The following is a 49,905-nucleotide window of genomic DNA, read 5'->3' as shown; positions in this document are numbered from 1 at the left end:
ACTCGTCTAAGCCCTGGGTGCGGACGGGGGCGGCGGAGTCGCCGCCGCCGACCACGGTGAAGCCCTTGCAGTCGACGAGGGCCTGGGCGACCGCCTTGGTGCCCTCGGCGTAGTCGGGGTGCTCGAAGACGCCCATGGGGCCGTTCCAGAAGACGGTGGCCGCGTCGGCGAGCTTCGAGACGTACAGCTTGCGGGTCTCCGGACCGATGTCCAGGCCCATCTGGCCGGCCGGCATCGCGTCCGCGGCGACGACCGTCGGGTTGGCCGGAGCCTTGGTCTTCAGGTTCGGGAATTCGGGGGCGACCAGCACGTCGACCGGAAGGAGCAGCTCGACGCCGCTCTTCCCCGCGCGCTCGATGTACTCGGTCACGGCCGGGAGCTGGTCCTCCTGCAGGAGGGAGCTGCCGACCTCGTGGCCCATGGCCTTGAGGAAGGTGTAGACCATGCCGCCGCCGATGAGCAGCCGGTCAGCCTTGGCGAGCAGCTCGTCGATCACGGCGAGCTTGTCGGAGACCTTGGCACCGCCGAGCACGACGACGTAGGGCCGCCGGACGTCCTCGGTGAGCTTCTTCAGGACGCCGACCTCGGTGGCGATGAGGTAGCCGGCGTAGTGCGGCAGGCGGGCCGGCAGGTCGTACACGGAGGCGTGCTTGCGGTGGACCGCGCCGAAGCCGTCGCCCACGTACACGTCGGCGAGGGCGGCGAGCTGGTCGGCGAACTCGCCGCGTTCGGTGTCGTCCTTGGAGGTCTCGCCGGGGTTGAAGCGAAGGTTCTCGATGACCGCGACCTGGCCGGGCTGGAGGCCGTTCACCGCGTCGTGGGCGGCGGGGCCGACGGTGTCCTGGGCGAACGCGACCGGCGCGCCGAGGAGTTCACCGAGGCGCTCGGCGGCGGGCAGCAGCGAGAAGGCCGTGTCCGGGGCGCCCTTGGGACGGCCCAGGTGCGAGGCGACGACCACCTTGGCGCCCGCGTCGGCGAGGGCCTCGACGGTGGGCAGCACGGCACGGATACGGCCGTCGTCGGTGATGAGGCCGTCGGCGAGCGGGACGTTGAGGTCGGCTCGGACGAAGACCCGCTTGCCGTCCACGCCTTCGGAGAGAAGTTCGTCGATCGTCTTCATAAAGGGGCTCCTGGGGAGGGCTCTTGATCGTACGAGGGCTGATGAATCTGCGCGCGAACCCGTCCGCGCCCGCGGGTCGGCTCGCCGCACGTGCGGCAGGGCTCGGGCGGCGCGACCGTGCGCTGCCCGAGCCCTGCTATCGCATCTGGGTGCCTGCTTCGGCGATCAGAGCTGGTTGCCGACGAAGACCGTGAGGTCGACGAGGCGGTTGGAGTAGCCCCACTCGTTGTCGTACCAGCCGATGACCTTCACGTTCTTGCCCTCCTGGACCATGGTCAGGGAGGAGTCGAAGGTGCAGGACGCCGGGGCGTTGACGATGTCGGAGGAGACGATCGGGTCCTCCGTGTAGTCGAGGAGACCCTTGAGCTCACCCTCGGCGGCCTTCTGGAAGGCGGCGTTGACCTCTTCCTTGGTGACCTCGCGGCTGAGCTCGACGACCAGGTCAGTGACCGAGCCGGTCGGGACCGGGACGCGCATGGCGATGCCGTCCAGCTTGCCCTTCAGCTGCGGCAGGACCAGGGCGGTGGCCTTGGCGGCACCGGTGGTGGTCGGGATGATGTTCTCGGCGGCGGCACGGGCGCGGCGCAGGTCCTTGTGCGGGAAGTCCAGGATGCGCTGGTCGTTGGTGTACGCGTGCACCGTGGTCATCAGACCCTTGACGATGCCGAAGTTCTCGTCGAGGACCTTCGCCATCGGCGCCACACAGTTGGTGGTGCAGGAGGCGTTGGAGATGACGTGGTGGTTCGCCGGGTCGTAGGTGTCCTGGTTGACACCCATGACGATGGTGACGTCCTCATTCTTGGCCGGGGCCGAGATGATGACCTTCTTGGCGCCACCGGCAATGTGCTTCTCGGCGTCTTCCTTCTTGGTGAAGATGCCGGTCGACTCGATGACGATGTCGACACCCAGCTCACCCCAGGGGATGTCGGCGGGGTTGCGCTCGGACAGGACCTTGATCGTCTTGCCGTCGACGGTGATGGTGTCCTCGGTGTGGGACACCTCCGCCTTGAGGCGGCCGAGGATGGTGTCGTACTTCAGCAGGTGAGCGGTGGTCGCGGTGTCACCCAGGTCGTTGACAGCCACGATCTCGATGTCTGCACCCTGCTCCAGCAGCGCGCGGAAGTAGTTACGACCGATGCGGCCGAAGCCGTTGATGCCTACGCGGATCGTCACGAACCGATCTCCTCGTTGGTACGCCGGCTTTCGATGCCGGCGAGCTCTATTGGGATGTCCCCGACCGCCTATGACCCTACCTCCCTGACGCCCCCTGAGTGACATCGAGATGGCTCATACACGGCAGGGCGGTCCGTACCCGTCAGTAGGGGTACGGACCGCCCTGGCCCCAAGGCTCGATCACCCGTTCCGGCGATACGAGACCAACTGCCGTTGACTACGGACCGTCAGCCACCGAGAGCGGCCAGTGACTTCTTGATGAGCACCGCCCGGTCGGCCGCCGAGGTGATGTGCTCGACACCGAAACCCAGCAGCACGGTCCGGTCCGTCGTGACCGCACCGTACGTCTTGAACAAGGCCCCGGTGCGCGCCCAGTCCTTCAGGACCGCGGGGCTGCCGGCGGGCGGTCCGGCCACGCTCCAGGCACCGAAGGACGTCTCGAAGCCCTCGGTCCCGGTGGCCGCGCCCCCGGTGACGAGCGAGGCGTCGTCGACGAGGACGCCATGGCCGCCGCTGCCCGGGTCGGTGATGTAGCTGAGCGAGACCTCGACCGTTCTGCCCGCGTACGCGCTCAGGTCGAAGTCCGCCTGCTGCCAGCCGTTGGAGGCGCCGGTGAGGCTGTGCCACGTGCCGGTGGTCCCGTTCGCGGTGCAGCCGTTCGCCGTCACGGTCAGATAGTGCTTGAGCCACGGGTGCTCGCCCACGAGGAATCCGGCCTGGCACTCCGACGGCACCGCGTCGCTCGTGGCGCCACCGGCCTCCGGCAGCGTCGTCCAGTCGTCGGCCCTCACGGTGTGGATCTCGACCACCGCGTGGTCGTAGCCCGGCTCGGTGTCCCACAACAGCCGGGTGCGCAGCGTGGGCTTGTCGGCCGCACCCACCTTGGTGAGGTCGATGGTGCGGGCGAGGCGCTTGTACGCGTCGTCGGTGTGGACGGCGGCCGCCATGTACGAGCCCGCGTACGGCCCGTACGGGTTGACGGTTCCGGCGAACTGGCCGGCCCCGGCGCTCGCGAACTGCGGGTACCGGTCGGCGGGCAGCTCCTCGGAGGTGACGCCGTACGTGCCCGCCCTGTCCAGCGGGTTGCCGGGCGCGCCGCCCAGCGTCCCGGTGAAGCCGGCGAGACCGCCGGCGCCGGTGAAGCCGGTGGCCCCGGGCGTCGACGTACGCGAGTAGGCGCCCAGGTAGTACTGGCTGAAGTCGTCCGAAAGGGTCCCGTCGCCCAGGTCGACGGCGCCGCCCGCCCGCTCGCCCGCCTCGATCAGCTTGCCGCCCTCGTTGAGGAAGGCACGCAGCTGGAGTTGGGTGGCGTTGCCCGGCACGCCCGCTCCCGTGTAGTGCACGACCGTCCTGAAGTGGTCCAGCACACCGAGTGCGTCGGGTGCACCCTGCGTGGCGACGTCCCAGACGATCGCCTTACGGCCGCTCGCGCTCAGCGCGTCGACGTAGGTCTGTGCCTGGGTGGCCTTGGCGCCCTCCTCGGCGACCACGAGCGTGTCCGCCTTGGGCCGTTCGGCGACGGTGTAGGTGAAATGCCCGCTGGACGTCGGCTTCCCGCTCTTCGTCCTGCCGGTGAACCACACCTCGACCTTGTCGCCCGGTTCGCCCTTTCGCACGTCGGCCCGGTACTCGTCGAAGTAGAGGTTGTCCTCGCCGCCGTACGTCTCGCCGCCCTTCCAGGGCTTGAGCGACCGGTCGTGGACGCGGCCGCCGTTGACGCGGTACTTGAGCTCCTTGTCGCGCACCGATTTACGTACAACGACCGAGACCTCCTGGTCCGCGCCTCGCGAGTACGACGTCGGGAAGGCGGCCGGGGTGAAATCGGGCGCGTCCATGCCGACCGAGGACGTCGGCTGGTCGGGGTGCGACGCCGTCTCGGCGACGGAGAGGGCGAAGGGGATGTTCTTCTCGAACTCCTCCTGGATCAGCTTCTCGTCGTCGGGGAAGTTGAAGACCGACTGGCAGTCGGCCGCGTTCCAGGCGTCGTCCGGGTCGATGTTCGAGGCGGTCTGGCAGGTCGACATCTCCGGCGTGAACATCGCCATGCCGTTGACGTTCGACGCGTCGCCGTCCGCCTCGCCGTTGGTGGTGTAGAGCTCCGAGGAGACCTGCGAGCGGTAGCCGGGGATCGCCGGGTTGTCCGGGGTGCCGGCGAGCGCCTTGTAGAGGACGTCGTCCGGGGTGGGCGTGGCGACCTGCCAGCCGACGCCGTAGAGGAGGAGTTCGGCGGCGGAGTGGTAGTTGATGCCGTACGTGAACCCGATGCGCTTCTCGAAGGCGCTCAGCGCGCGGGTCTCGGGCTCGGACGCCGGGCTCGCGCCGCGGTAGGTCTGGCTGGTGGGGTTGGGGGACGAACCCTCGTCGTCGTAGCCCCACTTGTAGCCGAAATTGCGGTTGAGGTCGACGCCGTCGCCGGTGCTGATGCCCCCGTCCCCGTTCACGTCCCGCAGGTTCTTGCGCCACAGGCGGGCGGTGGAGTCCTTGAAGGTGTAGTCGTATCCGTCCGGGTTGGCCGAGACGACGAACCACAGCTCGGTGGAGTCGACGATCTTCTTGACGCGCTTGTCCGTGGTGTAGCGGTCCAGGTAGTAGTGCATCAGCCGGCGGGTCATCTCCGGCGTGATCCACTCCCGTGCGTGCTGGTTGGAGACGTACAGCACCGAGGGCTTGGAGCCGTCCTTCGACTTCTTCGCGTCCTTGGTCAGCTTGAGCGCGAGGATGTCCTGGCCGTTGATCGTCCGGCCGATGGATTCGACCTTGGTGAGGCTGGGATGCGCCTGCGCCGTCCTGACGATCTCCTCCTCGATGCCGCCCTTTCCGCTGTAGGGGCGGAAGACGCCCTCGGACGCGCCGTCGACCCGCGCCTCGGCCTTGGCCGACAGCGCGTGCTCGGTGAGCGCCACGCCCTGCTTCTGAAGCCGGTCGGCCTGACGGTCGGTGAGGTAGACCTCGACCTCTGTCTTGCCGTTCCCGGTCACTTGCTCGCCGAGTTCGTGCCCGTCCTGTCCGGCCTTGAGCAGCAGGGGCACCTGCTGCTGGGTGACCTCGGCGCGGAAGACCTTGACCTCGTCCCCGTCGGTCTTGCCGGCGGAGCTTCCGGGCTGCGCCCAGGCGATGGGTCCGAGGCTCGCTCCGCCGAGCAGAAGCGCGCCGACGGCGAGGATCGATCTCGCTCTGTGTCTCATGAACCCCCCTCGCAATGGCTCGCCACAGCGGCGAGCCATTGCCAGGCTCATGACAGTTCATGATCGAGTCAAGAGTGCGTCAAGGACAGACAAACGCCGGTGCAGTCAGCCCCAAACGGGCGTCGGCACCGGCGTGTTGCGACGTCCTGCGTCATCCCGCCAGGTTGTCCGCCATCTCCTCCGTGAGGTTGGACTCCGTGCCCGGGATGCCGAGGTCGGCGGCGCGCTTGTCGGCCATCGCCAGCAGACGGCGGATACGGCCCGCGACCGCGTCCTTGGTCAGCGGCGGGTCGGCGAGGGCGCCCAACTCCTCCAGGGAGGCCTGCTTGTGCTCCATGCGCAGCCGGCCCGCGGCGGCGAGGTGCTCGGGAACCTCCTCGCCGAGGATCTCCAGGGCACGGGCCACCCGAGCGCCGGCGGCGACGGCCGCGCGGGCCGAGCGGCGCAGATTGGCGTCGTCGAAGTTGGCAAGGCGGTTCGCCGTGGCGCGCACCTCGCGGCGCATCCGCCGCTCCTCCCAGGCCAGCACGGACTCGTGCGCGCCGAGCCGGGTGAGCAGTGCGCCGATCGCGTCGCCGTCCCGGACGACCACGCGGTCCACGCCCCGCACCTCGCGGGCCTTCGCGGCGATCGAGAGCCGGCGGGCGGCGCCGACCAGGGCGAGCGCGGCCTCCGGGCCGGGGCAGGTCACCTCGAGCGAGGACGAGCGGCCGGGCTCCGTCAGCGAGCCGTGGGCCAGGAACGCGCCGCGCCAGGCCGCCTCGGCGTCGCAGGTGGCCCCGGACACCACCTGCGGGGGCAGGCCGCGGATCGGGCGACCACGGCCGTCGACGAGACCGGTCTGACGGGCCAGCTGGTCACCGCCCGCGACCACGCGCACCACGTAGCGGGAACCGCGGCGCAGCCCGCCGGGTGCCATCACGATCAGCTCCGAGCTGTGGCCGAAGATCTCGAGGATGTCCCGCTTCACCCGGCGCGCCGCCATCGCCGTGTCCAGCTCCGCCTCGATCACGATGCGGCCGCTGACCAGGTGCAGTCCGCCCGCGAACCGCAGGATCGCCGAGACCTCCGCCTTTCTGCAGCAGGTCCGGGTGACGGGAAGACGGGAGATCTCGTCCTTCACCGCTGCCGTCATCGCCATGGGCCGATCCTTCCATGCATCCGAAAAATACGGTCGTACGCGGCGGCCAACAGCTCCGGGTCGTGCCGCGGGGTTCCGTCGGTCCGGGCCACCGGTGCCAGCTCGACCGTGGCGCCGAACCGCTTGGCGGCTTCGTTCAGCAAGGCACGGTCGGGCACGGCGGCCTGGTCGGCCAGCACCACGTCCAGGGCGAGTTTAGGGGCGTGTCGTCCCAAAACCTCCAAATGACGCTGCGGGGAGAAGCCCTCTGTCTCTCCCGGCTGCGGAGCGAGGTTCAAGGAGAGCACCCGGCGGGCCTTCGTCTCCATGAGAGCGTCCAGGAGCTCCGGCACGAGCAGGTGCGGAATCACCGAGGAGAACCAGGACCCTGGCCCCAGCACCACCCAGTCGGCGTCCAGCACCGCGGCGACGGCCTCGGGCACGGCCGGCGGGTCGTGCGGCACCAGGTGCACGGACTGCACCTCGCCGGGGGTGAGCGCGACATTGGCCTGCCCCCGTACGGTGCCGACCTCGTCCGGGTGGGTCGGGTCGTGGCCCTTGACCAGCGCCTGAAGCTCCAGGGGTACGGCGGACATGGGCAGGACGCGGCCATGGGCGCCCAGCAGCCTGCCGACCAGGTCGAGGGCCTGGACATGATCGCCGAGCTGCTCCCACAGGGCCACGATCAGCAGATTGCCGACCGCGTGCTCGTGCAGTTCGCCCTGGGACTGGAAGCGGTGCTGGATGACGCGGGCCCAGGTCTGGCCCCAGTCGTCGTCGCCGCACAACGCCGCCAGCGCCTTGCGCAGGTCTCCGGGCGGCAGCACACCTAGTTCGTGACGCAGTCGGCCGCTGGATCCGCCGTCGTCGGCGACGGTGACGACGGCGGTGAGGTCGCCGGTGATCCGGCGCAGCGCGGCGAGCGAGGCGGACAGGCCCATGCCGCCGCCGAGAGCGACCACCTTGGGCTGGGTGCCGCGGCGGCGCGGCCTGCCGCCGCGGGCCTCGGCGGGGCTCCCGCCCCGTCCTTCGGACACCACCCGGCGCAGCCTGCTCAGCCGCAGAGTACGTCCGGTCACTCGCGCCCCATGTCCCGGTGCACGACCACGGTCTCCACTCCCTCGGCGGCCAGGCGGGCCGCGAGCTTCTCCGACATGGCGACCGAGCGGTGCTTGCCGCCGGTGCAGCCGATGGCGATGGTCACATAGCGCTTGCCCTCGCGGCGGTAACCGGCCGCGATCAGCCGGAGCAGCTCGGCGTAGCGGTCGAGGAACTCCTTGGCACCGGGCTGGTTGAAGACGTAGGCGGCCACCTCCTCGTTGAGGCCGGTGAAGGGGCGCAGCTCCGGAACCCAGTGCGGGTTGGGCAGGAAGCGCATGTCCGCGACGAGGTCGGCGTCCACCGGGAGGCCGTACTTGAATCCGAAGGACATCACCGTGGCCCGCAGCTCGGGCTCCTCGTCGCCGGCGAACTGGGCGTCCATCTTGGCGCGCAGTTCGTGCACGTTGAGGCTGGAGGTGTCTATCACCAGATCGGCGTCGCCGCGCAGCTCACGCAGCAGCTCGCGCTCGGCGGCGATGCCGTCCACGATCCGGCCGTCGCCCTGGAGGGGGTGCGGGCGCCGGACGGATTCGAAGCGGCGTACCAAGGCGTCGTCGGAGGACTCCAGGAACACGATCCTCCGGGTGACGTTCTTCGCCTCCAGATCGGCGAGGGACTCCCGGAGGTTGTCGAAGAACCGGCGTCCACGGACGTCGACGACGACCGCGATGCGGGCGACGTTGCCCTGGGACCGCGCGCCCAGCTCCACCATGGTGGGGATCAGCGCGGGTGGCAGGTTGTCGACGACGAACCAGCCGAGGTCCTCCAGACATTTGGCGGCCGTCGACCGGCCCGCGCCGGACATGCCGGAGATGATCACCAACTCGGGAATGGCCGTGTCCGGCACTCCGGCTGCGTCGATGCCCGTACTCACCTGTGCTCCGTTTTCCTGGCCCGCCTGCTCCGGCGAGTGCTCCTCGCCCGCGTCCGGGTGAGCGGCCTGGCTCTGCGCTGAGCGTTCTTCCGCGCTTCGGTCGTGCTCGGTCATGTCTCCTGCCCCCGTCGCTCGTCCGGGGGACCCGCGGACACGGGCTCCCCGGGGGAACCCGCCGTCGCCTCGGGTTCCTCCTCTTCCATGATCTCTCCGGTCGCCGTGTTCACGGCGGGTGCGGCCGGGGCCGCCTGGGCGAGGGCCACGGCGATCGTCTCAGCCGTCTTGCGGCCGATGCCGGGGACCTCTTGAATCTGGTCGATTGTCGCGGATCGGAGCCGCTTCACCGAGCCGAAGTGCTTGATCAACGCCTGTTTGCGCGACTCACCGAGTCCCGGCACCTCGTCCAGGGGGCTCGTCCTCAGACGCTTGGTCCGCTTGCTGCGCTGATAGGTGATCGCGAAGCGATGGGCCTCGTCCCGGACGCGCTGGAGGAGGTAGAGGCCCTCACTGCTGCGGGGCAGGACCACCGGGTCGTCCTCGTCGGGCACCCACACCTCTTCGAGGCGCTTGGCGAGACCGCACACGGCGATGTCGTCGATGCCGAGCTCGTCCAGCGCCCTCCGGGCGGCGGCGACCTGCGGCTGACCGCCGTCGACCACGACGAGCTGCGGCGGGTACGCGAACCGCTTGGGCCGCCCGTCGTCCTCCGTCAGCAGCTCCCCGTCCGCCCACTCGCCCGTCTTCTCCTTCTCGGCGACGTAGCGCTTGAAGCGGCGGGTGATCACCTCGTGCATGGACCGGACGTCGTCCTGGCCCTCGAAGCCCTTGATCTGGAAGCGGCGGTACTCGCTCTTGCGCTGCAGCCCGTCCTCGAACACCACCATGGAGGCCACCACGTCCTCGCCCTGCAGATGCGAGATGTCGTAGCACTCGATCCTGAGCGGAGCACTGTCCAGGTCGAGGGCCGCGGCGATCTCCTCCAGGGCGCGCGAGCGGGTGGTCAGGTCGGAGGCACGCTTGGTCTTGTGCAGGGCGAGCGCCTGGAGAGCGTTGCGCTGCACGGTCTCCATCAGCGCCTTCTTGTCCCCGCGCTGCGGGATGCGCAGCGACACGGCCGAACCGCGGCGGCCGGTGAGCCAGTCCTGGACCGGCTCTATCGGCTCGGGCAGCGCCGGGACCAGGACCTCCTTGGGCACCGAGTCGCCCGTCTCCTCACCGTAGAGCTGCTGGAGGGCGTGCTCGACCAGGGCTCCCGTCGTGACGTCCTCCACCTTGTCCGTCACCCAGCCACGCTGGCCGCGGACCCGTCCGCCACGCACGTGGAAGATCTGCACGGCCGCCTCCAGCTCGTCCTCGGCGACCGCCATCAAGTCGGCGTCGGTCGCGTCGGTGAGCACGACGGCGTTCTTCTCCATGGCCTTCTTCAGGGCGTCGATGTCGTCGCGCAGGCGGCCGGCCCGCTCGTACTCCATCTCGTCGGCCGCCTCCAGCATCTGCTTCTCCAGGCGGCGCAGATACGTCCCTGTGCGGCCGGCCATGAAGTCGCAGAACTCCTCGGCCAGTTCCCGGTGGTCCTCGGGGGCGATACGGCCCACGCACGGTGCGGAGCACTTGCCGATGTAGCCGAGCAGGCAGGGGCGGCCGGTGCGCTCGGCGTTCTTGAAGACGCCGGCCGAGCAGGTACGCACGGGGAAGACGCGCAGCAGCAGGTCGACCGTGTCACGGATCGCCCAGGCGTGCCCGTACGGCCCGAAGTACCGCACGCCCTTGCGCTTCTGGCCACGCATCACCTGGACACGCGGGAACTCCTCGTTCATCGTCACCGCGAGATACGGGTAGCTCTTGTCGTCGCGGTACTTGACGTTGAACCTGGGGTCGAATTCCTTGATCCAGGTGTACTCCAGCTGCAGGGCCTCGACCTCCGTCGACACCACCGTCCACTCCACGGACGCGGCCGTGGTGACCATGGTGCGGGTGCGCGGGTGGAGGTTCGTCAGGTCCTGGAAGTAGTTCGCCAGGCGCTGGCGCAGACTCTTCGCCTTTCCGACGTAGATCACCCGGCGGTGTTCGTCCCGGAACCTGTAGACCCCGGGCGAGTCCGGGATCTCTCCCGGCTTGGGGCGGTAGCTGGAGGGGTCGGCCATGTCTCACACCCTACTGGCGGGGGCCGACAGCGCGGCGAACCTGTGGACAAGGGCCGGACGGGCTCAGACACCCCTCGGAACGGCCCTGACGGCACCGCCGAACCGGCCATGGCGGCGAGGACTCTTCCATGGGCTGGGCATCAAGTGTTGTCGGGGCTTGGTCAACACGCTTCAATGCGTGAAACCTTCCGGCCGTGATCGGTGGGGTCCGCTTCTGAACGGATCCCGCACGGACTGGAACGACGCTGCGCACGGTCTGACCAGCCGTCGTGAACATGTACAGAAAGGCCCCCTGTATGCGCCACGGCACACAGCACGCGGACCTCGTCCCGGCGGAGTTGGAGGCGACCCTGCGCGGCGGTCCCTTCCATGTCGCGCTGCGCGCCGCGATCGCCGCTCGCGGACTGCCGCTCCAGCGTGTGCAGCACCATCTGTCGCGGTACGGGGTCAAGGTCGGCGTGACGAGCCTGAGCTACTGGCAACAGGGGGCGCGACGCCCGCAGCGTCCCGAGTCCCTGCGCGCGGTGCGCGCCCTCGAGGAGATCCTCCAGCTGCCCGACGAGTCACTGATCCGGCTGCTGACCAGCACCGACGAGCGGCCCGACCCGGACCGGCCCCCGGGCCGTTCGTACCGGTCCCTGGTGGCGGCCTCGGGCGTGCTGGAGCGCCTTCTCGCCGAGCTCGAGTCACCGCTCGACGGCGGGCTGCACACCATCGGCCACCATGAGCGCGTCCGCATCGGGGCGCGCCGGGAACTACTGGCCCGCGAGTCGCACCACATAGTGCGTGCGCACAGGGACGGCGTGGACCGCTATATTGCCATCCACCACGGCGACCCGGGGTGCGCCCCGGAGCGGATCGCGATCCACGCCCTGGAGAACTGCCGCACGGGGCGGGTGCGCTGGCACAGCGAGACCGGCGTCCTGGTCGCCGAGCTGCTCTTCGACACCTGGCTGACCAGCGGCGATACGTTTCTCTTCCGCTACGGCATCGAGGACGGCACCGCAGGCGTGTCCGGCGAGTACGTCCGCGGCTTCAGTTTCGCGGGCGGGCAGTACGCGCTTCAGGTGTGCTTCGACGAGGACGCGGTGCCCGTGCGGTGCCACCGGTTCGCCCAGCATTCCGTCGCCGCCCCGCGCAGCGGCCGGCAGGAGCTCGCCCTGAGCGGTCACCATCGATCGGTCCACCTGGTGGAGCCGCGGGTGCGGGCGGGCCTGGTGGGGATCGGATGGGACTGGGAGTGATCGGGCTCGGCTGGCCCTCAGGCCGCCGGACCCGCCACGATCCCGCCGTTTTTCACCTCGGCGGACAGCTCGTGCAACGGCTCGGTGGCCGGGGCCTGCACCACCTTGCCGGTGAGGGCGTCGAACCGGCTGCCGTGGCAGGGGCAGATCAGTGTCGTGCCGTCCAGTTTGTCGATGGCACATCCCGCGTGCGTGCAGATCGTGCTGTACGCCTTCAGGCCGTCCGCGGTGCGGCTCACCACGACGTTCGCGTCCCGGTACAGCTTCGCGCCGCCCTGGGGGATCTCGCTCTCCGGTCCCAGCGAGACCGGCGCGGTCGGTGCAGCGGACGCCCCACCGCCGTTACCGGCTGGTGAACAGGCCGCGAGACCGAGGCCGACGACCGGGGTGAGCGCGGCCCCGCGAAGGACGGTACGACGGGTCGCCGAGGAACGGTCGGACATGGGATCTCCACTGCTCAGAGCCGGTGTCCAGCGGGTGCCGGAACACACCGACGATACCGGTGGCATTCATTCCGCCGTGGGCCGGGGCGGGGCTCCCGCGCCGGGCCACGGCAGGGCTCCCGCGATGGGCGGGGCAGGGGCTCACGCGCTGGGGCCGGGTGGGGCTCACACCATAGGCCGCGGCGGGGCTCGGTCGGGGGTGGCAAGGAGACAGAGCTACATGAAGACAAAGCCACAAGACGGCATGAGGGCGGGTGGGAGGCGGAGGCGTAAACGCTTGCGCAAGCGTTTACGTCAACCGCCGAATGGGATAGCTTTTCCGGCCAGGCGGTCCGAGGAGGGGACGCGATGGCAACCATGGCCGATGTCGCACGGAGCGCCGGTGTCTCCGTCGCCACCGTCTCGCATGTCCTCAACGACACCCGGCCGGTGCTGCCCCACACACGTCAGGCGGTGCTGGACGCCATCGACGCACTGGGGTACACGCCGAACACACTCGCCCGTTCCCTGGTGACGTCCCGCACCCGGTCCATCGGGCTCGCGGTGTCTGCGATCAGCAACCCCTACTTCACGGAGATCCTCCAAGGCGTCGAGGCCGAAGCCCTCGAGCACGGTTTCAGCCTGCTGATCGCCGATCCGCACGACGACCCGGAACACGAGCGCAAGGTCGTACGGCTCCTGCACGAGCGCCGCGTCGACGGAGTGATCGTCGCGCCCTCGGCGAACCCGGACGGACTTCTCGCCCATCTCGCACGGCATGCCGTGCCGACCGTGTTCCTCGACCGACTGGTGGACGCGGACCGGCTCGCCACCGGCACGTCCGCCGACACCGTCCCGCCGGGCACGCCTCCAGGACAGCCCACCGGAAACGGCTCCGAGCGATACAGGCAAGGGACTCGCTTCCCGTTCGACCAGATCTGCTCCGAGAACGCCGAACCCATGGCCTGGCTGGTTACCCATCTCGCCGGGCTCGGCCACCGGCGCATCGGTCTCGTTGCGGGTCTGCCCGGGCTCAGCACGACGACCGAGCGGATCAGCGGCTACCTGCAAGGCCTGGCAGCCGCGGGGCTGGCCCATGACGAGCGGCTGGTGGTGCACGGCGCTTCGGCGGCCGCAGGTGCTGAACGGGCCACCGCCGCCCTGCTGTCACTGGCGGCACCGCCGACAGCCCTGGTCACCGGCAACAACGCGATGACCATCGGCGCGCTGCGCACCTTGCGCGACCGCGGTCTGTCCGTACCGGAGAACCTGGCGCTGTGCTGCTTCGACGACTTCGCCTGGGCCGATCTGTTCTCCCCCCGGCTCACCGCGATCTCCCAGCCGAGCAAGGAGATCGGCGCCAGGGCCGTGCAGCTGCTGCTGGAACGTATGGAGTCCCCTGGCCGTCCCTCGCGCACCGTGCGGCTGCCCTGCGCGTTCGTCCACCGCACCTCGTGCGGCTGTCCCGACACCCCCTCCGAGAAGGGAAATGTCTCGTGATCGTCGTCGCCGGTGAGGCCCTGATCGACCTGGTCCCCCAAGGGTCGGGCGCGCTCGCGCCCCTGAAACCGGCGCTGGGCGGCGGCCCGTACAACACCGCCGTCGCGCTCGGCCGGCTCGGATCTCCCACGGCCTTCTGCTCCCGCACCTCCTCCGACACCTTCGGGGAAGCCCTGCTCGATGGGTTGCGCCGGGCGGGCGTGGACGTCTCGGCCGTCCAACGCGGCACCGAGCCGACCACACTGGCGGTAGCCACCGTCGACGAGAATGGCTCGGCCGCGTACTCCTTCTATGTCGACGGCACCGCCGACCGGCTCTTCACCGCACCGGCCGGCCTTCCACAGGGCACTCGGGCCGTCTCGTTCGGTACCTGCTCGCTCGTCCTGGAACCGGGGGCGAGCGCGTACGAGGAGCTGATGCGCAGCGCCGCCGCCCAGGGCGTCTTCACGACTCTTGACCCGAACATCCGCGCGGTGCTGATCCCGGACCCGGACGCGTACCGGGCCAGGTTCAAGAGCTGGCTGCCTGCGGTGTCGCTGCTGAAGCTCTCGGCGGAGGACGCGGAGTGGCTGGGCGGCACACCGCGCGAGTGGCTGGCCTCCGGCCCGGCCGCCGTCGTGATCACCCACGGCGGCGACGGACTGACGGTCTTCACCCGGGCCGGGGCGGAGCACTCCGTGCCTGGTGTGCCCGTCGCCGTCGTGGACACGATCGGCGCGGGCGACACCGTCAACGCGGCGCTGCTGCACGGCCTGGCTGCCCGCGACGCCCTCTCCCCCGCCGCACTGGACGCGCTGGACGCCGACGGCTGGACCGAACTACTCGGCTTCGCGGCCCGCGCCGCAGCGATCACCTGCTCCCGGGCCGGTGCGGAGCCCCCGTACGCATCCGAACTATCCGAACCGACAGGCCTCTAGTCCGGGTTCACCGGACCTCGTTCGCCAGGCCCCTGCCGGTGGGGGCGGGGGGCCTGTGCCGCTAGGGCGCCTTGCACGCCGCACAACCGGCTCCGGCTCGGTGTCGTCGCCGTGGACTCGTCTGCGGGCAACTGGTCGGCGAAGGCAGCACCCGCACGCCCCGGCAGCCCCGGCAGCCCCGGCAGCCCCGGCAGCCCCGGCAGCCCCGGCAGCCCCGGCACGCAACGCGCGGTGCCCCGCGGGGCGTTCCCGCGGGGCACCGGGTGTTCCGGGCTTCTCGGCCGGGTTTGTCAGGCCTTGCGTGTCCGCGTGGTCTTCTTCGCGGGGGCCGCCTTCTTCGTCGCGCCGGCCGGCTTCTTGGCCGCCGTGTTGTTGGCGGTCTTCACCGTCCTTGTCGTTGCCGTCTTCGTCGCCTTCGACGTAGCGGCGACCGTCCTCGCGACCGCCTTGCGCGGGGCCTTCACGGAGGCGGCATCGCTGACGCGCTCCGCGCCGAGGACCTCCCGCAGGAACTTCCCAGTGTGGCTGGACGGGACCCCGGCGACCTCCTCCGGCGTGCCCTCGGCCACCACGAGACCGCCGCCCGCGCCGCCCTCGGGACCCATGTCGACGATCCAGTCGGCAGTCTTGATCACGTCGAGGTTGTGCTCGATGACGATGACCGTGTTGCCCTTCTCGACCAGTCCGCCGAGCACCCTCAGCAGCTTGCTGATGTCCTCGAAGTGCAGACCGGTGGTCGGCTCGTCCAGGACATAGACCGTGCGTCCGGTGGATCGCTTCTGCAGTTCGCTGGCGAGCTTCACACGCTGGGCCTCACCGCCGGACAGGGTGGTCGCCGACTGGCCGAGGCGGACGTAGCCGAGACCGACGTCGTGCAGCGTGTTCAGATGGCGGGCGATCGCCGGAACGGCCTCGAAGAAGTGCAGGGCCTCCTCGATCGGCATGTTCAGGACCTCGGCGATGGACTTGCCCTTGTAGTGGACCTCCAGGGTCTCCCGGTTGTAGCGGGCGCCGTGGCAGACCTCGCACGGGACGTAGACGTCCGGGAGGAAGTTCATCTCGATCTTGATGGTGCCGTCGCCCGCGCAGTTCTCGCAGCGGCCGCCCTTGACGTTGAAGGAGAAGCGGCCGGGCATGTAGCCGCGGACCTTCGCCTCGGTGGTCTCGGCGAACAGCTTGCGGATGTGGTCGAAGACGCCGGTGTAGGTCGCCGGGTTCGACCGCGGGGTGCGGCCGATGGGCGACTGGTCGACGTGCACGACCTTGTCGACCAGGTCGTCGCCGTCCACGCGCGTGTGCCGCCCGGGGACGTTCCTCGCACCGTTCAGCTCGCGGGCCAGGTGGGTGTAGAGGATGTCGTTGACCAGTGTCGACTTTCCGGAGCCGGAGACACCCGTGACGGCCGTGAACACGCCGAGCGGGAAGGACACGTCGATGTCCTGGAGGTTGTTCTCACGGGCGCCGTGCACGGTGAGCTGCCGGGACGGGTCGCGCGGTCGCCGGATGTCGGGCAGCGGGATGGACTTCTTGCCCGACAGGTACTGGCCGGTCTGCGACTCGTCGTTGGCGAGCAGTTCCTTCAGGGAGCCGCTGTGCACGACCTTGCCGCCGTGCTCACCCGCGCCGGGACCGATGTCGACGACCCAGTCGGCGACCTTGATCGTGTCCTCGTCGTGCTCCACGACGATGAGCGTGTTGCCCATGTCGCGCAGCCGGACCAGGGTCTCGATCAGCCGGTGGTTGTCACGCTGGTGCAGACCGATGGACGGCTCGTCGAGCACGTACAGGACGCCGACGAGTCCGGAGCCGATCTGGGTGGCGAGGCGGATGCGCTGGGCCTCGCCGCCGGAGAGCGTGCCGGCCGCGCGGTTCAGCGAGAGGTAGTCGAGTCCGACGTCCACCAGGAACCGCAGCCGCTCGTTGACCTCCTTCAGGACGCGCTCGGCGATCTTCTTGTCGCGTGCGTCGAGCGTCAGCTCACCCAGGAATTCCGCGCAATCGCTGATCGACATCGCGGAGATCTCCGCGATCGACCTGCCCATGATCGTGACCGCCAGGACGACCGGCTTGAGACGCGTGCCCTGGCAGGTGGGGCAGGGCACCTCGCGCATGTAGCCCTCGAAGCGCTCCCGGCTGGCGTCGCTCTCGGCCTCGCTGTGCCGGCGCTTGACGAAGGGGACGGCGCCTTCGAAAGGCGTCGTGTACACGCGCTCGCGCCCGTACCGGTTCCGGTAGCGGACCTCGATCTGCGTCTTGTGGCCGTGGAGCAGGGCCTTCTTGGCGCGCTGCGGCAGTCCCGCGAAGGGGATGTCGGTGCGGAATCCCAGCGCGTCCGCCAGGGCCCCGATGAGACGGCCGAAGTAGTCCTTGGTGTGCCCGTGCGACCAGGGGTGGATGGCGCCCTCGTCGAGGGTCTTGTCCGGGTCCGGAACGATCAGCTCGGGGTCGACCTCCATGCGCGTGCCGATGCCGGTGCACTCGGGACAGGCGCCGAAGGGCGAGTTGAAGGAGAAGGAGCGGGGCTCCAGCTCCTCGAAGGACAGGTCGTCGTACGGGCAGTACAGGTGCTCCGAGTACATGCGCTCGCGCTCGGGGTCGTCCTCGGGGAGGTCGACGAAGTCGAGCACCACCATGCCGCCCGACAGGCCGAGCGCCGTCTCCACGGAGTCGGTGAGGCGACGCTTGGCGGAGTCCTTCACCGTGAGGCGGTCGACGACCACCTCGATGGTGTGCTTCTCCTGCTTCTTCAGGGTGGGCGGGCTGGAGAGCTGGATCGTCTCCCCGTCCACACGCGCACGGCTGTAGCCCTTGGTCTGCAGGTCCGCGAAGAGGTCGACGAACTCTCCCTTGCGCTCGCGCACCAGCGGTGAGAGCACCTGGAAGCGGCTCCCCTCCGGAAGCTCCAGGACCTTGTCGACGATGGCCTGCGGCGACTGGCGCGAGATGGGACGGCCGCACTCGGGGCAGTGAGGCTTGCCGATCCGCGCGAAGAGCAGACGGAGGTAGTCGTAGACCTCGGTGATCGTGCCGACCGTCGAACGCGGATTGCGCGAGGTCGACTTCTGGTCGATGGAGACCGCCGGCGAGAGCCCCTCGATGAAGTCGACGTCCGGCTTGTCCATCTGCCCGAGGAACTGCCGAGCGTACGAGGACAGCGACTCCACGTAACGTCGCTGACCCTCGGCGAAGATCGTGTCGAAGGCCAGCGAGGACTTGCCCGACCCCGACAGGCCCGTGAAGACGATGAGCGCGTCACGCGGCAGGTCGAGCGAGACATTCTTCAGATTGTGCTCGCGCGCGCCACGGACGATGAGACGGTCGGCCACGCCGGTCCGCACCTTTCTTGAGAGAAGCGACAGGGGCGAGGCCCCCGTGTTTTCTCAGACTAGGGGGAGCCACTGACAACGCCGGTCGGATTCCTGGGTTCATAACAATCCCGGGCTATCCAGCATGCCCGACGCCGCACTCGACCCTATAGCACGTGCATTCGATTTGCGGGGGTGGTCCGCCTCCTTCACCCGAAGGAGTGGCGGAGGCTAGGGTCGCCTCATGATTGATCACGCGCACGACCTGGCGTCTGTACGTGACGCGACCGAACGACTGCTGACCGCAGTCTCCAAACTGGACAACGCCGTGCTGGCCGAGCCGTCACGGCTGCCGGGCTGGACGCGCGGCCACGTCCTCGCCCATCTCGCCCGTAACGCGGACGCACTCGTCAACGTCCTGCAAGGGCGTCCCATGTATGTCTCCGGCGAGGCCCGGGACGCCGACATCGAGCGCGGCGCCCCGCGGCCCCTGGACGTCCAGCTCACCGACCTGCGCGAGAGCGCGGCCCGTTTCCATGAGACCGGGGTCGCGCCCGCGGACTGGTCCCGCACGGTGGAACTGCGCAACGGAGTCACGGACTCGGCGGCCCGGCTGCCCTTCCGGCGGTGGGCCGAGGTCGAACTGCACCACGTCGACCTCGGGATCGGCTACGAGCTGGAGGATGTGCCCACCGAGTTCGCGGACCGGGAGATCGACTTCCTCGCCGACCGCTTCAGGGACCATCCCGAGGTCCCGGGCATCACGCTGTCCGTGGCGGAGGACCCGGGCCGTCCCGTCCGGCGCACCGGCCGGCAGGCCGACTCCGAGCCGCTCACCGTGTCCGGCCCCGCCCACGCGCTGCTGGGCTGGCTCTCCGGACGCAACCGGGGCGACGGCCTGACCGCACTCGGCCGGAGCACGGCACTGCCCGTGCTGCCCCCGCTGTGACCTCGTCGGTAGGCTGACAGCCATGACGTACAGCGGAGCAGTGACCGTCGGCGGGCCGGCCGACGTGCACGAGCTGAAGGACCTGATGATCACCAAGATCGCGGTCGGTCCCATGGACAACAACGCCTATCTGCTGCGTTGCCGGGCCACCGACGAACAGTTGCTGATCGACGCGGCCAACGACGCGCACACACTGCTCGGCATGATCGGTGACGACGGCATCGCGTCCGTCGTCACCACGCACCGGCACGGCGACCACTGGCAGGCCCTCGCCGAGGTCGTGGCGGCCACGGGGGCAAGGACGCACGCGGGGCGTCAAGACGCCGAGGGAATTCCCGTCCCCACGGACGTCCCGGTCGACGACGGCGACACGATCCGGGTGGGGCAGGTCGCGCTGACCGCGCGTCATCTGGTCGGCCACACGCCGGGCTCGATCGCCCTCGTCTACGACGACCCGCACGGACACCCGCACGTGTTCACCGGGGACTGCCTCTTCCCCGGTGGGGTCGGCAACACGCACAAGGACGCCAAGGCCTTCGCCAGTCTGATCCACGACGTCGAGACGAAGATCTTCGAGGTGCTTCCGGACGAAACCTGGGTCTACCCCGGGCACGGGAACGACACCACGCTGGGCACCGAGCGCCCGCACCTTCCGGAGTGGCACGCGCGCGGGTGGTGAGCGCGATCGCGCGGGAGGGGTGAGCGCGGGTTCGTATGGGAGTACTGAGAGCGCGTCGTGCTGAGCGGGGGCGCACGGGAGTACTGAGCGCGCGAGCGTGGTGAGCGCCCGGGCGCGATGAGAGCGTCCCGCGTGCTCGAAATGCACCAACACGCCGCGCGAGAACCCACGTACGCGCCCCGTGTGAATCGTTCGCACGCGCTGAGGGCTCGCGCGCGCTCCCCCCGCATCTGGTTACACGCTCAACTGGAAGCAGCCCCGCGCAGGATGACGGCTCCTGCGTGGCACGGGCCGCCGGTCCCTCGATCCCGCCCTCGACCGGCGGCCCCGGCCCGGGCGCACGACCGCGCGTTCACATGAATGCAACACCCGCTCCCACCATGCGGACAGTTGCACGGATGACCTCGACAAGCCGGATGTCGCGCTGCCACTCTCCCGCCATGCGACTCGCCCAACACGCCCTGCGCCGTGCCGCATCCGGCACCACCGTCGCCCTGCTGGCTCTCGCCGTGGGCTGCGCCCCGCAGCCCGAGGAGAACGCTCACGCCGGGGCCTCCGGGACGAGCGCCGGAACCTGCGCGAAGGGCGCATTGGCCACGAAGTCGTCCGGAAAACTGACGATCGCGACCGACGAACCCGCCTACGAGCCCTGGTTCAAGGACGACAAGCCGTCCAACGGCGAGGGCTTCGAGTCGGCGGTCGCCTACGCCGTGGCGAAGCAACTCGGCTACGCCAGGAACGCTGTTGTCTGGCAGACCGTTCCGTTCAACAAGGCCTTCGCGCCGGGTGTGAAGACCTTCGACTTCGACATCAATCAGGTGTCGATCAGCGAGGAGCGCAAGAAGGCCGTCGATTTCTCGTCCGGCTACTACGACGTCCGTCAGGCCGTCATCGCGCTGAAGGGTTCCAAGGCCGCGCAGGCGAAGAGCATCGCGGACCTGCAGGACGTCAAGCTGGGCGCACAGGTCGGCACCACCAGCCTCGGCTACATCACCGATGTGGTGAAGCCGAAGCAGCAGCCGGCCGTCTACGCCAAGAACGACCAAGCCAAGTCAGCCCTGAAGAACGGTCAGGTCGACGCCATCGTCACCGACCTGCCGACCGCCTTCTACATCACCGCGGCCGAAGTGACCGATGCGAAGATCGTCGGCCAGTTCGAGAACCAGAGCGGTACGCGAGAGCAGTTCGGACTGGTGCTCGACAAGGGCAGCGCTCTCACCCCGTGCGTGAGCTCCGCCGTGGACGCGCTGCGCAAGGACCGCACGCTGGCGAAGCTCGAGCAGCAGTGGCTCTCCGATGCCGTCGACGCTCCGGTGCTCAAGTGACGGTCGCCAAGGAGGAGTCGGGAGAGGACTCCGGCGAGGACGGCACGGTCGCCGGGGACGGCACGACGGACATGCCCGACGAGGGCGACACCTACGTCCCCTCCCAGCGGCGGCTCGAGCGGGAGCGTCACCGGCGCGCCCGCGCCCGCCGGGCGATGGCTGTCGCCGCACTCTCGACCCTGATCACCGGCGTCGTCCTCTATCTGATCGTCGTCAATGCGCCAGGGTGGCCGCGCACCAGGGAGACGTTCTTCAGCGCTCAGTACGCGCGCGAGGCGCTCCCCAAGGTCCTCGATGGGCTGTGGCTCAACGTCCGCCTGCTGCTGGTGTGCGGAGTCGCGGTCCTCGTCCTCGGCATGCTGATCGCCGTCGCCCGCACGCTGCGCGGGCCGGTGTTCTTCCCGCTGCGCGTGCTCGCCGCCGCCTACACCGACTTCTTCCGTGGGCTCCCGCTGATCATCAATCTGATGATCGTGGTGCTCGGCGTCCCCGCGCTGCGACTTCAGGGCGTGACCGTCGACCCGGTGCTGCTCGGCGGGACGGCGCTGACCCTGACGTACTCCGCGTATGTCGCCGAGGTGTTCCGCGCCGGCATCGAGTCGGTCCACCCATCACAGCGTGCTGCGGCCCGCTCGCTGGGCCTCACCAACCGGCAGGCACTGCGTCATGTGGTGCTCCCCCAGGCCGTGCGCCGTCAGGTGCCGCCGCTGCTGAACGACCTCGTGTCCCTCCAGAAGGACACCGGGCTGGTCTCGATCGGCGGCGCGGTCGACGCGGTACGGGCGGCCGACATCATCGTGGGCCGCAGCCTCAACTACACGCCGTACATCGTCGCGGGACTCGTCTTCGTGGCGCTGACCATCCCGATGACCCGCTTCACGGACTGGGTCACGGCCCGGATGGACCGGCACCGGGCGCAGGGAGAGAACCTGTGAGCGACATCCTCGACAAGTCGGACGCCGACGAGAGCGACGGGGCTGCCGGTTCGCCCGTGCTGCGCATGGAGTCCGTCCGCAAGACCTTCGGCGGCACGGTCGTATTGCGGGAGGTCGATCTGCAGGTCGCCTCGCACACAGTGACGGCGCTGATCGGTGCCTCTGGCTCGGGCAAGTCGACGCTGCTGCGCTGCGCGAACCTCCTGGAGGACATCGACGACGGCGCCATCTGGCTGGACGGCGAGGAGATCACCGACCCGCGCGTCGATCAGGATGCCGTGCGCCGCCGGATCGGCGTGGTCTTCCAGGCCTACAACCTCTTCCCGCACATGACGGTCCTGGAGAACATCACGCTCGCCCCGCGCCGTGTGCACGGCATGGACCGCGCGACGGCCGAGGAGCAGGCCCGCGAACTGCTCGAGCGGCTCGGGCTCGGCGCCAAGGCGGCCGAGTATCCGGACCGGCTGAGCGGCGGCCAGCAACAGCGCGTCGCCATCGTGCGCGCGCTGGCCGTACGGCCACGGCTGCTGCTCCTGGACGAGGTCACCGCGGCCCTCGACCCCGAACTCGTGGGCGAGGTCCTCGCCCTGGTCCGGGACCTGAAGGGCGACGGCATGACCATGGTCCTGGCCACCCATGAAATGGGCTTCGCCCGCGAGGTCGCCGACCAGGTCTGCTTCCTGGACGGCGGTGTGGTCCTGGAACGGGGCACGGCCGAGCAGGTCTTCGGCGATCCGCAGCAGGAGCGCACGCGTCGCTTTCTGCGCCGGATCGTGGAGGCGGGGCGGCTCTGAGACACAGGCGCTCGACGACGGAGGCCGGCTTCTCCCGGCTCAGGACAGCAACGCGCTTTCCTCCGGTATCTCCGCCCGGGGCCGCGGCTCCACGAGCGTGCACGAACCAGTAGGAAGGCGGTAACGCCTCGTCGCCCGCTGGGCGGTAGGTACCCAGCCGGTGCGTCGCAGGCTGCGGCTCCTGCGGGGGTCCGCAGCGGTCGATCTGTCGAAGCAGTTCATGCGTCGATCGTGGCACCTGCCGCTGACAACCGGACTCCACCAGCGTGCGTCCGACTGGTGACGGCCCGTCACATATCTTTCGAGCCCGCCGCTGCGAGTGCCGCGACCCGCTCCACCGCGAACGCGTACCCCTGTACTCCGCATCCGGCGATGACACCGTCGGCGCGCAGGGAGACGTACGAGTTGTGACGGAACTGCTCGCGCTGGTGGATGTTGGAGATGTGGACCTCCACCACCGGCAGGCCGTCGCAGGTGTTGAGCGCGTCGAGAAGCGCGATGGAAGTGTGCGAGTAGGCGGCCGGGTTGATCACGATCCCGGCGTGGTTCAGGCGCGCCTCATGGATCCACTCGACCAGGTCGCCCTCGTGGTTGGACTGCCGGAAGTCCACCGTGCCCCCGAGCGCGGCCGCCGTCTTCACGCACAGGGCCTCGACGTCCGCCAGTGTGTCGGAGCCGTAGATCTCCGGCTGGCGCTGCCCGAGGAGGTTCAGGTTGGGACCGTTGAGGACCATGATCGGGGCGTTGGCGAGAGTGCGGGGCACAATTCCTCCGGTCCGTTGAGATCTGCCGGCCCAGGTCGGACCGCGGCTCAGCCCCGGTCTATCACGATGCGGCGAGTGGACGATGTCTCTTGGCCTTCGTCATGACGCACCCGCCGTGTTCGTCCTCGCTCAACCCTGGTGAACGGGTGGCTGTCGTCTCGCCGTCAGCCGGGCTTCCCCGCATCACTGTCACCTGCTGATGCCCCGATGCACCGGGCGCACGCCCGCCTCACCCATCCAGGGCGCCGAGCCCCGCAAGCCCCCGTAACTCCCTGTCACGCTGGGTAGTTGACGCGACATGCGCGATGTACGCACCGTAAGGGCTCCCTCCCTGCTCCACCTCGCCGCCGCTTCGCTAGCGGGGACGGCCATCGAGTTCTACGACTTCTTCGTCTACGGGACCGCGGCCGCCCTGGTCCTCGGCCCCTTGTTCTTCCCGACGTTCTCGCCGGTGGCGGGCACGCTGGCGGCGTTCGGGACCTTCGGGATCGGCTTCCTCGCGCGGCCCCTCGGCTCGGTGCTGTTCGGTCACATCGGGGACCGGCGCGGCCGGCGGCCGGTGCTCGTGGCGTCCCTGTTGCTGACCGGAGCCGCGACCGTGGCGGTCGGCTGTCTGCCGACGTACGGGACGATCGGTACGGCCGCTCCCGCGCTCCTGCTCGCGTTGCGCTTTCTTCAAGGACTCGGGCTCGGTGGAGAGTGGGGCGGCGCGGTGCTGCTGATCGCGGAGCACGCGCCGGCCCGGCGCCGCGTACTGTGGTCGAGCTTTCCGCAGGTGGGTCCCTCGCTCGGCTTCGTGCTGGCCAACGGCGTGATGCTGGGGCTGTCGGCAACGCTGTCGGAGGCGCAGTTCGCCGCTTGGGGCTGGCGAATCCCGTTCTGGGCGGCGGGAGTCCTCGCCGTCGCCGGGCTCTGGCTCCGCGGTTCGCTCGCCGAGAGTCCGCACTTCCTGGACCTCGAAGACCATGCGCGCGTGCCGCTCGTCGAGGTCGCGCGCCGGCACTGGCGGCTCGTCCTGCTGACGGCCGGGGCCCTCGCGGTCGGTTACGCGGTCTTCTACGCCGTGACGACCTGGTCGCTCGCATTTGCGACGGAGCGGCTAGGCGTCGACCGCACGGTCATGCTGGCATGCGTCATGGGTGTCGTCGTGGTGCAGGGCGCCCTCACTCCGCTGCTGGCCCTCCTGGGCGACCGCTACGGACGGCGCCTGCTGTGCCTCACGGGCTGCGGTGGCGCCGTCCTGTGGATGTTCCCGCTGGTCGCACTGCTGTCGACGGGCGAGCCGCTGCTGATGTTCCTGGGTTTTCTGGGGGCGATGCTCGCCTTCATCACGATGTTCGCCGTGGTCGCCGCGTATCTCCCGGAACTGTACGAACCCCGGGTGCGCTGCACGGGAGCGGCAGTGGGCTACAACCTCGGAGGGGTGCTCGGCGGCGCTCTCACCCCGATCGTGGCCACCGCGCTGGCCGAGCACGGTGGCCGGGTGCCCTGGGGTGTCGGCGCCTATCTGACGGCCGTGGCCGTGCTCAGCCTGGGTTGCTTTGCGCTGCTGCCTGAGACCCGTCCCGTGTCGATCGCCGTCAGGGAACCGGCCCGCGGGTGAAGGACAAGGCCTACGGGGTGACCGCCAGCTCGAGATAGGCCGCGAAGATCACCAGATGCACGCCTCCCTGAAGGGGCGTCGCACGCCCGGGGACCACGGTCAGAGAACTCACGACCACGGTCAGAGCGAGCAGCACCATATGGACAGGGCCGAGACCGAGGACGAGCGGTCCGGAGAGGAACACGGACGCCAGGGCGACTGCGGGGATGGTCAGGCCGATGCTGGCCATCGCCGAGCCGAGGGCGAGGTTGAGGCTCGTCTGGACCCGGTCGCGGCGTGCCGACCGCAGTGCGGCGATGGTCTCGGGAAGCAACACCAGAAGTGCGATGATCACGCCGACGACGGCCGGGGGCATGCCGGCTGCCGCAACGCCGGACTCGATAGTGGGCGAGACGCCTTTGGCAAGTCCGACGACGCCGATGAGAGCGAGGCCGAGCAGGCCGAGACTGCGGGCCGCGGTCCGGGTGGACGGTGCGTGCGCATGGTCGTCCACCGTGATCACCTCCCCCTGCCGGGTGATCGGCAGGAAGTAGTCGCGGTGCCGCACGGTCTGGGTCGTCACGAACAAGCCGTACAGAACCAGTGAGGAGAGTGCGGCGAACGTGAGCTGCGGCCCGGAGAACTCCGGGCCGGGCTTGCTGGTGGTGAAGGTCGGCAGGACCAGGCTGAGGGTGGCCAGTGTCGCGACGGTGGCGAGAGCGGCTCCGGTGCCCTCGGGGTTGAAGACCGCGATCCCGTGCCGCAGTGAGGCGACCAGCAGGCTCAGGCCCACGACCCCGTTGCATGCGATCATCACCGCCGCGAAGACGGTGTCGCGGGCCAGGCTCGCGGTCTTGGCGCCGCCGTCCGCCATCAGGGTGACGATGAGCGCGACCTCGATGACCGTGACCGCGATGGCGAGCACAAGCGAACCGAAGGGCTCACCGACCCGGTGCGCGACCACTTCGGCGTGGTGGACCGCGGCCAGGACGGAACCGGCCAGCACCAATGTCACCAGAGGCACGACCGCAGCCGGGAGATGGCTGCCCCAGGTCAAGGCCAGCAGGACCACTGCGACCACGGGCACGATGGCCGTCCACCGCACCCGGAGGGACCGGATCCCGACGATCATGCAGCGATCCTCGCAGACGTACCCGGGGCCCGCATTTCCGCTCCTGTCACCGTCGTTCCGCACGGTGAACTCGAGAGGGACGCTCGTGGGTTCACCATGGCGCACTCGGTGATGTCGACGCTCGGCACAGTCAGGCCTCGACGCTGTCCTTCGGAGCGCCTGCGGCGTTCTCCTCCGCCTCGCCCGCTGCCGCCTGCTGCCTCCGGGAGGCCATCAGGCTGGTGATCGTCGTGACGATCAGGACCGCGCAGATCACGCCGAGCGAGACCGGTATGGAGATCTCGGGTACGTGGACCCCGGACTCGTGAAGCGCGTGCAGCACCAGCTTGACCCCGATGAAGCCGAGGATGACCGACAGTCCGTACGAGAGGTGGACCAGCTTCTTGAGCAGCCCGCCGATGAGGAAGTAGAGCTGCCTCAACCCCATCAGGGCGAACGCGTTGGCCGTGAAGACGATGTACGGGTCCTGGGTCAGCCCGAAGATCGCCGGTATGGAGTCGAGCGCGAAAAGCACGTCCGTAGTGCCGATGGCAAGCATCACGACCAGCATCGGGGTCATGACCCGCTTGCCGTTCTGCTGGATCCACAGCTTGGTGCCGTGATACCGGTCGGCCACGCCGAATCGGCGCTCGACGGCTTTCAACAGCCTGTTCTCCTCGTACTCCTCGTCCTCCTCATCGGACCTGGCCTCCTGGATCAGCTTCCAGGCGGTCCAGATCAGGAAGGCACCGAAGAGGAAGAAGACCCAGGAGAAGGAGGCGATGATGGCGGCGCCCGCGGCGATGAAGACGGCCCGCAGCACAAGGGCTATCAGCACTCCGACGAGGAGTACGCGCTGCTGGTACTGCGAGGGCACCGCGAACTTCGCCATGATCAGAACGAAGACGAAGAGGTTGTCGACACTCAGCGACTTCTCGGTGATGAAGCCGGCGAAGAACTCTCCGGCGGGCTGGCCGCCGCCGAAGACGAGCAGCCCGAGTCCGAACAGTCCGGCGAGGGTGATCCAGACGAGCGTCCAGATGCCGGCTTCCTTGATCGATACGTCGTGCGGCTTGCGGCCGATGAAGAAATCGACCGCGATCAGGGCGGCGAGGCCCGCGATCGTGAGGACCCACAGGGTCAGGGAAACATCCACTGCGCCTCCGGCAGTACGTCACGGCAGTTGTCAGCGTCGTCGCTGCCGGAGGTCTCTTCCACCCGCGGAACCGGAAGCGCATGGCGCGCTCGACGGCTGCGGGCCGACGCCCCGGGATCTGGCCGATCCGTATTGACGGGTACGCCGCAGCAGGTAGGGAGTACTCCCCTCCGTGAGAAAGAGAGTACCTGAATCACCAAGGAAAGGTAAAGGTATTGGTAAAGAAAGACCCAAACTCACTGGTCAGAGCACTTTACTTACTCTTGGTGAGAGTCCGTCACCGAGTCCGGGCCCTCACCGGTTCCCGGAGCGGCGCGTCTCGGCGATCCGGGCGAGCACCTGATGGAGCACCTGGCTGCCCCGCGGAACACGCGGCGGCTCATACGCCCAGGCGTGACCGACCCAGGGGTCCGCCAGGTGATCGTCAGGCACAGGAGTGAGCCGCAGCAGCGACCGCCACAGCGGATCGAGCAGCGGACCGTAGGCGGCCGCGTCCTCCCGGTCGGCGACCATCATCAAATGGACACCCACGGCCGGTCCCTCGTCAGCGAGGTAACGCAGCTGGGTCACAGCGCGGTCGTCGAAGCCGTGCGGGAAGTCGTTCACGATCAGGAGCTGTTCAGCTGTGTCGAGGCCGGGCGGCAGCGCGTCGGCCGCCCCGCCGCGCACCGCCATCTGCACCAGGTCCACGCGCTGGGTCAGCCTGCTGAGCACGTCTGCCACGCCCTCGGCGCCGGCGGCGGGCGGAGCGGCCAGCACCCCAGATGTGGCCAGGGGTGCAAGCGCCGGGGCCCCCGAACCTGCCGGGTCGATGACGTGCACCGCGAACTCCCCCGCCGGATAGACGGCGATCAGCCGGGCCGCGTGCGCCACCGCCGTCTCCATGGCGAGGCGGTGCAGTTCGTCCGGGTCCGCCAGCGCGTCCAGGGATCCGGAACGACCGCTGTCGATCCACAGCCCCCGCTCCAACGGCAGTCTCATCAGCATGGGGATGTGAAGGCTCTCGCACTCGGGCAGGTGCAGATCACCGAGTCGCACGGCCATAGGAATCTCCATCGGCACCCGGTAGCCGTGCCAGACCGGGTTGTCCCAGCGCGCGAACGCAGGAGGCAGGGCGGGCTCGACGACGCCTGACTCAGCGATGAGCTGGCTGAGGTCGCGGTCGAGTGCTGCTCTTGCCTGGCTGACGAGCTGGGTGTGCTTGGCCTGGGCCGCCTCGCGTGCGGCGTCTCCCTGTCCGCCGATCCGGCTGCGCGGATCGGACAGGACCTTGTCCAGCTCCTGCTCCATACGCGAATCGGCGAAGTCGACGGCACTGCGGTACGCGGCCGCTGTGCGCGCCAAGTCCTCGAACATACCCCACACCTGGTTGTACAGCCGCTCTTCCATCGACCAGCCGGTCGCGTCACCGGCGACGGGCTGTGCGGGCTGACCAGGCGGGGCGGGGGGTGCGGCTGGCAGGGGCGGCGGCGGTGTCGCCGACTGCCGCCGGGGATGGGTGTAGTCGATCGGGCCGTTGGATGCGGAGTGGGTGGCAGGGCTCGGCGCTCCGGTGAGGTCGTACGGAGATCCCTGTTGCGGCACGTCGCGCGCATTGCGCTGCGGCGGAACGGACCCGGAGGCACCCTGGGGCGCCGCAGGAGCCGGCGTCGGCCGTGTCCGGTCGCTTTCCGGCAGACGCGGCGGAGGCGGTGCGACCGAGCGGGCCAGGCCCTGAACCACCGCCTCATTGATGCTGCCCGCGAGTTGCCGGGCCTCGGACAGGCCCTGGTCCGTGAGGAGCTCGGCGAGCCCGCCCGCGTATCCCTGGCCGACTGCGCGCACCTTCCACGCACCCTGCCGACGGTAGAGCTCCAGCGCGATGACGGCGGACTCGGAATCCAGCCCGGTGATAGTGTAGCTGGCGACCTCGGCGCCGTCGAGCCCGGTGACCGCGACGAAGGGCGCGGCCACGGCGCCGAACCGCTGCGGGCCGCCCGTTCCCGTCGGCAGGGCGAGCAGCACCGTGACCCGGTGCACGATCTCCGGCAGAGCGTCGAGGTCGAAGGCGAGACGGTGGTCGGCCGCCGCCTGCCTGGAAACCTCCAGGCCCGGCAGTACAGGCGCGCCGGGGTGGGCCACCCACTCGGCGCCGCGTATCCTGCCCTCCGCGTCGCTGAGCGTGGCCCCCGCCACGATTGGCTTGCCGGCCGACACCCGGACCTCGAGTCGGGCCTGGGGAAGCGGGTGGTTCTGCCCCCGGACCAGTTCGGCCGTCATCGCCTTGTCCCCCTATGTCGCTTCGTGTCCCAGGCGTTCGACCGCCTACAGATGAGGCAGGATCGCCGGCATCAGGTCCTGGAAGGTGCGGCCGTTGGCCGGAGTGCCGAGGGCCGTCATCGTCCAGCCCTCACCCGCACGGTGCACCTTGGCCATGATCTGCGCCGTGTACGCGCCGCCGCCCGCAAGGGTGTAGCGGGCCAGTTCCTGGCCGTTGGTCTCGTCGACGAGGCGGCAGAACGCGTTCTGCACCTCCTGGAACGTCTGGCCCGTGAACGAGTTCACCGTGAAGATGATCTGGTCGATGTGGACCGGGACACGCTGCAGGTCGACGAGGATCGCCTCGTCGTCCCCGCCCTGGCCCGCACCGCCGACGAGGTTGTCACCGGTGTGCCGCACCGAGCCGTCGTCGCTCACGAGGTGGCGGAAGAAGACGACGTCCACGGGCTGCTTGTCGGCGAAGAGCACGGCGGACGCGTCGAGGTCGATCTCCCGGGTGCGCGTGCCGAAGAGGCCGCGCCGGGGGGCGGCCTGCCAGCCCAGCCCCATCCGCACCGCGGTCAGCGAGCCTCCGTCGTTCTTCTGCAGACTGATGGCCTGACCCTTGGTCAAGTTGACGGTCACGCGCTGTCCCCTCTCAAGCTGTCCCCGGTTGGCCGCGGAGTCCGCGGATTCCAAAACCCTACGCAGCGGCACTGACAGTGCCGAACCCTGGATCGCGCTTTGTGTCGGTCTTGCAACACACCGCGTGGCTGCCGAGGTCCGGGAGGGGCGACGGGACGTCAGGCCAGGCCCGCCTCCCTCATCTGACGCAGTTCCTTCTTCATTTCGGAGACTTCGTCGCGCAGCCGGGCCGCGATCTCGAACTGCAGGTCCGCCGCGGCGGCCCGCATCCGTTCCGTCAGTTCCTCGATCTGCTCGGCCAGTTCGGTCGCGGGGCGGTCGGTGGGAATCGTCCCCTTGGCCTTCCCCTTGGCGGCCTTGGCTCCCTTGGCCCCTTCACGACCGAGCGAGGGCACGGGACTCTTGGCGGCCTTGCCGTCCTTGGCCTTGCGGTAGCCCGTGCCGAGCAACTGCTCCGTGTCGACGTCCTCGCGGGCGATCTGCGCCACGATGTCGTTGATCTTCTTGCGAAGCGGCTGCGGGTCGACGCCGTTCGCGGTGTTGTAGGCGATCTGCTTCTCCCGGCGGCGGTTGGTCTCCTCGATGGCCTTCTCCATCGCCGGGGTGATCTTGTCGGCGTACATGTGGACCTGGCCGGAGACATTGCGCGCGGCGCGGCCGATGGTCTGGATGAGCGAGGTGCCCGAGCGCAGGAAGCCCTCCTTGTCGGCGTCGAGGATCGCCACCAGGGAGACCTCGGGCAGGTCGAGCCCCTCGCGGAGGAGGTTGATACCGACCAGGACGTCGTACTCGCCCGCCCGCAGCTCCCGCAGCAGCTCGACCCGGCGCAGGGTGTCCACGTCGCTGTGCAGATAGCGCACCTGAATGCCCAGCTCGAGGAAGTAGTCGGTCAGGTCCTCGGCCATCTTCTTGGTGAGTGTGGTGACCAGGACGCGTTCGTCCTTCTCGGTCCGCTGGCGGATCTCGTGCACCAAGTCGTCGATCTGGCCCTCGGTGGGCTTGACCACGACCTCCGGGTCGACGAGACCGGTGGGGCGGATGATCTGTTCGACCTGACCGTCGGAGCGGGACAGCTCGTACTGTCCCGGGGTCGCGGAGAGATAGACGGTCTGGCCGATGCGTCCCTGGAACTCTTCCCACTTCAGGGGGCGGTTGTCCAGGGCGGAGGGCAGCCGGAAGCCGTGCTCGACGAGGGTGCGTTTGCGGGAGGCGTCGCCCTCGTACATCGCCCCGATCTGCGGGACGGTGACATGCGACTCGTCGATGACGAGCAGGAAGTCCTCGGGGAAGTAGTCCAGCAGGGTGTTCGGCGCGGAACCGGGCTCACGCGCGTCGAAGTGCATCGAGTAGTTCTCCACCCCGGAACAGGTGCCGATCTGGCGGAGCATCTCGATGTCGTACGTCGTGCGCATGCGCAGCCGCTGGGCCTCCAGCAGCTTGCCCTGCTTCTCCAGCTCGGCCAGCCGCTCCGTCAGCTCCTTCTCGATGCCGTTGATCGCCCGCTCCATGCGCTCGGGTCCCGCGATGTAGTGGGAGGCCGGGAAGACGTACAACTGCTGGTCGTCGCTGATGACCTCGCCGGTGAGCGGGTGAAGGGTGGAGAGGGCTTCGATCTCGTCGCCGAACATCTCGATCCGGACGGCCAGCTCCTCGTAGACCGGGAAGATCTCGATGGTGTCGCCGCGCACCCGGAATGTGCCGCGCGCGAACGCCATGTCGTTGCGCGTGTACTGGATGTCCACGAAACGGCGCAGCAGCTGGTCGCGGTCGATCTCGTCGCCGACCCGGAGGCTGACCATGCGGTCGACGTACTCCTGGGGAGTACCGAGGCCGTAGATACATGAGACGGAGGCGACTACGATCACGTCGCGGCGGGTGAGCAGCGAGTTGGTCGCGGAGTGCCGCAGTCGCTCCACCTCCTCGTTGATCGAGGAGTCCTTCTCGATGTACGTGTCCGACTGCGGGACGTACGCCTCGGGCTGGTAGTAGTCGTAGTACGAGACGAAGTATTCGACCGCGTTGTTCGGCAGGAGCTCGCGGAACTCGTTGGCCAGCTGGGCGGCCAGCGTCTTGTTCGGCGCCATCACCAGGGTGGGGCGCTGAAGCTTCTCGATCATCCACGCGGTGGTGGCGGACTTACCGGTGCCGGTCGCACCGAGCAGGACGACATCCTTCTCACCTGCACTGACGCGCTTCTCCAGCTCGGCGATGGCCGTGGGCTGGTCGCCACTCGGCTGATAGGGACTGACGACCTCGAAGGGCGCCACCGTGCGTTCGATCTGTGAAACGGGCCGCATGTCACCACCGTACGACCCCGCACTGACAACGGGGACGGCTCAGCGACGCTGCGGGGTGCGCAGGCCCCGGTGCACGGTCCGCTGCCCCGCGCGGGACAAGGGACGACGACCGGTGTGGACGATCTCGGGGTGGGCCGGAACGCCCGGCTTGCGCTCCACCGGGGTGCGGTGCGGCTGGCCCATGACCATCTGCGGGTCGAAGATCACTACGACACCGGCCAGGCAGAGGAAGACGAGCGGACCGATCATGAGAGGGGCGAGCAGGGCGGCCGACGACTCACCGGCCGGAGTCCCGGACGAATGGTGGAGATGGACCGTGAGTGCCGCCATGCCCGTGTAGTGCATGCCGCTGACCGCGAGCCCCATGACCAGGCTCGCGCCGACGCTCCACAGGAATCCGCGGACCTGTCCGGCCGCCCAGAGTGCGGCGGTCGCCGCGACGACCGCTATGACGACGGAGGCGGCGACGGTGAGGGTGTTGTACCTGAGCTCGCCGTTCAGGCGCATCCCGGCCATGCCCAGGTAGTGCATGGAGGCGATGCCCAGACCGGTGACGGTGCCGCCGGTGAAGAGCGCCACGCCGGTCGCCCCCCAGTAGCCGACGATGAAGACACCCACGCCCACCATGACGATGGCGACGGCGAGGCTCGCGAACGTCATGGCCCTGTCGAAGTGGATGGGGGTCTCCTTCACGGTGAACCCCATCATCGCGATGAAGTGCATGGTCCAGATGCCGGACCCGATCGCGGCCGACCCCAGCGCCAGCCAGCCGGCCCGCCAGGACTGAGCGACCAACATCGATCTGGTGGTGCAGCGGAGACCGAGCGCGCCGCCCAGGCAAGCCATGAGGTACGCCACCACGGGGGTGACCAGTCCGTAGCTGAAGCCGTCGACGGTGCCTTGCATTGCGCGACTGCCCTTCCCGCCCTGATACGTACCTGACTCGAAAAATGCCCCCATCCCCAGGACCGCGTCGACGGTCAGGGTTGACGCAGAGAGTATGACTCGCGCCGGAACGCTCGAACGATTTTCCGGCAAAGAATCACGGCGCTGCCGCACTTGTGTGGTGCTTGTGTGCAGCACGGGGCAACTGCAGTCAATCTGTGAACTTCCTGCGTACGTGTCCCTTGACTCACCGTCGTCACTTTGATGCCGTGTGTCATCAACCGACGCCAGGAGTACGCATGCACGCGCGTGTTGCCGCCGCCATGACCACCGTTCTGTTCGCGCTCAGCGTCGCCATACTGCCCACCCCCCGCGCCGACGCCAGGGGCGGTGACGGCACCGTCGTCGTCGCCCACCGCGGCGCCTCCGCATATGCGCCGGAGAACACCCTGGCCGCTGTCGACACGGCGTCCGCCATGGGCTTCAGCTGGGTCGAGAACGATGTGCAGCGCACCAAGGACGGCCGGCTCGTGGTGATCCACGACGCGACCCTGGACCGCACCACCGACGTCAAGCGTGTGTTCCCGCACCGAGCCCCCTGGAGGGTGAAAGATTTCACCGCCGGGGAGATCGCCCGGCTGGACGCGGGCAGCTGGTTCGGCCGCCGGTACGCGGGGGTGCACGTACCCACGCTGCGGCAGTACCTTCAGCGCCTCTCGCACAACCATCAGAAGCTGGTCCTGGAGATCAAGAATCCGGAGCTGTACCCGGGGATCGAGCGCCAGACCGTGAAGCTGTTGCAGGACGAGGGCTGGCTCGACCGCGACCATCTCAGGAACCGGCTGATCGTCCAGAGTTTCAGTGCGGACAGTGTGCGTAAGGTCCATGAGCTGCGGGCGGGGATCAGGACCGCGTATCTGGGCACGCCACGAGTGACGGAGCTACCGGTGTTCGCCCGCTTCACCGACCAGATCAACGCGCGGTACACCAAGATCTCCTCCCGCTACGTCTCCGCGGTCCACGCGCTCAAGGGCTCGCACGCCCGGACGATGAAGGTCTTCGCATGGACCGTCGACAGCGCGGACGAGGCCCGGCAGGTGGCCGGGTTCGGCGTGGACGGCATCATCACGGACGCGCCCGACGTGGTACGCAGAGCTGTCACCGCGTACTGATCCGCTGCGTCCGCGGGCTTCTGCGCGAACCGCTGGATGCCGCGCGTCCGCGAAGTACGGGAGGCTCGCGGCCCGCGCCGGGGGCGTTGTCAGTGCCGCGCCGTACGGTAGGCGCATGGACAGTCATGGGCAGTACGAACACCAGCTGGTGTGGGCCGTGGTCGGCACGGACATCGGTCCGCTGCTGCTGGCCGCCACTCGGGACGGCTTGGTGAACGTGGTCTTCCATGCGACGGACGCCGTGCGCGACAAGGCAGTGGAGCGGCTCGCGTCCCGGCTCGGTACGGCGCCCGTCGAGGACCCCGGCTCACCGCTCCTGACCGAGGCGATACACCAGGTGGAGGCGTACTTCTCGGGTGAGCGGCGCGACTTCGAGCTGCCGTTGGACTGGTCCCTGATCACCGGGTTCAACCGCCAGGTGCTGCGCGAGCTGGCGTCGGGTGTGCCGTACGGCGCGGTGGTCGGGTACGGCGACCTGGCCGGCCGGGTCGGTCAGCCGGGCGCGGCGCAGGCCGTAGGGGTGGCGATGGGCTCGAATCCGTTGCCGGTGGTGGTGCCCTGCCATCGGGTGGTCGAGAGCAACGGCGGCATAGGCGGCTTCGGGGGCGGACTCGAGACCAAGCGGAAGCTGCTCGCGCTCGAGGGAGTGCTGCCGGAACCGCTCTTCTGAGCCGGGTGACCGTAGGGGCGTGCGTGGCCCTGTAGGCGGTCTCTGCACCTGAGGGGCTGCGCACACCTCTCGTGGTGCCGCAATAGGCGACGTGCCGTCCGGCCCGCTGCGGAGCTGCCGCTCCGTGCCACATCGCACTCACCGGAGAGATCGACACGGTCGAGATACGGCGAATTGTCCGTCATGCCCCCGGGCTGGTGTCCTCCCCCAAGCCTCGCGGGGGGTTTGGCGGGTCGCGCCGCCCGCCAGAGATGAGGGGAGACCCGAAGACAGGAGGCAGGCGCGTGCTGGTGGTGTCCGAAGAGGTACGGGAGGCGCTCGCCGCGCGCCGGCCGGTGGTGGCCCTGGAGTCGACGATCATCGCGCACGGACTGCCGCGCCCCCGCAACCTCCGGGTCGCGCTGGAACTGGAGGACGTCGTCCGGGAGGAGGGCGCCGTACCGGCGACGATCGCCGTCCTGGACGGCCGCGCCCATGTCGGTCTCGACAAGGGGCAGGTGGAGCGGGTCGCGAACGAGGAAGGGATCCGCAAGCTGGGGCATCGCGATCTGCCGCTCGCGGTCGCTGCGAAAGTGAGCGGGGCGACCACCGTGTCCGCGACCGCGCTGCTGGCCTCGCTCGCGGGGGTACGCGTGTTCGCGACAGGCGGGCTCGGCGGTGTCCACCGGGAGTGGACCGTGACCCAGGACGAGTCGGCCGACTTGGGACTGCTGGCACGGACCAGGATCACCGTGGTGTGCGCGGGTGTGAAGTCGATCCTGGACGTGCCCGCGACGCTGCAGCGCCTGGAGACCCTGGGAGTGGCGGTGGCGGGCTATCGCACGGATCGCTTCCCGGGCTTCTATCTGTCCGACTCGGGACACCCGGTGGACTGGACCCTGGAGTCACCGGAGCAGGTGGCGCAGGTCATGCGTGCGCAGGACGAGCTTGGAGACCCTGAGTCGGCCCTCATCGTCGCCAATCCGGTTCCCTGGGAGGAACAGCTCGATCCGGGTCTCCACGAGCGCGTACTCGCCGACGCGCTGCACGCCTGCGAGGAGGAGGGCATCACCGGTCAGGCGGTCACACCGTTCCTCCTCGACCACCTGGTCCGGCACACCGACGGAGCCTCGCTGAACGCCAACCTGGCAGCGGTACGAGGGAACGTACGCCTGGCGGCGCGGATCGCGGCGGCCTGGGCGGGGGCGTGAGCGGGGCGCTGCTCGTCGTCGGGGACGTCGTCACGGACGTCGTCGCCCGGCACTGCGGCCCGCTGGCATCCGGCACGGACACGGCGGCGGTCATCCGGACACTGCCCGGTGGCGCGGGCGCGAACGTCGCGTGCTGGGCGGCCCACTGGGGCTGCCCGGAAGTGCGGCTGCTGGGTCGCGTCGGAGCCGAGGCGGTCGCTTGGCACGAGAGGGAGCTGACGGCCTCGGGTGTACGGCCCCACCTCGTCGTCGACCCCGAGGTGCCCACCGGGACGGTCGTCTGCCTGGTGGACAACGGCGCCTCGGCGGAGCGCACCTTCCTCACGGACAGCGGGGCATCTCTGCGGCTGACGCCCGAGGACTGGTCGGACGCGCTGCTCGACGGTGTCCGGCGGCTGCATCTGTCGGGCTACCTGTTCTTCGCCGATTCGAGCCGTGCGCTGGCGAGAACGGCACTGGGGGCGGCACGCGCGCGTGGAGTGCCGGTGAGTCTGGACCCGGCATCCGCCGGATTCCTGACCGAGGTGGGCGTCGGCACCTTCCTTGCACTCGCCGAGGGGGTCGATGTGCTGCTGCCCAGCCAGGACGAGGCGTGTCTGCTGACCGGACTGCCCGACGCGGCCGACGCGGCAGCCAAGCTGAGCCGTCACGTCCCTTTGGTGGTCGCCAAGCTGGGCGCCCAGGGAGCACTGGTGGCGGCGTCGGGAGAGGTATGGGCCCGGATTCCCGCGGTCCCCGCCGCCCCACGTGACACCACGGGAGCGGGGGACGCGTTCACCGGAGCCTTCCTGGCGGCACTGCTCGCGGGAGCCGACCCGGAGGACGCGGCAACCGACGGGTGCAGGGCGGGAGCCATGGCGGTGGAGAGGGTGGGAGGCAGACCCGCGAGCGACACCTGGTAGGTGCCGACCGAGTCCGCCCGCCGAGGGCGCCACTCTCCCTTGTTCCTTTACTCCTTGTATCCCCATGCCGAGATCATCGGTGCCGTTGCCAGATCCATGGTGCCGGAGGCGACATTGGACAGATGACGGTCGATCTCCTCGTCCGTGGCGAGGCCGGCGGAGACGAGGCGGTCCCGGATCTGACGGACCGTCGCGGCTTCGAGGGCGGTGCAGGCCGGCGAGGTGATGGGGAAGTAGGCATCGGCCTCCACGCGACGCAGGCCCGCCTCGCGCAGCAGACGCGGGAGCCGGCGGCCGTACGACAAGTCGGCGCCGCGTTCGGCGAGGAGGGTGCGGAAGCCCGTGCGCAGCCGGTTGGCGAGCTGTTGTTCGGGGCCGTACTCGTCCGGGCAGATGAGCGGCTGGAGCGCGGGGTCGGCGTCCTCGATCAGGAGCCGTCCGCCGGGACGCAGCGCCTTGATCATCGATCGCAACGCCCGCTCCCGGTCCGGCACATGGACGAGGACGAGCCGGGCGTGCACGAGATCGAAGCCCTCCCCCGGCGGATCCTCGGCACCCACGTCGTGCGTGCGGATCTCGATCGGGGCGCGCGCGGCCGCTGCCGCCCAGGAGGTGTCGATGTCGGTCGCGAGGACCTTTCCGGTGGGGCCGACTTTCCTGGCGAGCCAGGAAATCACGGAGGTGCCTCCGGCGCCGACCTCCCAGCAACGCCAGCCGAGTCCGAGGCCGAGGTCCTCGAGATGGCGGAACGTCGTGGGGTCGAAGAGCGTGGAGAGCGCCTCGAAACGCCGGCCCGCCTCCGTCTGCTGGTTGTCGAGGAGATACCCGTCGGTTGGCGTCATGAGGAGATCATCCCAGGTGGCCCGTCCCTTCGTGCGAGGCGACTCTCCGCACGGTCCCCGCGGTCGGACCCTCGGGGGGACCGCGGCGATACCCCACGGGCGCCCCACCGAGGTTCTGCACAACGACCGAAGCGGAACGTACCGTTTCCACAGGCTTTTCCGGCGATCGAGCCGGACTGGCAGACTGGCCCGAAAGCCGCACTTCGGCGCGGGGAGATCCACGCAAGGAGATCCAGATGTCCATGGCAGGGAATCTGCGGAAGGTCACGAGCCTCGGCAGGGTCGACGGCCTCCGCAGGGTGGCGGGGTTGGCCCGGCGTCGTGGGCGCGTCGATCTGAGCCACCCTGCCCGGTCACCTCTGGGCTCCGCGGTGGTCAACTGCGTGACGTACCGGGACGGTGTACGCGTTCCCGGCGGCCGAGATCTGGTCGAAACGGTGGAGCAGGTCCGCAAGAGCGGCGACGGCTTCGTGTGGCTCGGCCTGCACGAGCCGACGGTCCAGGAGTTCGAGGGCATCGCCGATCTCTTCGACCTGCACCCGCTCGCGGTCGAGGACACGGTGGAGGCCCACCAGCGCCCGAAGCTGGAGCGGTACGGAAACACGCTGTTCGCGGTCTTCAAGACCGTCTGCTACGTGGAGCACAAGGAACTGACCGCGACGAGCGAGGTCGTGAACACCGGTGAGATCATGGTGTTCGCCGGCCCCGCCTTCGTCATCTCGGTGCGACACGGCCGGCACGGTTCGCTCGGCCCACTCCGGGAGGAACTGGAGGCCGACTCGCAGCAACTCGCCAAAGGCCCCGCCGCGGTGCTGCACGCGATCGCCGACCATGTGGTGGACGACTATCTCGGCGTCACCGACGCGGTGCAGCAGGACATCGACCAGGTCGAGTCGGACGTCTTCGCGGAGAACGGCGCACGACTGGATCCAGGCCGCATCTACCAGCTCAAGCGTGAACTCCTCGAGCTGAAGCGGGCGGTGGCGCCACTGAATCGTCCCATCCAGGAGTTGGCCACCACCCCGATCCGAGTGATCGCCCCGGAGATACAGGCCTACTTCCGCGATGTCTCCGACCACCTGCTGCGCGCCACCGAGCAGATCGCGGCCTTCGACGAGTTGCTCAACTCCATCCTGCAGGCGCATCTCGCGCAGGTGAGCGTGACGCAGAACGAGGACATGCGGCGGATCACGGCATGGGCCGCTCTCATCGCGGTGCCGACCATGGTCACCGGCGTGTACGGCATGAACTTCAGCTACATGCCCGAGTTGCGCTGGAAACTGGGCTATCCGCTGGTTCTGGTCGTCATAGCCGTCGGTTGTCTCGTCCTGTACCGGGGGTTCAAGCGCAACGGCTGGCTGTAGCAGCCGGTCAGCGCCTCAGCTCCTGGCGTAGACGCCCTCGACCCAAGTGGCGAGCTGCTCGGCCCTCAGATGACGGGCCAGATCGGACTCGCTGATCATGCCGACGAGACGCTTGTTCTCGATGACGGGAAGCCGGCGGATCTTGTGCTCCTCCATCTCGCTGAGCACCTCGTCGACATTGGCGTCCGCGTCGATCCAGCGCGGCGTGCCCTGGGCCATGTCGCCCGCGGTCACGCGTGAGGGGTCATGGCCCATGGCCACACAGCCGACGACGATGTCGCGGTCGGTGAGGATGCCGCAGAGCCGCTCGTTCTCGTCACTGATGGGCAGCGCACCGACGTTGAGTTCGCGCATCAACTGGGCGGCGCGGTCCAGGGTTTCGTGGGCGGGGATCCACTGGGCGCCACGGTGCATGATGTCTCCGGCGGTGGTCATGGAGCACCTCCTGATGCCGGACGGCCGGCGCGGCACGGAACGCACCGCATGTCCCGGCGCCTTTCATTCTCGCCGTGTCCCTGAGGCATTGCACCCGGAGCAGCCGGGCCGTGCAGGTGCTCGGGAGTGCCGGGTGCGGCGGTGAGCCGAGGAGGTTTGCGCTCGGGCTGGGGAGCTCTCCCCATCCCATGCAGGCACATGAGAGGTAAATGCGGAACCGGGCGCGTCAGCCGTTCCACGCGGGGTGGCGCGGGTCGTCCGCACGGATCAGTACGTCCGCGGCGGCACCCGGGTCCGTCTCGGCCTCGTACCGCTCGAAGGCGGGCAGCGTCCAGTGCTCCGCCTCCGGCGTACGGCGGCGAAGCGCGCCGGGCGAGAGGAACACGTGGACGGTCAGGTCGAAGGGGAACCAATGCCTCAGGAGGAGGGGGCCATGGAGCAGGAGAAGCCCACCCGGCGGAAGCCGGACATAGGGACTGCGGGTGGCGCGGTCGGTGACCGGGTCCCACAGGTCGGGCAGGAGGCGGCCGTCGCCACCGGGTTCGAGGGGGCCGAAGACCTCGCGCCACAGGGCGCCGGTGTCGAGCCAGCCGTCGTAATAGGCATCCAGGTCCCGATGGCCGTGCTCGAGGCGGACGGATGCGGGACGCAGGAAGCCCTCCGTTCCGACGACGAGCGATGGCAGGCCACGTATGCGCAGCGCATCGGATACGCGCAGGGCGAGGTCGCCGGGATGCGCCGCCGGGGCTCCGTCGAACGCGATGCGCGGCCAGGGGCTGCCATCGGCGGCCTTCAGGTCGAGCAACCGGTCGGCGAGGAGGTCGCCGAGCCGTTCCCAGGTGATCGCTTCGAGTCGCACAGGGCCCATGATGCCGCGCCCCGACGGGAAACCCCCGGCCTGGCCCGTGCGGGCAGGACGGAGGCGTGCGACAGCCAGCAGGCGTCACGATCGGCGACGGAGGGGCGACGCCGCGATCGCCGAGGAGGCCGGACGGGGTCGGCGGCCCAGTTCACCGAGTCGCCCGGCAGGGCCGCGCCCGCAACGCCACCGGATCGGATCGGATCGGTGCGCCGAGGTCGTCGTCGGGACGGGAGGGGAATGAAGCGGATATGGCACCGACCTCAATTCCTCCGCCCCGGAGCGGACCTCTTGTGTTCCAGCCGGTCAAGCGACGGCACTGTGCCCGGTGCGGAAGGGTGCCGTTGCCGTTGCTGGTGCTGGAGGAGGGTGCGCCCAGATGTCTGGACTGTGCGGACCTCGGGCACCTGGTGTTCCTGCCCCGCGGCGATACGGCGCTGACCAGGCGGTCACGCGAGGCGAGCACGCTGTCCGCTGTGGTGGTGCGGTTCAATCGGCGCCAGAGCCGGTACGAGCGGCAGGGGGTGCTCGTCGAGGAGGCGGCGCTGGCGCTGGCCGAGGAGCAGTGCCTGGCGGACGCCGAGGCACGCCGCAGACGCCGGGCGCGGGACGCACGGCGCCGGGCGGCGGAGGATGTGCGGTTCACGGAGGCGTTCGCCCAGGAGATCCGGCGGCTGTTTCCCGGATGTCCGGCAGCGCAGGCGCAGGAGATCGCTGCCCATGCGTCGCTGCGCGGAAGCGGGCGGGTCGGGCGCAGTGCGGCGGGCCGGGCACTGTCGTCGGAGGCGGTGGCGGCCGCGGTGCGCGCCGCCATACGTCACACGCAGACGCCGTACGACCAGCTCCTGATGAACGGCGTGCCGCGGCTCGAGGCACGGCGGCGGATCGCGGACGACGTGGAGTCGGTCCTGCGGGACTGGCAGCTCCGGGAGGCGGCATGATCCCGCACCGGGCTGAGCGGTCGAGCGGGAACCAGCGCCGGCTGCCTTGCGTCACGTGATTCCGCACCGATGGGTCGTGGACGTTCAGGCCCGCACCTGCACGAGCCGTGCAGGGTCACAGGTCTCGCGCGACATGTCACTTCTGGTGACGGGAAGAGATGGGAAGGATCCCCCTGTTCGGGGACCGATGCGGGAGTTGACATGACGGATTGGCCGTACGCCCTGCTGGCCGTGCTCGGGGTGCTGGGGACCGGGCTGGTGGCAGGGGTGTTCTGCGGGTTCTCTACGTTCGTGATGCGGGGGCTTGGCTCCCTGCCGCCGGCGCAGGGGATCGCCGCAATGAACGCGATCAACAAGGCGGCGGTGACACCGACCTTCATGATCATATTCGTTGGGTCCGCGATGGTGTGCGCCGTGGTCGCCGTGGTGACGTTCGTGCTGTGGCCGGCCGAGGCGGTGGAACTGCTGGTCGGCAGTGCCCCTGTATCTGATCGGTGTGTTCGGAGTGACCGCCGTGGCGAATGTTCCGCGCAACGAGGCGCTTCTGCGGATAGGCGCCGGCTCTCCGGAGGCGTCCGCGTACTGGCGCACATATGTGAGCGAGTGGACCATGTGGAACCACGTCCGCATGGTGGCCTCGACCGGCGCTGCGGTCTCCTATGTTCTCGCCCTCACCTGAGGCCCCCGGGAGCCCTTTCCGCAGGTCCCGGCGCCGAGGAGCGGGTGGGGCGGTGGCGTCGTATCGTGACCTGAAGCGGTCCCGTACGCGCACGCAAGGGAGACGGCCATGGCCGATCCCAAGGGATTCATGAGCACACCGCGCGAGGAGTGGCCCCGCAGGCCCGTCGAGGAGCGGGTACGGGACTGGAACGAGGTGTACGTCCCGGGTGCGTTGCTGCCGATCATCAGCAGGCAGGCCAACCGGTGCATGGACTGCGGAATCCCGTTCTGCCACGAGGCCTGCCCGCTCGGGAACCTCATCCCCGAGTGGAACGACCTCGTCTCACGCGAGGACTGGCGAGCGGCGAGCGACCGGCTGCACGCCACCAACAACTTCCCTGAGTTCACGGGGCGCTTGTGTCCGGCGCCCTGCGAGGCGGGGTGTGTCCTCGCCATCAACCAGCCCGCGGTCACCATCAAGAACGTGGAGGTGGCCATCGCGGACCGGGCCTGGGAGGAGGGGTTCGCTCCGCCCCGCCCGCCGGAGCGGCTCTCGGGGCGGACCGTCGCGGTCATCGGTTCGGGACCGGCGGGTCTGGCGGCGGCCCAGCAGCTCACCCGTGCCGGACACACGGTGGCGGTGTACGAGCGGGCGGACCGGATCGGGGGGCTGCTGCGGTACGGGATACCGGCTTTCAAGATGGAGAAGCGACATCTGAACCGGCGGCTGGAGCAGATGCGCGCCGAAGGCACGAAGTTCCGTACGTCGACGGCCATAGGGACGGACATCGGGGCGGCCGAACTGCGGGCTCGGTACGACGCCTTGGTGATCGCGACGGGTGCGACTGCCTGGCGCGAACTGGAGGTGCCGGGGCGGGAGTTGGCCGGGATACATCAGGCGATGGAGTACCTTCCACTGGCCGACCGGGTGTGCGAGGGCGACCTTGAGGTCTCGCCTCTGTCGGCGGTCGGGAAGCACGTCGTGATCGTGGGCGGCGGGGACACCGGGGCGGACTGCCTGGGAACCGCGGTGCGCGAACGGGCCGCCTCCGTGACACAGCTGGACATCTACCCGTTGCCGCAGGCGGAGCGGGACGAGGACACCGAGCCGTGGCCGACGTATCCGAAGATCTACCGGCTCTCGGGCGCGCACGAGGAGGCGCGGGATCTGCGGACGGCGCCCGCGGCGGACTCGGACGCGCGGCTGTTCGCGGCGTCCACCCTGCGGTTCACGGGCGACGCGGACGGGCATGTGCGGGCCCTGCACCTGGTCGAGGTGGACGAGCGGCGACAGCCGATGCCTGACACCGGGCGCACGCTTCCCGCCGACCTGGTACTGCTCGCGCTGGGGTTCTCGGGACCCGACCGCGGGGACGGGCTGATCGACCAGCTGGGAGTGGCACTCAATGGCCGCGGGACGATCGCACGGGACGAGGACTTCGCGACGAACGTCCCCGGCGTGTACGCCGCCGGGGACGCCGCACGCGGACAGTCGCTGATCGTGTGGGCGATCGCGGAGGGCCGGGCCGTGGCGGCGGCGGTGGACCGGAGCCTGAGCGGCGGTGCGTCGCGCCTGCCGGCACCGATCGGCCCGTACGACCGACCGATGACGGCGTAGCGACCGATGACGGGGTAGCGACGGATCACGGGGTAGCGACCGCCGGGATCCACCGGTCCACGGCCGGGGCTCTCAAGGGGGCCATCCGCTCGCGATCGGGGTCCGCAGGAACACGACCAGGGAGAACACGTTCGGGAGGAACACGCACGTCCGGCAGGAACGCGCCCAGCCGGACCACGACCCGCAGGATCACGTCCGGCTGAACGCACAGCCCGCCCAGGGGCACATCCGCCGACCACACGACCGTTACGGCCAAGACGACCGTGGTGGCCGGGTGGCCGTGGGGCACCCAGTAGGCGCCTCCACGACCCAACGGTCACACGGGCCTGCTCGGCCCGGTCCCTACGCCTTCCGGCCCACCGCTCCGTAGCCGGGGATGACGCCGTCGTCCTGCCCGGCGACCGGCTCGCCCAGCTCGGGGTGCCACTTGTGGACGACCTCGACACCCGGTTCGACCAGTTCGAGTCCGTCGAAGAAGCGGGCGAACTCGGCGCGAGAGCGGAGCGCCAGCGTGACCCCGGCGGCCTTGAGCTTCTCGGTCGCCGCCGCCGACTCCTCCGGGGTGAAGTCGGGGGTGGCGTGGGTCATCATAAGGCAACTACCGGAGGGCAGTTCCGACAACAGCCGACCGACCAGTTCGTGCGCCCCGTCCTCGTCGGAGATGAAGTGGAGCAGCGCGACGAGGGAGAGCGCGACGGGGCGGTTGAAGTCGAGAACCTTCCTGGCGCCCTCGATGATGGCGTCCGGGTCGCGCACATCCGCCTGCAGGTACTCGGTCACGCCTTCGGACGTGCTGCGCAGCAGGGCCGCGGCGTGGGCGAGCACGATGGGGTCGTTGTCGCAGTAGACGACGCGCGCGTCCGGCGCGATCCGCTGCGCGATCTGGTGGAGGTTCGGCTCGGTCGGGATGCCCGTGCCGATGTCGAGGAACTGCCGGATGCCGCTCTCGGCCAGCCAGCGTGTGGCGCGGTGCATGAACGCGCGGTTCACCCGTGCCATCACCGGTACACGCGAGTCGAGGGCGAGCATCTGCCGGCCCATCTCCTCGTCGACGGGGTAGTTGTCCTTCCCGCCGAGGTACCAGTCGTACATGCGCGCGGGGTGAGGCATGCTCGTGTCGATGACGACGGCGTCCTGGGCGGGGTCCTGCCCGGTCATGAGGAGCTCCGTGAGTCTGTAGGACAGTCAACGGTCAACTGAGTGCCAATTTAGCGGTGGGACAGCAACGTCATGAACCAGCAAGGGAGTTAAGAGAGCAGGAAGTCCGCCTCCCCCGCCTTGGCTCCCTCGATGAACGCGGTCATCTCGTCGGAGGTGTAGATCAGCGCGGGACCGTCGGGGTCGGTGGACTGGCGGACGGCTATGCGGCCGTCGGCGAGCTTCATGGCCTCGAGGCAGTTGCCGCCGTTGCCTCCGCTCCACGGCTTGTGCCAGCCCTCGCTGCCCAGTTCGCGGGCGGGCATGCCGTTGTAGACGCGTCTGCGCGGCGTGATGCGATCCATTACAGCTCCTTGCGGAGATCCTCGAGGATCTCCTTCGTGCGTTGTGCCGTGGCGGCCTGAGCCGCCATGCGGTCCATGACCTCGAGGTGGGTCGCCACCTCGGCGCGAGCGTCCAGGTAGACGGCTCCGGTCAAGTACTCGCTGTAGACCATGTCCGGCAGTTCCGGCATGGCGAATCGGAACAGTACGAAAGGCCCGTACGTACCCGGATGCGGGCCCGAGGAGAACTCGAGCACCTGGAGCGTCACGTGGGGCAGCCGCATGACCTCGAGGAGCCGTTCGACCTGGGTGCGCATGACCCGAGGGCCGCCGACGGTACGGCGCAGCGCTGTCTCGTCCATCACGGCCCAGATGGCGGGCGCGTTCTCACGTGTCAGCAGTTCCTGGCGCTGCATGCGCAACGCCACGTGCCGTTCGATGTCCTCGGGCCTGGTCTGCCCGACGGCGCCCGACTTCAGTACGCCCCGGGAGTACTCCTCGGTCTGCATGATGCCGGGCACGAAGTGGGGCTCGTACTGACGGATGAGCGCGGCGGCGCCCTCCAGGCTCACATACATCGAGAACCAGCCGGGCAGGATGTCGTGGAACCGCTGCCACCAGCCCGGCTTGTTGGCGTCCTCCGCCAGCTGGACGAACGCCTCGGCCTCGTCGTCGCCCACCCCGTACGATTTCAGCAGCAGTTGAAGGTACGGGATCTTCAACGCGACCTCGGCCATCTCCATACGGCGGACGGTGGCGGGTGCCACACGAAGGATGCGCGCGGCCTCCTCCCGCTTGAGACCTGCCCGTTCACGCAGGTCCAGCAGGCGCCGGCCAAGAACGACCTGACCGACCGTCGGCGCCGAACGCGGCTCACTCAACGCCGCACCTCCTCCCGTCCTCCGATGTCCTGACAGCCCGAACGCCGCCAGTAGAAACCTTTCCGCACCGCTCATCGCCTGTTCAGGCCCGGCATGCCTACCGCAGCCCTGAGCGGCGGACCGGCAGGCCAGCGCTTGGATCCCAACTGGCGTCGATCAGCGTGCTGTTGCGAGCAGTGTGCCATGCACCTTCTCGCAGTCACACTGCACTCTGCAATTTTCACAGTGACTCTTGCCAAGTGTTCACGCCGCGGCGATAGTGGCAAGCGTGATTCCGTCCGCGTCGTTAGGAACAGACGCCACCACAGACCGGTTCGGGCCTGGTGGCGCCGCGGGAATGCCCCCCGGCGCGGCCGCTGAACGCCGGTTCCGCTTCGAGCTCGTGGCACATCCGGGCTCCGTCGCACGGGCCCGGCAGCTCACGCGCTCCCGACTGTCCGGCTGGGCGGTGTGCGAGGACACCTGCGACACGGCGACGCTGGTCGTCTCCGAACTGGTGACCAACGCCATCGTGCACGCGGCCGGAGAGCACGTCGTCTGTGAACTGCGCGACGAGGACGATGTGGTGCGCATAGTGGTGACGGACGAGGGATGCGCTCCGGGTGAGCCGCACCCCGGCCCGCAGCGGCCCGACGAGGAGCACGGGAGGGGACTGCTTCTCGTCGCGGCCCTGTGCCGGGCTTGGGGTGCTCAGGCGGCGGGTTCCGGACTCCTGGTCTGGGCCGAGCTGGCGCGGGACGCCGACCGGTCGGCGTCCGGCGAACGGGCCCACCCGGCACAGCCGTCCCGGGACCTGTCGAGTTCCGGCGACAGGTCCCGGGCATCGGAGCACACCGTCGCGCAGTACGACCTCGGGTGGAGCGCCAAGAAACCGCCGGTGAGCGGAGAGCCACGGGCCGACCTGGGCTGGAGCGCGAAGCGCCCTCCGGCTGACGGCGGCGGGTCCGAGGCGGAGGCGTCCTCAGAGGCGGGGCCCTCATGGGTGTGAGGGGTACACGGGCGGCGCAGGTCCTGACCCTGGACTCGCTGGTGCGCCTCAGGCGGGCACAGCCGAAGCCCGGAGCAGTGTCCCGGCGGGTTCAACTGCCCGACGGCATGGCGCTCCCGCTCGGTTGCGACGCGGTGGCGATGCCCGCGCGTCATGGAGCGCTGCTGCTGTCCCGGCTGCCCAGGGTGGGCTGCGTGTACGCCGACCGGACGGACTGGTGGTGGATCGTGCCGTCCGACTCCGATGTCGCGCTGGACTGGCCGGCGCCCGCACGTTACGTACCGGGCGCGTTGCTCGCGGGTGCACCGGACAGCCCCGGGCTCATCCACCGCCCGGACGACAACATGCCGTACACCCCGCCGATCCCGCTGTATCTGGCGCTGTGCCGGATCACCGGCACCGCCCCGGCGTGGTTGCGTCCGCTCAGCGCCTGACCGAACGACCACCATCTGCGACCGGAATCGCCCGCCACGCGAAAGTGCGGTGCCCGGCGGATGGAGGGCTGTCTTCCTGGGGAGACCCTCTTTCGTCCGCACTCGGGGGAGGTCATGCGTGGCGAGGAAGTCCCAGGAATCCGGCGAGAAGAAGGCCGCAGCGGAAGCCCCGGCCACATCCGACTCGGAGTTACTGCTCTTCGGCGGTCCGTTGCGCTACGACATGGGCTGGTCCCAGCACTCCGACGCGTTTCTCGAGCTGAACTTCCGGGCCATGGTGACCCGGCTGCCGTCGCTGCTCGCCTCGAGCTTCCGGCTCGCCTGGCAGGCGGACCGGGGCGCCGCCCGTGTCGTCCTGAGCGCGGAAGGGGGCCGCGGGGTCGCGCAGGCGGTGAGCCTGCTGGCGGTCAACTCCGTGCTGGCCCGGCTGATGTCCGACGGCCCGGTCGAGGACCGGCTGCGCGGCGCCGTGCCGGCACTGTTCGCGGTCGCGGCGGTCTTGCTGGTGTCCGCACTGCTACGGGCGGCGTCGACGTACGCCACCGGGCGACTGGAGCCGAAGGTGGAGCGGGTCGCCACCGAGCTGTATCTGGAGCGGGCCGCGGCCGTGGAGCTGTCCGCGATCGAGGACGACGCCTTCCACAAGCTGCTGGACACCGCGCAGTACGGCGCGGCGTCCGCCCGCCGCATGATGGGGCTCGCCACCCAGGTGGTGAACGCGCTCATCTCGCTGGTCGCCGCGGCGGGTGTGCTGACGGTCCTGCACCCGGCGCTGCTCCCGCTCCTCGTCACCATGACGTTGCCCAGCGCCTGGAGCGCACTGACGATCGCCCGGCGCCGCTACGAGTCCTTCCACGCCTGGGTCCAGCACGCCCGCGCGGGCCGGCTGATCAGCAGTCTGCTCACCGAGCCGGCCGCGGCCCCCGAGATCCGAGTGCACGGCGTCGGTCCCTTTCTGCTGCGCCACTTCCGCGCGATGTCGGAGACAGCCGAGGCCGAACAGGCCCGCCTGGCCCGGCTCGAGGCGCGTACCGGTCTGATCGCGGCCACCTGGACGGGCGTGGCCGTCGTGGCGACGTACGCGACGCTCGGGGCTCTGCTGTACACCGGCGCCATGTCGCTGTCCGTGGCGGGTACGGCGGTCATCGCGATCCGCACCGGCTCGGCGAGCCTCGACTCGCTGGTCCTCGAGATCAACTCCCTGCATGAGGAAGCCCTGTTCGCGGGCGATCTGCAGCGCCTGTACGTCGAGGCGGCCAAGCGCGCGATCCCGGAAGGCGGCGATGCGCTCCCGGAGGATCCGAGCGAGATCCGCTTCGAGAACGTCACGTTCACCTACCCGGGTACCTCCAACCGGCCGGCTCTCCAGGATGTCACGCTGTCCGTGCCGCTCGGCCGGATCGTGGCCCTCGTCGGCGAGAACGGATCCGGCAAGACGACCCTGGTCAAGCTTCTCGCCGGGCTGTACGCGCCCGAGCGGGGCCGGATCCTGTGGGACGATGTCGACGCGGCGAAGGCCGACCGGCGGCAACTCGCCGAGCGCGTCGCCATGGTGGCTCAGGACTTCAAGCGCTGGCCGTTCACCGCCCGCGTCAATGTCGCGGTCGGACGCACGACCGCGCCCGTCACCGATGAACGCATCACCTCGTCGGTCGCCCAGGCCGGTGCCCAGGACGTCGTCGCGGACCTGCCCCGCGGCCTCGACACGCTGCTCGCGCGCGGTTTCAGCGGCGGGCACGACCTGTCCGGCGGCTAGTGGCAGCGGCTCGGCATCGCCCGCGCCGCCTACCGGCAGGGGCAGATCCTGATCGTGGACGAGCCCACGGCCGCGCTCGACGCCCGGGCCGAACTGGAGGTCTTCGACAGGATCCGCGCGCTCGCGGGCTCCGCCTAGAAGATCACTGAAAATCTTTGGTTCTGGCCCCGCAGGTACTGATGCGGGGTCAGACTGTTGTGCATGCAGGGGGAATGGGCTGGGGAGAGGGTCGGGCCGGACGTGTGGG

At 69.5% G+C, this 49,905-nt stretch carries 40 protein-coding genes and 2 pseudogenes; 20 read left to right on the top strand and 22 right to left on the bottom strand.

The genetic code is table 11. From position 1 onward, the window contains the following. The 7 genes from ACWDA7_RS25740 to uvrC form a co-directional block, all read right to left on the bottom strand. Nucleotides 1-1,120 (bottom strand): phosphoglycerate kinase (locus ACWDA7_RS25740; protein WP_450606608.1); only part of this gene is annotated, 1,120 nt, incomplete at its 3' end. Between the two features lie 165 nt (nucleotides 1,121-1,285). Then, nucleotides 1,286-2,293: a type I glyceraldehyde-3-phosphate dehydrogenase gene (gene gap, locus ACWDA7_RS25735; protein ID WP_432926414.1), complete on the bottom strand. Its 1,008-nt coding sequence runs from the start codon at nucleotides 2,291-2,293 to the stop codon at nucleotides 1,286-1,288. Nucleotides 2,294-2,520: 227 nt separating this feature from the next. Then, entirely contained in the window at nucleotides 2,521-5,478 is a 2,958-nt protein-coding gene (locus ACWDA7_RS25730) for a M14 family zinc carboxypeptidase (RefSeq protein ID WP_450606606.1), read from the bottom strand. 151 nt (nucleotides 5,479-5,629) lie between these two features. Further along, nucleotides 5,630-6,619: a DNA-binding protein WhiA gene (gene whiA / locus ACWDA7_RS25725; RefSeq protein WP_359392368.1), complete on the bottom strand. Its 990-nt coding sequence runs from the start codon at nucleotides 6,617-6,619 to the stop codon at nucleotides 5,630-5,632. After that, a complete protein-coding gene (locus ACWDA7_RS25720; protein WP_450606604.1) occupies nucleotides 6,610-7,677 on the bottom strand; it encodes a gluconeogenesis factor YvcK family protein in 1,068 nt (355 codons plus the stop codon). Before ACWDA7_RS25720 ends, whiA begins: the two co-directional genes overlap by 10 nt. Beyond that, nucleotides 7,674-8,687: an RNase adapter RapZ gene (rapZ, locus tag ACWDA7_RS25715; protein WP_450606602.1), complete on the bottom strand. Its 1,014-nt coding sequence runs from the start codon at nucleotides 8,685-8,687 to the stop codon at nucleotides 7,674-7,676. The genes ACWDA7_RS25720 and rapZ overlap by 4 nt, the downstream gene beginning before the upstream one ends. Then, complete coding sequence (gene uvrC, locus ACWDA7_RS25710; RefSeq protein ID WP_450606600.1) at nucleotides 8,684-10,717, bottom strand: excinuclease ABC subunit UvrC; 2,034 nt, start codon at nucleotides 10,715-10,717, stop codon at nucleotides 8,684-8,686. The genes rapZ and uvrC overlap by 4 nt, the downstream gene beginning before the upstream one ends. 296 nt (nucleotides 10,718-11,013) lie before the next feature. Here uvrC and ACWDA7_RS25705 point away from each other — a divergent pair, with 296 nt between their 5' ends. Further along, nucleotides 11,014-11,961 (top strand): hypothetical protein, encoded by a 948-nt coding sequence (locus tag ACWDA7_RS25705; protein WP_450606612.1) that lies wholly within the window; start codon nucleotides 11,014-11,016, stop codon nucleotides 11,959-11,961. 17 nt (nucleotides 11,962-11,978) lie between these two features. Here ACWDA7_RS25705 and ACWDA7_RS25700 read toward each other — a convergent pair whose 3' ends face one another. Then, on the bottom strand, nucleotides 11,979-12,404 hold the full coding sequence (locus ACWDA7_RS25700) for a Rieske (2Fe-2S) protein (RefSeq protein WP_450606598.1): 426 nt from the start codon (nucleotides 12,402-12,404) through the stop codon (nucleotides 11,979-11,981). Nucleotides 12,405-12,752: 348 nt separating this feature from the next. Here ACWDA7_RS25700 and ACWDA7_RS25695 point away from each other — a divergent pair, with 348 nt between their 5' ends. Beyond that, nucleotides 12,753-13,883 carry a LacI family DNA-binding transcriptional regulator gene (locus tag ACWDA7_RS25695; protein WP_450606596.1) on the top strand — a complete coding sequence of 377 codons (1,131 nt, stop codon included), beginning with the start codon at nucleotides 12,753-12,755 and terminating at the stop codon, nucleotides 13,881-13,883. Beyond that, nucleotides 13,880-14,800, top strand: coding sequence for a carbohydrate kinase family protein (locus ACWDA7_RS25690; protein ID WP_450606594.1), 921 nt, complete (start codon nucleotides 13,880-13,882; stop codon nucleotides 14,798-14,800). The genes ACWDA7_RS25695 and ACWDA7_RS25690 overlap by 4 nt, the downstream gene beginning before the upstream one ends. A gap of 290 nt (nucleotides 14,801-15,090) precedes the next feature. Here ACWDA7_RS25690 and uvrA read toward each other — a convergent pair whose 3' ends face one another. Further along, nucleotides 15,091-18,126: an excinuclease ABC subunit UvrA gene (gene uvrA / locus ACWDA7_RS25685; RefSeq protein ID WP_450606592.1), complete on the bottom strand. Its 3,036-nt coding sequence runs from the start codon at nucleotides 18,124-18,126 to the stop codon at nucleotides 15,091-15,093. Nucleotides 18,127-18,349: 223 nt separating this feature from the next. Between uvrA and ACWDA7_RS25680 the strand changes: the two genes are divergently transcribed. From ACWDA7_RS25680 to ACWDA7_RS25660, 5 genes are all read left to right on the top strand, one after another. Then, nucleotides 18,350-19,054: a maleylpyruvate isomerase family mycothiol-dependent enzyme gene (locus tag ACWDA7_RS25680; RefSeq protein WP_450606590.1), complete on the top strand. Its 705-nt coding sequence runs from the start codon at nucleotides 18,350-18,352 to the stop codon at nucleotides 19,052-19,054. Between the two features lie 22 nt (nucleotides 19,055-19,076). Continuing rightward, a complete protein-coding gene (locus tag ACWDA7_RS25675; RefSeq protein WP_450606588.1) occupies nucleotides 19,077-19,733 on the top strand; it encodes an MBL fold metallo-hydrolase in 657 nt (218 codons plus the stop codon). Nucleotides 19,734-20,173: 440 nt separating this feature from the next. Then, nucleotides 20,174-21,058 (top strand): ABC transporter substrate-binding protein, encoded by an 885-nt coding sequence (locus tag ACWDA7_RS25670; RefSeq protein ID WP_450606586.1) that lies wholly within the window; start codon nucleotides 20,174-20,176, stop codon nucleotides 21,056-21,058. Then, nucleotides 21,055-21,993, top strand: coding sequence for an amino acid ABC transporter permease (locus ACWDA7_RS25665; RefSeq protein ID WP_450606584.1), 939 nt, complete (start codon nucleotides 21,055-21,057; stop codon nucleotides 21,991-21,993). The genes ACWDA7_RS25670 and ACWDA7_RS25665 overlap by 4 nt, the downstream gene beginning before the upstream one ends. A 65-nt stretch (nucleotides 21,994-22,058) precedes the next feature. After that, on the top strand, nucleotides 22,059-22,787 hold the full coding sequence (locus ACWDA7_RS25660) for an amino acid ABC transporter ATP-binding protein (RefSeq protein WP_450606610.1): 729 nt from the start codon (nucleotides 22,059-22,061) through the stop codon (nucleotides 22,785-22,787). Nucleotides 22,788-23,077: 290 nt separating this feature from the next. Here the strand turns inward: ACWDA7_RS25660 and aroQ are convergent, their stop codons facing one another. After that, nucleotides 23,078-23,551 (bottom strand): type II 3-dehydroquinate dehydratase, encoded by a 474-nt coding sequence (gene aroQ / locus ACWDA7_RS25655; protein WP_450606582.1) that lies wholly within the window; start codon nucleotides 23,549-23,551, stop codon nucleotides 23,078-23,080. A gap of 298 nt (nucleotides 23,552-23,849) precedes the next feature. Here aroQ and ACWDA7_RS25650 point away from each other — a divergent pair, with 298 nt between their 5' ends. After that, on the top strand, nucleotides 23,850-25,154 hold the full coding sequence (locus ACWDA7_RS25650) for an MFS transporter (RefSeq protein WP_450606580.1): 1,305 nt from the start codon (nucleotides 23,850-23,852) through the stop codon (nucleotides 25,152-25,154). A gap of 10 nt (nucleotides 25,155-25,164) precedes the next feature. Here ACWDA7_RS25650 and ACWDA7_RS25645 read toward each other — a convergent pair whose 3' ends face one another. The 6 genes from ACWDA7_RS25645 to ACWDA7_RS25620 form a co-directional block, all read right to left on the bottom strand. After that, complete coding sequence (locus ACWDA7_RS25645) at nucleotides 25,165-26,265, bottom strand: calcium:proton antiporter (RefSeq protein ID WP_450606578.1); 1,101 nt, start codon at nucleotides 26,263-26,265, stop codon at nucleotides 25,165-25,167. Nucleotides 26,266-26,395: 130 nt separating this feature from the next. Next, entirely contained in the window at nucleotides 26,396-27,400 is a 1,005-nt protein-coding gene (locus tag ACWDA7_RS25640; RefSeq protein WP_432926442.1) for a TerC/Alx family metal homeostasis membrane protein, read from the bottom strand. Nucleotides 27,401-27,694: 294 nt separating this feature from the next. Beyond that, nucleotides 27,695-29,659, bottom strand: a complete 1,965-nt coding sequence (locus tag ACWDA7_RS25635; protein ID WP_450606576.1) for a TerD family protein — start codon at nucleotides 29,657-29,659, stop codon at nucleotides 27,695-27,697. A 45-nt stretch (nucleotides 29,660-29,704) separates the two neighbouring features. Beyond that, the gene (locus ACWDA7_RS25630; RefSeq protein ID WP_359392329.1) at nucleotides 29,705-30,283 is read right to left on the bottom strand and encodes a TerD family protein; all 579 of its coding nucleotides are present in this window, start codon (nucleotides 30,281-30,283) and stop codon (nucleotides 29,705-29,707) included. A gap of 158 nt (nucleotides 30,284-30,441) precedes the next feature. Beyond that, nucleotides 30,442-32,580, bottom strand: coding sequence for an excinuclease ABC subunit UvrB (uvrB, locus tag ACWDA7_RS25625; RefSeq protein ID WP_450606574.1), 2,139 nt, complete (start codon nucleotides 32,578-32,580; stop codon nucleotides 30,442-30,444). A 39-nt stretch (nucleotides 32,581-32,619) separates the two neighbouring features. Further along, a complete protein-coding gene (locus ACWDA7_RS25620; protein WP_450606572.1) occupies nucleotides 32,620-33,486 on the bottom strand; it encodes an MHYT domain-containing protein in 867 nt (288 codons plus the stop codon). A gap of 278 nt (nucleotides 33,487-33,764) precedes the next feature. On the opposite strand from ACWDA7_RS25620, the gene ACWDA7_RS25615 reads away from it, so the two are divergent. The 4 genes from ACWDA7_RS25615 (at nucleotide 33,765) to ACWDA7_RS25600 (ending at nucleotide 37,399) form a co-directional block, all read left to right on the top strand. Then, the gene (locus ACWDA7_RS25615; protein WP_450606570.1) at nucleotides 33,765-34,637 is read left to right on the top strand and encodes a glycerophosphodiester phosphodiesterase; all 873 of its coding nucleotides are present in this window, start codon (nucleotides 33,765-33,767) and stop codon (nucleotides 34,635-34,637) included. 115 nt (nucleotides 34,638-34,752) lie between these two features. Next, entirely contained in the window at nucleotides 34,753-35,307 is a 555-nt protein-coding gene (locus ACWDA7_RS25610; RefSeq protein WP_450606568.1) for a methylated-DNA--[protein]-cysteine S-methyltransferase, read from the top strand. A 284-nt stretch (nucleotides 35,308-35,591) separates the two neighbouring features. Further along, entirely contained in the window at nucleotides 35,592-36,497 is a 906-nt protein-coding gene (locus ACWDA7_RS25605; protein WP_450606566.1) for a pseudouridine-5'-phosphate glycosidase, read from the top strand. Further along, entirely contained in the window at nucleotides 36,494-37,399 is a 906-nt protein-coding gene (locus ACWDA7_RS25600; protein ID WP_450606564.1) for a carbohydrate kinase family protein, read from the top strand. Before ACWDA7_RS25605 ends, ACWDA7_RS25600 begins: the two co-directional genes overlap by 4 nt. Before the next feature lie 47 nt (nucleotides 37,400-37,446). Here ACWDA7_RS25600 and ACWDA7_RS25595 read toward each other — a convergent pair whose 3' ends face one another. After that, nucleotides 37,447-38,241 (bottom strand): methyltransferase domain-containing protein, encoded by a 795-nt coding sequence (locus ACWDA7_RS25595; RefSeq protein WP_450606562.1) that lies wholly within the window; start codon nucleotides 38,239-38,241, stop codon nucleotides 37,447-37,449. A 236-nt stretch (nucleotides 38,242-38,477) separates the two neighbouring features. Between ACWDA7_RS25595 and ACWDA7_RS25590 the strand changes: the two genes are divergently transcribed. Next, nucleotides 38,478-39,605 carry a magnesium and cobalt transport protein CorA gene (locus tag ACWDA7_RS25590; protein WP_450606561.1) on the top strand — a complete coding sequence of 376 codons (1,128 nt, stop codon included), beginning with the start codon at nucleotides 38,478-38,480 and terminating at the stop codon, nucleotides 39,603-39,605. A gap of 15 nt (nucleotides 39,606-39,620) precedes the next feature. Here the strand turns inward: ACWDA7_RS25590 and ACWDA7_RS25585 are convergent, their stop codons facing one another. Beyond that, nucleotides 39,621-40,040 carry a CBS domain-containing protein gene (locus ACWDA7_RS25585; RefSeq protein WP_450606559.1) on the bottom strand — a complete coding sequence of 140 codons (420 nt, stop codon included), beginning with the start codon at nucleotides 40,038-40,040 and terminating at the stop codon, nucleotides 39,621-39,623. Nucleotides 40,041-40,266: 226 nt separating this feature from the next. Further along, nucleotides 40,267-40,908, bottom strand: coding sequence for a uridine kinase (locus tag ACWDA7_RS25580; RefSeq protein WP_450606557.1), 642 nt, complete (start codon nucleotides 40,906-40,908; stop codon nucleotides 40,267-40,269). Nucleotides 40,909-41,150: 242 nt separating this feature from the next. On the opposite strand from ACWDA7_RS25580, the gene ACWDA7_RS25575 reads away from it, so the two are divergent. The 3 genes and pseudogenes from ACWDA7_RS25575 to ACWDA7_RS25565 all read left to right on the top strand — a co-directional run bounded on the left by ACWDA7_RS25575 (nucleotide 41,151) and on the right by ACWDA7_RS25565 (nucleotide 44,118). Continuing rightward, on the top strand, nucleotides 41,151-41,840 hold the full coding sequence (locus ACWDA7_RS25575; RefSeq protein WP_450606555.1) for a DUF2293 domain-containing protein: 690 nt from the start codon (nucleotides 41,151-41,153) through the stop codon (nucleotides 41,838-41,840). A gap of 201 nt (nucleotides 41,841-42,041) precedes the next feature. Beyond that, a pseudogene (locus tag ACWDA7_RS25570) lies at nucleotides 42,042-42,519 on the top strand (anthrone oxygenase family protein). A 108-nt stretch (nucleotides 42,520-42,627) separates the two neighbouring features. Next, the gene (locus ACWDA7_RS25565; RefSeq protein ID WP_450606553.1) at nucleotides 42,628-44,118 is read left to right on the top strand and encodes a glutamate synthase subunit beta; all 1,491 of its coding nucleotides are present in this window, start codon (nucleotides 42,628-42,630) and stop codon (nucleotides 44,116-44,118) included. A gap of 342 nt (nucleotides 44,119-44,460) precedes the next feature. On the opposite strand, the gene ACWDA7_RS25560 is transcribed toward ACWDA7_RS25565, so the two are convergent. From ACWDA7_RS25560 to ACWDA7_RS25550, 3 genes are all read right to left on the bottom strand, one after another. After that, a complete protein-coding gene (locus ACWDA7_RS25560) occupies nucleotides 44,461-45,276 on the bottom strand; it encodes an SAM-dependent methyltransferase (protein ID WP_450606551.1) in 816 nt (271 codons plus the stop codon). An 89-nt stretch (nucleotides 45,277-45,365) separates the two neighbouring features. Further along, a complete protein-coding gene (locus tag ACWDA7_RS25555; protein ID WP_359389508.1) occupies nucleotides 45,366-45,620 on the bottom strand; it encodes a DUF397 domain-containing protein in 255 nt (84 codons plus the stop codon). Further along, nucleotides 45,620-46,480, bottom strand: a complete 861-nt coding sequence (locus ACWDA7_RS25550) for a helix-turn-helix domain-containing protein (protein ID WP_450606549.1) — start codon at nucleotides 46,478-46,480, stop codon at nucleotides 45,620-45,622. Before ACWDA7_RS25550 ends, ACWDA7_RS25555 begins: the two co-directional genes overlap by 1 nt. Before the next feature lie 382 nt (nucleotides 46,481-46,862). Between ACWDA7_RS25550 and ACWDA7_RS25545 the strand changes: the two genes are divergently transcribed. The 3 genes and pseudogenes from ACWDA7_RS25545 to ACWDA7_RS25535 form a co-directional block, all read left to right on the top strand. After that, nucleotides 46,863-47,468, top strand: coding sequence for an ATP-binding protein (locus tag ACWDA7_RS25545; RefSeq protein ID WP_450606547.1), 606 nt, complete (start codon nucleotides 46,863-46,865; stop codon nucleotides 47,466-47,468). Continuing rightward, nucleotides 47,459-47,902, top strand: a complete 444-nt coding sequence (locus ACWDA7_RS25540; protein ID WP_450606545.1) for a hypothetical protein — start codon at nucleotides 47,459-47,461, stop codon at nucleotides 47,900-47,902. The genes ACWDA7_RS25545 and ACWDA7_RS25540 overlap by 10 nt, the downstream gene beginning before the upstream one ends. A 223-nt stretch (nucleotides 47,903-48,125) precedes the next feature. After that, a pseudogene (locus ACWDA7_RS25535) lies at nucleotides 48,126-49,790 on the top strand (ATP-binding cassette domain-containing protein); the annotation flags it as partial. Between the last annotated feature and the right edge of the window lie 115 nt (nucleotides 49,791-49,905).

Source organism: Streptomyces sp. NPDC001156 (assembly GCF_053598275.1).
The sequence above is the reverse complement of the archived record's forward strand: the minus strand, read 5'-3'. Positions and strand labels throughout refer to the sequence as shown.

Coding starts and splice junctions, on each gene's coding strand:
- ACWDA7_RS25675 (WP_450606588.1), top strand. CDS start 19,077: ATGACGTACAGCGGAGCAGTGACCGTCGGCGGGCCGGCCGACGTGCAC.
- ACWDA7_RS25610 (WP_450606568.1), top strand. CDS start 34,753: ATGGACAGTCATGGGCAGTACGAACACCAGCTGGTGTGGGCCGTGGTC.
- rapZ (WP_450606602.1), bottom strand. CDS start 8,687: ATGACCGAGCACGACCGAAGCGCGGAAGAACGCTCAGCGCAGAGCCAG.
- ACWDA7_RS25620 (WP_450606572.1), bottom strand. CDS start 33,486: ATGCAAGGCACCGTCGACGGCTTCAGCTACGGACTGGTCACCCCCGTG.
- ACWDA7_RS25680 (WP_450606590.1), top strand. CDS start 18,350: ATGATTGATCACGCGCACGACCTGGCGTCTGTACGTGACGCGACCGAA.
- ACWDA7_RS25580 (WP_450606557.1), bottom strand. CDS start 40,908: ATGGGCCCTGTGCGACTCGAAGCGATCACCTGGGAACGGCTCGGCGAC.
- ACWDA7_RS25575 (WP_450606555.1), top strand. CDS start 41,151: ATGGCACCGACCTCAATTCCTCCGCCCCGGAGCGGACCTCTTGTGTTC.
- ACWDA7_RS25660 (WP_450606610.1), top strand. CDS start 22,059: ATGGAGTCCGTCCGCAAGACCTTCGGCGGCACGGTCGTATTGCGGGAG.
- ACWDA7_RS25555 (WP_359389508.1), bottom strand. CDS start 45,620: ATGGATCGCATCACGCCGCGCAGACGCGTCTACAACGGCATGCCCGCC.
- ACWDA7_RS25565 (WP_450606553.1), top strand. CDS start 42,628: ATGGCCGATCCCAAGGGATTCATGAGCACACCGCGCGAGGAGTGGCCC.
- ACWDA7_RS25650 (WP_450606580.1), top strand. CDS start 23,850: ATGCGCGATGTACGCACCGTAAGGGCTCCCTCCCTGCTCCACCTCGCC.
- uvrB (WP_450606574.1), bottom strand. CDS start 32,580: ATGCGGCCCGTTTCACAGATCGAACGCACGGTGGCGCCCTTCGAGGTC.
- ACWDA7_RS25730 (WP_450606606.1), bottom strand. CDS start 5,478: ATGAGACACAGAGCGAGATCGATCCTCGCCGTCGGCGCGCTTCTGCTC.
- ACWDA7_RS25670 (WP_450606586.1), top strand. CDS start 20,174: ATGCGACTCGCCCAACACGCCCTGCGCCGTGCCGCATCCGGCACCACC.
- whiA (WP_359392368.1), bottom strand. CDS start 6,619: ATGGCGATGACGGCAGCGGTGAAGGACGAGATCTCCCGTCTTCCCGTC.
- ACWDA7_RS25645 (WP_450606578.1), bottom strand. CDS start 26,265: ATGATCGTCGGGATCCGGTCCCTCCGGGTGCGGTGGACGGCCATCGTG.
- ACWDA7_RS25585 (WP_450606559.1), bottom strand. CDS start 40,040: ATGACCACCGCCGGAGACATCATGCACCGTGGCGCCCAGTGGATCCCC.
- ACWDA7_RS25705 (WP_450606612.1), top strand. CDS start 11,014: ATGCGCCACGGCACACAGCACGCGGACCTCGTCCCGGCGGAGTTGGAG.
- ACWDA7_RS25615 (WP_450606570.1), top strand. CDS start 33,765: ATGCACGCGCGTGTTGCCGCCGCCATGACCACCGTTCTGTTCGCGCTC.
- ACWDA7_RS25540 (WP_450606545.1), top strand. CDS start 47,459: ATGGGTGTGAGGGGTACACGGGCGGCGCAGGTCCTGACCCTGGACTCG.
- ACWDA7_RS25595 (WP_450606562.1), bottom strand. CDS start 38,241: ATGACGCCAACCGACGGGTATCTCCTCGACAACCAGCAGACGGAGGCG.
- ACWDA7_RS25695 (WP_450606596.1), top strand. CDS start 12,753: ATGGCAACCATGGCCGATGTCGCACGGAGCGCCGGTGTCTCCGTCGCC.
- uvrC (WP_450606600.1), bottom strand. CDS start 10,717: ATGGCCGACCCCTCCAGCTACCGCCCCAAGCCGGGAGAGATCCCGGAC.
- ACWDA7_RS25700 (WP_450606598.1), bottom strand. CDS start 12,404: ATGTCCGACCGTTCCTCGGCGACCCGTCGTACCGTCCTTCGCGGGGCC.
- ACWDA7_RS25560 (WP_450606551.1), bottom strand. CDS start 45,276: ATGACCGGGCAGGACCCCGCCCAGGACGCCGTCGTCATCGACACGAGC.
- ACWDA7_RS25635 (WP_450606576.1), bottom strand. CDS start 29,659: ATGACGGCCGAACTGGTCCGGGGGCAGAACCACCCGCTTCCCCAGGCC.
- ACWDA7_RS25590 (WP_450606561.1), top strand. CDS start 38,478: ATGTCCATGGCAGGGAATCTGCGGAAGGTCACGAGCCTCGGCAGGGTC.